Annotated in this window: 55 protein-coding genes, 1 other RNA gene and 1 pseudogene (1 of these 57 running past the window's edge); 36 read left to right on the top strand and 21 right to left on the bottom strand. The window is 62.5% G+C overall.

Annotation, left to right across the window (positions count from 1 at the left end; genetic code table 11):
- Positions 1-238: the 5' portion of a hypothetical protein gene (locus AACY45_RS09850; RefSeq protein ID WP_339545288.1), read on the bottom strand. The gene continues 62 nt to the left of window position 1, outside the view; the window shows 238 of its 300 coding nt (coding positions 1-238); its start codon is at positions 236-238; its stop codon lies beyond the left edge, outside the window.
- A 125-nt stretch (positions 239-363) separates the two neighbouring features.
- On the opposite strand from AACY45_RS09850, the gene AACY45_RS09845 reads away from it, so the two are divergent.
- Positions 364-1,023, top strand: coding sequence for a glutathione S-transferase family protein (locus AACY45_RS09845; RefSeq protein WP_339545287.1), 660 nt, complete (start codon positions 364-366; stop codon positions 1,021-1,023).
- 69 nt (positions 1,024-1,092) lie between these two features.
- Here the strand turns inward: AACY45_RS09845 and argH are convergent, their stop codons facing one another.
- Positions 1,093-2,487 carry an argininosuccinate lyase gene (gene argH / locus AACY45_RS09840; protein ID WP_339545286.1) on the bottom strand — a complete coding sequence of 465 codons (1,395 nt, stop codon included), beginning with the start codon at positions 2,485-2,487 and terminating at the stop codon, positions 1,093-1,095.
- Between the two features lie 333 nt (positions 2,488-2,820).
- Here argH and AACY45_RS09835 point away from each other — a divergent pair.
- From AACY45_RS09835 to rsd, 8 genes and pseudogenes are all read left to right on the top strand, one after another.
- Positions 2,821-2,961: pseudogene (locus tag AACY45_RS09835) on the top strand (sensor histidine kinase); the annotation flags it as partial.
- On the top strand, positions 2,958-3,704 hold the full coding sequence (locus AACY45_RS09830) for a LytR/AlgR family response regulator transcription factor (RefSeq protein ID WP_339545285.1): 747 nt from the start codon (positions 2,958-2,960) through the stop codon (positions 3,702-3,704). The pseudogene AACY45_RS09835 and the gene AACY45_RS09830, both read left to right, overlap by 4 nt.
- A gap of 137 nt (positions 3,705-3,841) precedes the next feature.
- Entirely contained in the window at positions 3,842-4,783 is a 942-nt protein-coding gene (gene hemC, locus AACY45_RS09825) for a hydroxymethylbilane synthase (RefSeq protein ID WP_339545284.1), read from the top strand.
- Entirely contained in the window at positions 4,780-5,544 is a 765-nt protein-coding gene (locus tag AACY45_RS09820) for a uroporphyrinogen-III synthase (protein WP_339545283.1), read from the top strand. The genes hemC and AACY45_RS09820 overlap by 4 nt, the downstream gene beginning before the upstream one ends.
- Before the next feature lie 16 nt (positions 5,545-5,560).
- On the top strand, positions 5,561-6,700 hold the full coding sequence (locus AACY45_RS09815; protein WP_339545282.1) for a uroporphyrinogen-III C-methyltransferase: 1,140 nt from the start codon (positions 5,561-5,563) through the stop codon (positions 6,698-6,700).
- Entirely contained in the window at positions 6,697-7,935 is a 1,239-nt protein-coding gene (locus AACY45_RS09810) for a heme biosynthesis protein HemY (RefSeq protein ID WP_339545281.1), read from the top strand. The genes AACY45_RS09815 and AACY45_RS09810 overlap by 4 nt, the downstream gene beginning before the upstream one ends.
- A gap of 231 nt (positions 7,936-8,166) precedes the next feature.
- Positions 8,167-8,718 carry a disulfide bond formation protein B gene (locus AACY45_RS09805; RefSeq protein WP_339545280.1) on the top strand — a complete coding sequence of 184 codons (552 nt, stop codon included), beginning with the start codon at positions 8,167-8,169 and terminating at the stop codon, positions 8,716-8,718.
- 177 nt (positions 8,719-8,895) lie between these two features.
- A complete protein-coding gene (gene rsd / locus AACY45_RS09800) occupies positions 8,896-9,354 on the top strand; it encodes a sigma D regulator (RefSeq protein ID WP_166589241.1) in 459 nt (152 codons plus the stop codon).
- Positions 9,355-9,420: 66 nt separating this feature from the next.
- Here rsd and AACY45_RS09795 read toward each other — a convergent pair whose 3' ends face one another.
- Positions 9,421-10,086 (bottom strand): FKBP-type peptidyl-prolyl cis-trans isomerase, encoded by a 666-nt coding sequence (locus tag AACY45_RS09795; RefSeq protein ID WP_339545278.1) that lies wholly within the window; start codon positions 10,084-10,086, stop codon positions 9,421-9,423.
- 192 nt (positions 10,087-10,278) lie between these two features.
- Between AACY45_RS09795 and AACY45_RS09790 the strand changes: the two genes are divergently transcribed.
- A complete protein-coding gene (locus tag AACY45_RS09790) occupies positions 10,279-11,193 on the top strand; it encodes an AlgP family protein (RefSeq protein WP_339545277.1) in 915 nt (304 codons plus the stop codon).
- Here AACY45_RS09790 and AACY45_RS09785 read toward each other — a convergent pair.
- Positions 11,190-11,654 carry a TIGR02444 family protein gene (locus AACY45_RS09785; protein WP_339545276.1) on the bottom strand — a complete coding sequence of 155 codons (465 nt, stop codon included), beginning with the start codon at positions 11,652-11,654 and terminating at the stop codon, positions 11,190-11,192. The two genes, AACY45_RS09790 and AACY45_RS09785, sit on opposite strands and share 4 nt — an antisense overlap.
- A 50-nt stretch (positions 11,655-11,704) precedes the next feature.
- Between AACY45_RS09785 and AACY45_RS09780 the strand changes: the two genes are divergently transcribed.
- The 5 genes from AACY45_RS09780 (at position 11,705) to AACY45_RS09760 (ending at position 17,523) form a co-directional block, all read left to right on the top strand.
- A complete protein-coding gene (locus AACY45_RS09780) occupies positions 11,705-13,615 on the top strand; it encodes an ATP-binding cassette domain-containing protein (RefSeq protein WP_339545275.1) in 1,911 nt (636 codons plus the stop codon).
- The gene (locus tag AACY45_RS09775; RefSeq protein WP_339545273.1) at positions 13,615-14,196 is read left to right on the top strand and encodes a mechanosensitive ion channel family protein; all 582 of its coding nucleotides are present in this window, start codon (positions 13,615-13,617) and stop codon (positions 14,194-14,196) included. The genes AACY45_RS09780 and AACY45_RS09775 overlap by 1 nt, the downstream gene beginning before the upstream one ends.
- Positions 14,197-14,311: 115 nt before the next feature.
- On the top strand, positions 14,312-14,944 hold the full coding sequence (locus tag AACY45_RS09770) for a LysE family transporter (RefSeq protein ID WP_339545272.1): 633 nt from the start codon (positions 14,312-14,314) through the stop codon (positions 14,942-14,944).
- 146 nt (positions 14,945-15,090) lie between these two features.
- Complete coding sequence (locus tag AACY45_RS09765; protein ID WP_339545271.1) at positions 15,091-16,989, top strand: FTR1 family protein; 1,899 nt, start codon at positions 15,091-15,093, stop codon at positions 16,987-16,989.
- Positions 16,990-17,067: 78 nt separating this feature from the next.
- Positions 17,068-17,523 carry a YaiI/YqxD family protein gene (locus tag AACY45_RS09760; RefSeq protein WP_095164772.1) on the top strand — a complete coding sequence of 152 codons (456 nt, stop codon included), beginning with the start codon at positions 17,068-17,070 and terminating at the stop codon, positions 17,521-17,523.
- A 54-nt stretch (positions 17,524-17,577) separates the two neighbouring features.
- Here the strand turns inward: AACY45_RS09760 and elbB are convergent, their stop codons facing one another.
- Positions 17,578-18,246: an isoprenoid biosynthesis glyoxalase ElbB gene (gene elbB, locus AACY45_RS09755; RefSeq protein WP_339545270.1), complete on the bottom strand. Its 669-nt coding sequence runs from the start codon at positions 18,244-18,246 to the stop codon at positions 17,578-17,580.
- Positions 18,247-18,360: 114 nt separating this feature from the next.
- Here elbB and AACY45_RS09750 point away from each other — a divergent pair, with 114 nt between their 5' ends.
- The gene (locus tag AACY45_RS09750) at positions 18,361-19,596 is read left to right on the top strand and encodes a sterol desaturase family protein (RefSeq protein WP_339545268.1); all 1,236 of its coding nucleotides are present in this window, start codon (positions 18,361-18,363) and stop codon (positions 19,594-19,596) included.
- Here the strand turns inward: AACY45_RS09750 and AACY45_RS09745 are convergent.
- Positions 19,577-20,206 carry a DedA family protein gene (locus tag AACY45_RS09745; protein ID WP_339545267.1) on the bottom strand — a complete coding sequence of 210 codons (630 nt, stop codon included), beginning with the start codon at positions 20,204-20,206 and terminating at the stop codon, positions 19,577-19,579. The two genes, AACY45_RS09750 and AACY45_RS09745, sit on opposite strands and share 20 nt — an antisense overlap.
- A gap of 207 nt (positions 20,207-20,413) precedes the next feature.
- Between AACY45_RS09745 and hemB the strand changes: the two genes are divergently transcribed.
- Together hemB and ppk1 are read left to right on the top strand one after the other, a co-directional pair.
- Positions 20,414-21,427: a porphobilinogen synthase gene (gene hemB / locus AACY45_RS09740; RefSeq protein WP_095164764.1), complete on the top strand. Its 1,014-nt coding sequence runs from the start codon at positions 20,414-20,416 to the stop codon at positions 21,425-21,427.
- 18 nt (positions 21,428-21,445) lie between these two features.
- Positions 21,446-23,698, top strand: coding sequence for a polyphosphate kinase 1 (gene ppk1, locus AACY45_RS09735; RefSeq protein WP_339545266.1), 2,253 nt, complete (start codon positions 21,446-21,448; stop codon positions 23,696-23,698).
- 76 nt (positions 23,699-23,774) lie between these two features.
- On the opposite strand, the gene ppx is transcribed toward ppk1, so the two are convergent.
- From ppx to AACY45_RS09710, 5 genes are all read right to left on the bottom strand, one after another.
- Entirely contained in the window at positions 23,775-25,277 is a 1,503-nt protein-coding gene (gene ppx / locus AACY45_RS09730) for an exopolyphosphatase (RefSeq protein ID WP_339545265.1), read from the bottom strand.
- Between the two features lie 184 nt (positions 25,278-25,461).
- Entirely contained in the window at positions 25,462-26,199 is a 738-nt protein-coding gene (locus AACY45_RS09725) for an amino acid ABC transporter ATP-binding protein (protein ID WP_339545264.1), read from the bottom strand.
- Positions 26,186-26,836 carry an amino acid ABC transporter permease gene (locus AACY45_RS09720; protein ID WP_339545263.1) on the bottom strand — a complete coding sequence of 217 codons (651 nt, stop codon included), beginning with the start codon at positions 26,834-26,836 and terminating at the stop codon, positions 26,186-26,188. Before AACY45_RS09720 ends, AACY45_RS09725 begins: the two co-directional genes overlap by 14 nt.
- The gene (locus AACY45_RS09715) at positions 26,833-27,501 is read right to left on the bottom strand and encodes an amino acid ABC transporter permease (protein WP_339545262.1); all 669 of its coding nucleotides are present in this window, start codon (positions 27,499-27,501) and stop codon (positions 26,833-26,835) included. The genes AACY45_RS09720 and AACY45_RS09715 overlap by 4 nt, the downstream gene beginning before the upstream one ends.
- A 22-nt stretch (positions 27,502-27,523) precedes the next feature.
- Positions 27,524-28,309, bottom strand: coding sequence for a transporter substrate-binding domain-containing protein (locus AACY45_RS09710; protein ID WP_339545260.1), 786 nt, complete (start codon positions 28,307-28,309; stop codon positions 27,524-27,526).
- Between the two features lie 256 nt (positions 28,310-28,565).
- On the opposite strand from AACY45_RS09710, the gene AACY45_RS09705 reads away from it, so the two are divergent.
- The 6 genes from AACY45_RS09705 to AACY45_RS09680 all read left to right on the top strand — a co-directional run bounded on the left by AACY45_RS09705 (position 28,566) and on the right by AACY45_RS09680 (position 34,706).
- Complete coding sequence (locus tag AACY45_RS09705) at positions 28,566-29,273, top strand: FadR/GntR family transcriptional regulator (protein WP_339545418.1); 708 nt, start codon at positions 28,566-28,568, stop codon at positions 29,271-29,273.
- A 120-nt stretch (positions 29,274-29,393) separates the two neighbouring features.
- A complete protein-coding gene (gene trxA, locus AACY45_RS09700) occupies positions 29,394-29,723 on the top strand; it encodes a thioredoxin TrxA (protein WP_003206727.1) in 330 nt (109 codons plus the stop codon).
- Positions 29,724-29,971: 248 nt separating this feature from the next.
- Entirely contained in the window at positions 29,972-31,231 is a 1,260-nt protein-coding gene (rho, locus tag AACY45_RS09695) for a transcription termination factor Rho (protein ID WP_025216061.1), read from the top strand.
- A gap of 140 nt (positions 31,232-31,371) precedes the next feature.
- Positions 31,372-32,838 carry a 4-hydroxy-3-polyprenylbenzoate decarboxylase gene (gene ubiD, locus AACY45_RS09690; protein WP_320333245.1) on the top strand — a complete coding sequence of 489 codons (1,467 nt, stop codon included), beginning with the start codon at positions 31,372-31,374 and terminating at the stop codon, positions 32,836-32,838.
- Positions 32,838-33,806 (top strand): CDP-6-deoxy-delta-3,4-glucoseen reductase, encoded by a 969-nt coding sequence (locus AACY45_RS09685; protein ID WP_339545259.1) that lies wholly within the window; start codon positions 32,838-32,840, stop codon positions 33,804-33,806. The genes ubiD and AACY45_RS09685 overlap by 1 nt, the downstream gene beginning before the upstream one ends.
- A 231-nt stretch (positions 33,807-34,037) precedes the next feature.
- On the top strand, positions 34,038-34,706 hold the full coding sequence (locus tag AACY45_RS09680; RefSeq protein WP_339545258.1) for a gamma-glutamylcyclotransferase: 669 nt from the start codon (positions 34,038-34,040) through the stop codon (positions 34,704-34,706).
- Here AACY45_RS09680 and glpT read toward each other — a convergent pair.
- Complete coding sequence (glpT, locus tag AACY45_RS09675; protein ID WP_339545257.1) at positions 34,682-36,031, bottom strand: glycerol-3-phosphate transporter; 1,350 nt, start codon at positions 36,029-36,031, stop codon at positions 34,682-34,684. The two genes, AACY45_RS09680 and glpT, sit on opposite strands and share 25 nt — an antisense overlap.
- Positions 36,032-36,355: 324 nt before the next feature.
- Here glpT and AACY45_RS09670 point away from each other — a divergent pair, with 324 nt between their 5' ends.
- A complete protein-coding gene (locus AACY45_RS09670) occupies positions 36,356-36,964 on the top strand; it encodes an energy transducer TonB (protein ID WP_339545256.1) in 609 nt (202 codons plus the stop codon).
- Here AACY45_RS09670 and AACY45_RS09665 read toward each other — a convergent pair.
- The gene (locus AACY45_RS09665; RefSeq protein ID WP_339545255.1) at positions 36,961-37,944 is read right to left on the bottom strand and encodes an NADPH:quinone oxidoreductase family protein; all 984 of its coding nucleotides are present in this window, start codon (positions 37,942-37,944) and stop codon (positions 36,961-36,963) included. The two genes, AACY45_RS09670 and AACY45_RS09665, sit on opposite strands and share 4 nt — an antisense overlap.
- Before the next feature lie 158 nt (positions 37,945-38,102).
- On the opposite strand from AACY45_RS09665, the gene AACY45_RS09660 reads away from it, so the two are divergent.
- Positions 38,103-38,519, top strand: coding sequence for a flagellar basal body-associated protein FliL (locus tag AACY45_RS09660; protein WP_339545254.1), 417 nt, complete (start codon positions 38,103-38,105; stop codon positions 38,517-38,519).
- Positions 38,520-38,573: 54 nt separating this feature from the next.
- On the opposite strand, the gene AACY45_RS09655 is transcribed toward AACY45_RS09660, so the two are convergent.
- From AACY45_RS09655 to AACY45_RS09640, 4 genes are all read right to left on the bottom strand, one after another.
- On the bottom strand, positions 38,574-39,692 hold the full coding sequence (locus AACY45_RS09655) for an ABC transporter permease (RefSeq protein WP_339545253.1): 1,119 nt from the start codon (positions 39,690-39,692) through the stop codon (positions 38,574-38,576).
- A complete protein-coding gene (gene rbbA / locus AACY45_RS09650; RefSeq protein ID WP_339545252.1) occupies positions 39,692-42,412 on the bottom strand; it encodes a ribosome-associated ATPase/putative transporter RbbA in 2,721 nt (906 codons plus the stop codon). The genes AACY45_RS09655 and rbbA overlap by 1 nt, the downstream gene beginning before the upstream one ends.
- Entirely contained in the window at positions 42,409-43,374 is a 966-nt protein-coding gene (locus AACY45_RS09645; protein WP_339545251.1) for an HlyD family secretion protein, read from the bottom strand. The genes rbbA and AACY45_RS09645 overlap by 4 nt, the downstream gene beginning before the upstream one ends.
- A gap of 140 nt (positions 43,375-43,514) precedes the next feature.
- Positions 43,515-43,964: an EVE domain-containing protein gene (locus tag AACY45_RS09640; protein WP_339545250.1), complete on the bottom strand. Its 450-nt coding sequence runs from the start codon at positions 43,962-43,964 to the stop codon at positions 43,515-43,517.
- Positions 43,965-44,162: 198 nt separating this feature from the next.
- On the opposite strand from AACY45_RS09640, the gene AACY45_RS09635 reads away from it, so the two are divergent.
- Entirely contained in the window at positions 44,163-44,309 is a 147-nt protein-coding gene (locus AACY45_RS09635; protein ID WP_339545249.1) for a hypothetical protein, read from the top strand.
- A gap of 3 nt (positions 44,310-44,312) precedes the next feature.
- Here AACY45_RS09635 and AACY45_RS09630 read toward each other — a convergent pair whose 3' ends face one another.
- The 4 genes from AACY45_RS09630 to AACY45_RS09615 all read right to left on the bottom strand — a co-directional run bounded on the left by AACY45_RS09630 (position 44,313) and on the right by AACY45_RS09615 (position 45,763).
- Entirely contained in the window at positions 44,313-44,942 is a 630-nt protein-coding gene (locus AACY45_RS09630; protein ID WP_339545417.1) for a 5-formyltetrahydrofolate cyclo-ligase, read from the bottom strand.
- Between the two features lie 88 nt (positions 44,943-45,030).
- Positions 45,031-45,209, bottom strand: a non-coding RNA gene (ssrS, locus tag AACY45_RS09625) — 6S RNA.
- A gap of 30 nt (positions 45,210-45,239) precedes the next feature.
- The gene (locus AACY45_RS09620) at positions 45,240-45,557 is read right to left on the bottom strand and encodes a cell division protein ZapA (RefSeq protein WP_095164733.1); all 318 of its coding nucleotides are present in this window, start codon (positions 45,555-45,557) and stop codon (positions 45,240-45,242) included.
- Entirely contained in the window at positions 45,554-45,763 is a 210-nt protein-coding gene (locus AACY45_RS09615; RefSeq protein ID WP_058413757.1) for a TIGR02449 family protein, read from the bottom strand. Before AACY45_RS09615 ends, AACY45_RS09620 begins: the two co-directional genes overlap by 4 nt.
- Positions 45,764-45,890: 127 nt before the next feature.
- Between AACY45_RS09615 and AACY45_RS09610 the strand changes: the two genes are divergently transcribed.
- From AACY45_RS09610 to gcvH, 9 genes are all read left to right on the top strand, one after another.
- Positions 45,891-46,448, top strand: a complete 558-nt coding sequence (locus AACY45_RS09610; RefSeq protein ID WP_339545248.1) for a YecA/YgfB family protein — start codon at positions 45,891-45,893, stop codon at positions 46,446-46,448.
- A 20-nt stretch (positions 46,449-46,468) separates the two neighbouring features.
- Positions 46,469-47,803, top strand: a complete 1,335-nt coding sequence (gene pepP, locus AACY45_RS09605; RefSeq protein ID WP_339545247.1) for a Xaa-Pro aminopeptidase — start codon at positions 46,469-46,471, stop codon at positions 47,801-47,803.
- Entirely contained in the window at positions 47,800-48,987 is a 1,188-nt protein-coding gene (gene ubiH, locus AACY45_RS09600; RefSeq protein WP_339545246.1) for a 2-octaprenyl-6-methoxyphenyl hydroxylase, read from the top strand. The genes pepP and ubiH overlap by 4 nt, the downstream gene beginning before the upstream one ends.
- Positions 48,980-49,465, top strand: a complete 486-nt coding sequence (locus AACY45_RS09595; protein ID WP_339545245.1) for a DUF4442 domain-containing protein — start codon at positions 48,980-48,982, stop codon at positions 49,463-49,465. The genes ubiH and AACY45_RS09595 overlap by 8 nt, the downstream gene beginning before the upstream one ends.
- Before the next feature lie 9 nt (positions 49,466-49,474).
- Positions 49,475-50,692 carry a 2-octaprenyl-3-methyl-6-methoxy-1,4-benzoquinol hydroxylase gene (locus AACY45_RS09590; RefSeq protein WP_339545416.1) on the top strand — a complete coding sequence of 406 codons (1,218 nt, stop codon included), beginning with the start codon at positions 49,475-49,477 and terminating at the stop codon, positions 50,690-50,692.
- A 129-nt stretch (positions 50,693-50,821) separates the two neighbouring features.
- On the top strand, positions 50,822-51,823 hold the full coding sequence (locus AACY45_RS09585) for an extracellular solute-binding protein (RefSeq protein ID WP_339545244.1): 1,002 nt from the start codon (positions 50,822-50,824) through the stop codon (positions 51,821-51,823).
- A gap of 211 nt (positions 51,824-52,034) precedes the next feature.
- On the top strand, positions 52,035-53,651 hold the full coding sequence (locus tag AACY45_RS09580; RefSeq protein WP_339545243.1) for an ABC transporter permease: 1,617 nt from the start codon (positions 52,035-52,037) through the stop codon (positions 53,649-53,651).
- A gap of 155 nt (positions 53,652-53,806) precedes the next feature.
- A complete protein-coding gene (gene gcvT / locus AACY45_RS09575) occupies positions 53,807-54,889 on the top strand; it encodes a glycine cleavage system aminomethyltransferase GcvT (protein WP_339545242.1) in 1,083 nt (360 codons plus the stop codon).
- 51 nt (positions 54,890-54,940) lie between these two features.
- Positions 54,941-55,324, top strand: coding sequence for a glycine cleavage system protein GcvH (gene gcvH, locus AACY45_RS09570; protein WP_182342808.1), 384 nt, complete (start codon positions 54,941-54,943; stop codon positions 55,322-55,324).
- Positions 55,325-55,502: the final 178 nt, after the last annotated feature.

Genomic DNA, 55,502 nt, shown 5'->3' with positions numbered 1-55,502 from the left:
CGAATGCGCGGTCTTCTTCGAGGATTGCGTCGATTTCCACCGCCAGCACGTGGGCCATCAGGCTGAGGATTTCCTCGCGCTCGTAACCCACCAGGGTCAGTTTGTTGAAAGTGGCTTTGGCCGCGGGCGGATTGTCGCTTTCGATCTGGTTTTCGATGGCTTCGATCAGGGTGTTCTCGGCGAACGCTTCGTCGTCGATGTCGTCGTTCGCATTGGTGCCGGGGGTCAGCTCGCTCATGGCAGGCTCCTCAAGGTAAGGCCAGCAGTTTACCTGCATTCAGCGCCGTGATGCTGCTGGCGAGAGTGCCCCTGAGGATCTATAACAGTCGCTGCCAACCCCCTGCACGGCCTGGAGGCTTTGTGATGCTCAAGCTTTATGGTTTTTCCGTCAGCAATTACTACAACATGGTCAAACACGCCTTGCTGGAGAAGGGCCTGGCGTTTGAAGAGGTCGCCTTTTATGCCGGCCAAAGCCCGGAGGCGTTGGCGATCAGCCCGCGGGGCAAAGTGCCGGTGCTGGGGGGCGAGCAGGGTTACATCAACGAGACCAGCGTGATCCTGCAGTACCTCGAAGACACCCAGAGTGGCCCTGCGCTGCTGCCCAAGACGCCGTTCGAGCGGGCTCAGGTGCTGGCGCTGGCCAAGGAAATCGAGCTGTACATCGAACTGCCGGCCCGCGCGTGTTTCGCCGAGGCGTTTTTTGGCATGCAGGTACCTGACGCGATCAAGGAAAAAGCCAAGGGCGAGTTGCTGCTGGGCATTGCATCCCTGGGACGGCACGGCAAGTTTGCCCCCTACGTGGCGGGCGACAGCCTGAGCATCGCCGATCTGTACTTCCTGTACAGCGTCAGCCTGGCCTGTGCGGTGGGTAAAAAACTGTTCGAGCTGGATCTGTTGGCAGAGCTGCCGGCGGCCAGGGCATTGCTGGAGCGTTTACAGGAAACGCCGATTGCACAGCGCATCAATGCCGACAAAGACGCAGGTATGCCTGCATTTTTGGCGATGATTGCCTCTAAAAAATGATGGGGGGCTTCTTTTAGATCGCTTTCGCTGGCGAGCCGCAAGCGGGCTCGCCAGCGAAGCTTTGCGCGTTTAGCGGTTGGCCAACAGCGCCTGGCCGCGAACCACCGCCGCCTTCACCTGAGCCGGTGCAGTGCCGCCAATGTGGTTACGGGCATTGACCGAACCTTCCAGGGTCAGCACGGCAAACACGTCCTGCTCGATCTGGTCGCTGAACTTGCGTAGTTCTTCCAGGCTCATTTCCGCCAGGTCCTTGCCACTTTCCACGCCGTACTTCACCGCGTGCCCGACGATTTCGTGGCAGTCACGAAATGGCAGGCCACGGCGTACCAGGTAGTCGGCGAGGTCGGTCGCGGTGGAGAAACCACGCAAGGCCGCTTCACGCATGATGGCGTGTTTTGGCTTGATCGCCGGGATCATGTCGGCGAAGGCCCGCAGCGAGTCGCGCAGGGTGTCGGCGGCGTCAAACAGCGGTTCCTTGTCTTCCTGGTTGTCCTTGTTGTAGGCCAGAGGCTGGCCTTTCATCAGGGTCAGCAGGCCCATCAGCGCGCCGAACACTCGGCCGCTTTTACCGCGTACCAGTTCCGGAACGTCGGGGTTTTTCTTTTGCGGCATGATTGAGCTGCCGGTGCAGAAGCGATCCGGCAGATCGATGAATTGGAACTGTGCACTGGTCCACAGCACCAGCTCTTCGGAGAAGCGCGACAGGTGCATCATGGCGATGCTCGCGGCGGCGCAGAATTCGATGGCGAAGTCGCGATCCGACACGTTGTCCAGCGAGTTGCCGCCGACGGCGTCGAAGCCCAGCAGCTGTGCGGTCAACTCGCGGTCGATCGGGTAGGTGGTGCCCGCCAGCGCGGCGCTGCCCAGGGGCATGCGGTTGGTGCGCTTGCGGCAGTCGACCAGGCGCTCGTAGTCACGGCTGAGCATTTCGAACCAGGCCAGCAAGTGATGCCCGAAGGTCACTGGCTGGGCGGTCTGCAGGTGCGTGAAGCCCGGCATGATGGTCTCGGCTTCGCGCTCGGCTTGCTCCAGCAGGCCTTTTTGCAGGCGGGTGATTTCAGCCAGGATCAGGTCGATTTCGTCACGCAGCCACAGGCGGATATCGGTCGCCACCTGGTCGTTACGGCTGCGGCCGGTGTGCAGCTTTTTGCCGGTGACGCCGATGCGGTCGGTCAGGCGCGCTTCGATGTTCATGTGCACGTCTTCGAGGTCGATGCGCCAGTCAAAGGTGCCGGCCTCGATTTCACCCTGGATGGTGTGCAGGCCGTCGATGATGCTGTCGCGCTCGGCGTCGGTCAGCACGCCTACCTTGGCCAGCATGGTGGCGTGGGCGACGGAGCCCATGATGTCGTGGCGATACAGGCGCTGGTCGAAAGTGACGGAGGCGGTGAAGCGGGCGACGAAGGCGTCGACGGGTTCACTGAAGCGGCCGCCCCAGGACTGATTGGTCTTGTCAGTGCTCATGAATTCGCTCGTGATCGGCTGAAGGAGAATGGCGTAAAAACCTGCTGCGGATAATAACAGGGTTGCCAATCCTGTCGGTGACGCTGGTCGATACGTTTTTTTCGAATGGAGGGCCATACTCAAGAGGCCGCCGCCAAGAATGCGCAACGATATTTGTCAATTGCCCACTTTTGGCACGGCGAGCGTCTACAGTTGGACGTTAGGAGCCGCGCGAACGATGCACGCAGCGCTCAGACGCCAGGCCGAAAACCAACGAGCGGGGTGTGCATATTGACTACCAACATTCCCCGTGGTGATGCCTGGCCAGGACTGATTTTCAACGCGGCTGCACCGGCATCGATAAATATTGCTGTCCGACGTGCGGCACTTTTTGGCGCTCGCGCTAGTCTTAGCGTGGATCGCGGTGACGGACGTCACTTCACCTGTCTACGCTATCCTTGTGCGAGACTCACGCAGGAATCCAGCGCAATATGAATGTCCTGATCGTTGATGACGAACCCCTAGCCCGCGAGCGCCTGAGCCGTATGGTCGGCGAACTCGAGGGATACAGTGTCCTGGAGCCCAGCGCCACCAATGGCGATGAGGCGTTGACCCTGATCGAGAGCCTGAAGCCTGACATCGTGCTGCTCGATATCCGCATGCCCGGCCTGGACGGGCTGCAAGTCGCTGCCCGCTTGTGCGAGCGTGAAACCCCGCCGGCGGTGGTGTTCTGTGCCGCCCAGGATGAATTTGCCATCGAGGCCCTGCAAGCCAGCGCAGTGGGCTACCTGATCAAACCGGTGCGTTCGGAGCAACTGCTCGAAGCCCTGAAAAAGGCCGAGCGGCCCAATCGTGTGCAGCTCGCGGCCCTGACCCGTCCGGCGGCCGAAAGCGGCAGCGGGCCGCGCAGCCATATCAGCGCCCGTACCCGCAAAGGCATCGAACTGATCCCGCTGGGGCAAGTGGTCTATTTCATTGCCGACCACAAATACGTGACCTTGCGCCACGAAGGCGGCGAAGTGCTGCTGGATGAACCGCTCAAGGCCCTCGAAGACGAGTTTGGCGACCGTTTTGTACGTATCCACCGCAATGCGCTGGTGGCCAGGGAGCGGATCGAGCGCCTGCAACGTACGCCACTGGGGCATTTCCAGCTGTTTCTCAAAGGCCTCAACGGCGATGCGCTAATTGTCAGCCGGCGCCATGTCGCCGGTGTGCGCAAGATGATGCAACAGCTGTAGAGCGCGGCTGGGCACCGATTCCACGCCCCTTTCGCGGGCAAGCGAGGCCAGGGAGGCCGAGCTGTTTCTGATTCAAGTCAAAGCGAATTTGGCTGAGCTGTTATTATCCGCCGTATCTATTCAGTACGGATTGATCCATGTCCCCTCGCGAAATCCGCATCGCTACCCGCAAAAGTGCCCTGGCCTTGTGGCAGGCCGAATACGTCAAGGCTCGTCTGGAGCAGGCTCATCCCGGCCTGGTCGTGACACTGGTGCCCATGGTCAGTCGCGGCGACAAGCTGCTTGATTCGCCCCTGTCGAAGATCGGTGGCAAGGGCTTGTTCGTCAAGGAACTGGAAACCGCGCTGCTCGAAAACGAAGCCGACATTGCCGTGCACTCGATGAAAGATGTGCCGATGGACTTCCCTGAAGGCCTGGGCCTGTTCTGCATCTGTGAGCGCGAAGACCCGCGCGATGCCTTTGTCTCCAACACCTACGCCAGCCTCGACGCATTGCCCCAGGGCAGCGTGGTGGGCACGTCGAGCCTGCGTCGCCAGGCACAACTGCTGACCCGTCGCCCGGACCTGCAGATCCGCTTCCTGCGTGGCAACGTCAACACGCGCCTGGCCAAGCTGGATGCTGGCGAGTACGACGCGATCATCCTCGCCGCCGCGGGTCTGATTCGCCTGGGCTTCGAAGACCGCATCAGTGACTCGATCAGCGTCGACGATAGCCTGCCGGCCGGTGGCCAGGGCGCCGTGGGCATTGAATGCCGTAGCGCCGACCACGAAATCCACGCGCTGCTGGCGCCTCTGCACCACCAGGACACCGCCACCCGGGTCACTGCCGAGCGCGCCTTGAACAAGCACCTCAATGGTGGCTGCCAGGTGCCGATCGCCTGTTACGCCGTGCTCGAAGGCGAGCAGCTCTGGTTGCGTGGTCTGGTCGGCGATCCGAACGGCGGCCTGCTGCTCAGCGCCGAGGCCCGTGCGCCTCGCGCCGCTGCCGAGGCCTTGGGTGTGCAAGTGGCCGAAGACCTTTTGCGCCAGGGTGCCGATGACATTCTGAAAGCGGTCTACGGTGAGGCAGGTCACGCGTGACCGGCTGGCGCCTGTTGCTGACGCGTCCGGCAGAGGATTCGGCGGCACTGGCGAGCCTGCTGGCCGAACAGGGGATTTTCAGCAGCAGCTTGCCGCTTTTGGAAATGGCCCCCCTGGCATTGACTGACACAATGCGTGCGGTGATCGACGGTTTCGACCGTTATTGCGCCGTGATAGTGGTCAGCAAGCCGGCGGCCCGAATGGGCCTGGCCCTGCTCGAGCAGCGCTGGTCGCCGTTACCGCGCGTGTCGTGGTTCAGCGTCGGCGCGGCGACGGCACAGGTCCTGCAGGCGCACGGCCTGGACGTCAGCTTTCCGCAGGAGGGCGATGACAGCGAAGCGTTGCTGCAGGTCAGGCCGTTGCGCGAGGCGATCGCGCAGCCCGGCGCGCGGGTGTTGATCCTGCGCGGCGAGGGTGGACGTGAGCTGCTGGCTGAGCGTTTGCGCGAGCAAGGTGCTAGTGTCGATTATCTGGAGGTGTACCGTCGCGGCTTGCCGCAGTACGCCGAGGCGACCTTGCCTGAGCGGATTCAAGCGGAACGCTTGAACGGCCTGGTGGTCAGCAGTGGACAGGGTTTTACGCACCTGCACCAATTGGCCGGTGATGCCTGGCCGGTGTTGGCGCAGTTGCCCTTGTTTGTGCCGAGCCCGCGTGTCGCCGAGATGGCACGGGCTGCGGGCGCCCGAACAGTTGTGGATTGTCGTGGTGCCAGTGCCACGGCCTTGCTAACGGCGTTGGGAGCAACCCGACCCGTTCTCTAATGCAAAGGATGGATACGTGAGCGAAACAGCCTTGCCTAAAGATGACGTCCAGCCCGCGCTCGAGGCGCCGGTTGAAACTGTGAATACCCCAGAGCCGCGCCGGGGCAACGGACTGGCGATTCTGGCGTTGTTGGTGGGCGCCGCGGGCGTGGCCGTTGGCGGTTGGGGCGTCTGGCAGATGCGCAGCCTGCAGGCCAATACCCAGCAACAAGTGGCGCAATTGCAGGCACTGAGCGACCAGGCGCAGGGTCTCAAGCTCAATGAGCAACGCCTGACGGCACGCCTGGAGCAATTGCCGGGTGCCGATGAACTGGATGCGCGTCAACGTCTGGTTGCCCAGTTGCAGGGCGACCAGCAACGCTTGAACCAGCGCCTGGAAACCGTGCTGGGGGCCAGTCGCAAGGATTGGCGTTTGGCTGAGGCCGAGCATTTGTTGCGTCTGGCCAGCCTGCGTCTCTCCGCCTTGCAAGATATCAGCAGTGCCCGGGCATTGGTTCAGGGCGCTGACGACATTCTCCGAGAGCAGAATGACCCCGGTGCCTTCGCTGCCCGCGAGCAGCTCGCCAAGAGTCTGGCGGCGTTGCGCAGCACCGAGCAGCCGGACCGCACCGGGTTGTTCCTGAAACTAGGCGCCTTGCGTGACCAGGTGGCCGAACTCACTGAGCTGGCGCCCGAGTACCACGACCGCGGCGACTCGCTGCTGGGCCTGACTGCCGATGGCGATGGGGCCAGTCGCTGGGCCCAATGGTGGGACCAGATCTCGCGCTACATCCGCGTCGATTTTAATACCGATAAAAACATCCGTCCGTTGCTCGCCGGCCAGAGCCTGACCCAGGTCCGCCTGGCCTTGAGCCTGGCGATCGAGCAGGCGCAATGGGCCGCGCTCAATGGCCAGGCGCCGGTCTACAGCCAGGCGCTGACCGAGGCCCGGGATGTGCTCAAAGGCAGCTTCAACCAGGACAATCCACAAAGCCAGGTGATGCTTGAACAGCTCAGCGAACTGAGCAAGCAGCCAGTCACGGTGCTGACCCCCGATCTGGCAACCACCTTGAGCGCTGTCCAGGGTTACCTCGAACGGCGTAACGTCAATGCCGAGGAGTCGGTGAAGCCTGCGGCCAAGGCCGCCGCGGGCGTAACGCCGGAGACCAGCCCATGAAACGTCTCTACGTAATTGTGTTCCTGGTGATCGCAGCCGCGGGTGCTTTGGGGCTGGCCATCGCCCAGCACTCGGGGTACGTACTGATCGCCTACAAGACCTTCCGTTATGAGTCGAGTCTGTGGGCGACCTTGCTGCTGGTGGCGCTGGTCTGGTTGGTGTTGTGGGGGATCAAGGCCCTGGTCGAGTTGGTGGCAGTCTCCAGTGGCGTGGTCAATCCCTGGTCGAACCGCAACCGCAGCCGGCGGGTCCAGGTGGCGATCGAACACGGTCAACTGGATCTCGCCGAAGGCCGCTGGGCCAGCGCCCAACGCCACTTGCAGCGCGCCGCCGAAGCCGAGCGTCAGCCGCTGCTCTACTACCTGGGCGCCGCCCGGGCAGCCAATGAGCAAGGGCGTTACGAAGAAAGCGACAACCTGCTGGAGCGTGCCCTGGAACGCCAGCCCCAGGCCGAACTGGCGATTGCCTTGAGCCACGCGCAGTTGCAGACCGACCGTGGCGATACCGACGGCGCCCTGGCCACGCTGGTGGCGATGCACGAGCGTCATCCCCACAGTGTTCAAGTGTTGCGCCAATTGCAGCGCCTGCATCAGCAGCGTGGCGACTGGTCCTCGGTGATCCGTCTGTTACCTGAGCTGCGCAAGGACAAGGCGTTGCCGGCCAGTGAGCTGGCTGAACTGGAGCGTCGGGCCTGGGGTGAAAACCTGACCCTGGCGGCGCGCCAGGAAGAAGGGGGGGCTGTGGGCCTGCAATCGCTCAATCGCGCCTGGCAGCAACTGACATCAGCACAACGCCAGGAGCCACAATTGGTGCTGGCTTATGCCGAGCAGTTGCGTCAGCTGGGCGCCGAGGTCGAGGCCGAAGAGGTTCTGCGGGCTGCCCTCAAGCGGCAATACGACAGCCATCTGGCGCGCCTCTACGGATTACTGCGCGGCAGCGATCCGGCGCGCCAGTTGCAGACCGCCGAGGGCTGGCTGAAGCAGCACCCTAACGACCCAAGCCTGTTGTTGACCCTCGGCCGCCTGTGTCTGCAGACCAGCCTGTGGGGCAAGGCGCGGGACTATCTGGAGAACAGCCTGCGCCTGCAGCGCAACCCGGAAGCCTGTGCCGAGCTGGCGCGCCTGCTGGCTCAACTGGGTGACACCGACCGCAGCAATCAACTCTTCCAGGAGGGGCTGGGGCTGCTGGATGAACGCCTGCTGGCTTCGCCCTTACCGGTTCCCGTTCGCGCGTAGGAGAGCGGCAGGCAGGTCCGTCCAGAAGGGCGGGCCTGCTGTGTCACGAAGGCCGGATAACACCGCGATCCTCGCTCTGTAGGCGCAGTCTTACAGTGGACTACACGGGGTCCTGTCGCATCTGTCGGCGTTTCCTTACGTTCTTGTCGAAGTCTGTGGGCCGACCTGCCTTGAAAGGCCTCAGCGCTTTCCTCTACCGTAACGGCCTGTCCCTTCTTCTACGGATAAGTCATGCCTTTGGCCTGCTCACGCTCCTTGTTTTTCATGGCGTTCCTTGCTGGTGCCATGGCCTTGGGCGCTTCGTATTATCTGGAGTACGCCATCGGGCTCGAACCTTGTGGCCTCTGCATGCTACAGCGGGCCTGCCTGCTGCTGTTCACGCTGGTCTGCATGAGCGCTGCGCTGCACGGTCCCCAGCACCTGGGCAGCCTCCTGTACTGGTTGTCGGGCCTGGCGTGTGCTGGCGCGGGAACGGCCATCGCGTGGCGGCAGGTGTTGTTGCAAAGCGACCCGGTCGAGCAGTTGGTGGCCTGCTCGCCAGAGGCACTGGGCTATTCACCGGACACTCCGTTGCTGTGCCTGCTCAAGCGAATGTTCGATGGCACTGTCGATTGTGCGCATATTTCCTGGTCGCTGTTCGATCTGAGTATCGCGGAGTGGAGCCTGATGTTTTTTGTCGCGGTGATGATTCTCGCCACTTACCAAACCCTGCGACTGGTCTGGTATGCCTGTCAGCGACCGTCCAGCGGCGAGTCGTCGCACCCGGGCTGGTCAACGGATTAAACACTTGTATGAACTTTATCTCCTGCGTACCTTGAAGCAGTTGGCGTGCGAGCATAATCTGGCCCGCACGTGTCATTGGATTCATGTTGCTCGATGGTGCTTTGCCTGGTCGAACCTTGATCTTCAAGTCTTGCGGCCAGCGCGGGCAGCATTACCCAAAAGGGAAGAGAGATCACCATGCTCGAAAGTTGTCAGAATGCTCAGGAACGCTGGGGTGGAGTGCACCTGCTGATCGATCGCTGGTTGCAGGAGCGTCACGAGCTGGTTCGGGCCTATGACGCTCTCGGCGCCAAGCCCGAGGCGCTGGGCGACAATCGCCAGCCCTTGCAGGAGTTTTGCGCAATCCTGGTCGACTACGTTTCTGCCGGCCATTTCGAGATCTACGAACAGCTCACCGGCGAGGCCAAGGCGTTTGGCGACAAGCGCGGGCTGGAGCTGGCTGAAACCCTCTACCCACGCATCGACGTGATCACTGAAAAGCTGTTGGCGTTCAATGATCTGTGCGATGCCGGCAAGTGTGTTGCCGAGAAGTTCAAGGAACTGGGTGGCTTGCTCCACGAGCGCTTCGAACTGGAAGACTGCCTGATCGAAGTGCTGCACACCGCCCACAAGGAAGAGGCTCCGGCACAAGCCTGAGCCTTGAGCGGTAGACAACCTCCAAACGGTGCGCACGGCGCGCCGTTTTTCGTTATGGCGAGTTGATCAGCCGGAGGCGCCGAGCAGCTCCACTTCAAATACCAAGGGTGTAAACGGGGCAATCAGGTCACCGGCGCCGTCGGCACCATAGGCCTGCGCCGATGGGATCACCAGGCGCCATTTTGCCCCCACGGGCATCTGCTGCAGGGCCGTGCGCCAACCGTGGATCACGCTATCGAGACTGAACCATTGTGGCTGCTCGTTCTGATCGAACACCGTGCCGTCGGGTAGCTTTCCAACGTAACGAACCTGGACCTTGCCATGGGGGCCGGCCTTGGCGCCGTTACCCGCCACTTGCTCGGTCATCAGAATGCCGTCCGCCAGTTCGCGCACTCCTGGCCGGGACTTTTCGCTAGCCAGAAAACGCTGCTCTGTTTGCAGGGCAACTTCGCTTTGCGGCACTTCAGGCTGCTTGGCCATTCGTGCTTCATGCGCGGCCAGTACCCGCTCGATCTGCTGGTCGTCGAGCGTCAGCGGCTTGCCTTGATAGGCCTGTTGCAGACCTTCGACCAGTGCTTGGATCTGCAGGTCGGGAGCCTCCTGGCGCAGGCGTTCGCCCAGGCTCGCGCCGAGGCTGTAGGCGAGATCATGGGCCTCGTTCCCAGGTTTTTTTTCAGCAGCCTGAGCCATTGAAAACATCAGGCACAGGGGTAAAAAAAGCAGGCGCGACATAAGCGTTCTCCAGCGTAGAATGCGCAGGATTATGCCAGTGAGAATGCATAGGTCGGTGAACTGCTTTGGGGGGAGAGCGGAACATTTTCAGTTCCGTGCAACGCATGGCAATCGATACTGTCAACATGCCCTAGCGGCGGTAGCAGCAGAGGTCTAGTATGAGCCGCACTCACGTCAGCCAGGAGGTAAACCATGTCGGCCAATAAGAAGCCTGTAAATACTCCGTTGCACTTACTCCAACAGCTCTCGGGCAGCCTGCTCGAACACTTGGAAAATGCTTGTTCACAAGCCTTGGCTGATGCTGAAAAACTGCTCGCCAAGCTGGAAAAACAACGCGGAAAAGCACAAGAAAAACTGCACAAATCGCGCACCAAATTGCAGGACGCTGCGGCGGCCGGCAAGTCCAAGGCACAGGCCAAGGCCAAGGGTGCGGTCAAGGAACTTGAAGACCTGCTCGACGCGCTCAAGGACCGTCAATCCGAGACGCGCAACTACATCCTCAATCTCAAGCGCGATGCCCAGGAAAGCCTGAAGCTGGCCCAGGGTGTAGGCCGGGTGAAAGAGGCCGTTGGCAAGGTCCTGACCCAGCGTTCGGCCAAGCCCGCACCTGCGGCAAAAAAACCTGCGGCCAAGCCCGCAGCGACCAAGGCTCCGGCTAAAGCGGCGGCCAAGCCTGCAGCCAAGGCACCGGCTAAAACTGCAGCGGCCAAATCGGTTGCGGCCAAGCCTTCCGCCGCCAAGCCTGCCGTGAAAACCGCAGCCGCTAAATCGGTTGCCGCTAAACCTGCGGCCAAGCCGGCTGCTAAACCCGCCGCCAAACCTGCTGCCAAGGCACCAGCCAAACCGGCAGCAAGACCTGCGGCTGCCAGCGCTGCGAAACCCGCGGCTAAACCTGCAGCCAAGCCAGCGGCTGCCAAACCGGCAGTGGCCAAACCCGCCGCCAAACCTGCGGTGAAAAAACCGACCGCCGCGAAACCGGCTGCTGCCAAGCCGGCCACCGCTAGCGTGGCTGCCAAGCCTGCGACCCCCGCGCCAGCGCCGGCCGCAGTGACCAGCACAGCGCCTGCACCGGCAGTCGCCACCAACACCCCGACCAGCGCTTCCTAAGCCGAGGTCAACGCGGCGCGCAGCTGTTGCAGCGCGTCGCGATCAAGGTGGGCGGCGTCCGTCGCCACTCCTTCCAGCCACGCGACCAAGTCGTTCGCTTGAGCTGCCGGCCAGTCCTGTGCCGAATTTTCCAGACGCCCCAACAGTTGCCGCTCGGCTGCGAGCTCCAGTGCCTGGACCTGCGCGCGCAGAGTCGCGAGCTGTGGGTCCGATGCGGCGGCGGGTTTCCATCGCGTGCGCAATTGCCGAAGGGGCTCCACCACGTCACGGGACCAGGGCAGGGCAACGTGCTGAAGCGCATGCAGGCGTTGCCGGTTGCAGGCGACTCCCCGCGCACCGAGCCAGGCCGCGCAGAGCAGCAGGCAGACATTGGCCCCGGCCCCTTGCAATCGCAGGCACGCGTCTTCCACGCCCGGCTGTGCATAGGTATCGAGGGAAAAGCTCCACAGGTCAGAGGACATAGTGCTACTCGCGCCAGTTGCGAGCGAAGCTGGTAGACTCCGCCGCCATTATGATTCGACTTCAGAACCTGACTTTACAGCGTGGCCCGCAACGTCTGCTAGAAGACGCCGAGCTGACCCTGCACGCCGGCCACAAAGCCGGCCTCATCGGTGCCAATGGCGCCGGCAAATCGAGCCTGTTCGCCTTGATCCGGGGCGAGCTGCACCCAGACTCGGGTGACTGCTTCCTGCCGGCCGATTGGCGTATCGCCCACATGCGCCAGGAGATCGAGACCCTCGAACGCCTGGCGGTCGACTACGTGCTCGATGGCGACCTGCGTCTGCGCGAGGTCCAGCGCGATCTCGTGGCAGCCGAAGCGGCCCATGACGGTGCCGCCCTGGCGCGCCTGCATTCGGAGCTCGACAGCGCCGATGGCTATACCGCCGACGCCCGTGCGCGCAAGTTGCTCGCCGGACTGGGGTTCACCAACGAGCAGATGGACCGTCAGGTCGGAGATTTCTCCGGTGGCTGGCGGATGCGTCTGAACCTGGCGCAGGCATTGATGTGCCCCTCGGACCTGTTGCTGCTCGATGAGCCGACCAACCACTTGGACCTCGACGCCATCATCTGGCTCGAAGAGTGGCTCAAGAGCTACCCCGGCACCCTGCTGCTGATTTCCCACGACCGTGACTTCCTCGATGCGGTGGTCGATCACGTGGCCCACGTCGACCAGCGCAAGATCACCCTGTACCGCGGTGGCTACACGGCGTTCGAACGGGCCCGTGCCGAACGCCTGGCCCAGCAGCAACAGGCCTACGAGAAGCAGCAGGCGCAACGGGCGCACATGGAAAGCTACATCGCCCGCTTCAAGGCCCAGGCCACCAAGGCCCGCCAGGCCCAGAGCCGGATCAAGGCGCTGGAGCGGATGGAAGAGTTGTCCGCTGCCCACGTCGATTCGCCGTTCGACTTCGTGTTCCGCGAGTCGACAAAAATCTCCAGTCCGTTGATCGACCTGTCCGACGCCCGCCTGGGGTATGGCGACAAGACCATCCTGGAGAAGGTCAAGCTGCAACTGACCCCCGGCGCCCGGATCGGCCTGCTCGGCCCCAACGGTGCCGGCAAGTCGACCTTGATCAAGAACCTTGCCGGGGAGCTCGAACCCCTGGCCGGCCGCCTGACCCGTGGCGAGAATACGGTGGTGGGTTACTTTGCCCAGCACCAACTGGACTCGCTGGATGCCAAGGCCAGCCCATTGCTGCACTTGCAGCGCCTGGCACCGAGCGAACGTGAACAAACCCTGCGCGACTTCCTCGGCGGCTTCGATTTCCGTGGTGCACGGATCGATGAGCCGGTGCTGAATTTCTCCGGCGGTGAAAAAGCTCGCCTGGCGCTGGCCTTGATCGCCTGGGAGCGGCCGAACCTGCTGCTGCTCGACGAACCGACCAACCACCTGGACCTGGAAATGCGCCTGGCGCTGACCATGGCCCTGCAGGAATTCAGTGGCGCGGTACTGGTGGTCTCCCACGACCGTCACCTGCTCAAAAGCACCACCGACAACTTTTTCCTGGTGGCCGATGGCAAGGTCGAGGAGTTTGACGGCGACCTGGAAGACTACGCCCGCTGGCTGGTCGAGTATCGCCAGCGCAACGCGCCGGTGAGCAACACCCCGGTCAACCCGGACAAGACCGACAAGAAGGCCCAGCGCCAGGCAGCCGCGGCGTTGCGTCAGCAACTGGCACCGCACAAGCGCGAGGCCGACAAGCTGGAGGCCGAGCTGGGCAAGCTGCACGAGAAACTCGCGAAGGTGGACGCCAGCCTGGGCGACAGCGATATCTACGAGCCGGCACGCAAGAATGAATTGCGTGACCTGCTGGCCGAACAGGCCAAGTTGAAAGTTCGTGAAGCCGAGCTCGAAGAAGCCTGGATGGAGGCCCTGGAGCTGCTGGAGGGCATGCAGGCGGAGCTGGAGGCGTTGTCGTGATGGAAGCGTTCAAGCTGCCATTGCCGGCCATCTGGGTCGAGCCGATCTGGCTCGGCGCGCAGATCCTGCTGATCCTGTTGGCGGGCTACCTGACGCAGCGCTTCGTGGCCAAGGGCCTGACCCGCCTGGGGGAGCGCTATCCGTTTCCGCCGCAGTTGCTGATGCCACTGCGCGGCGGCCTGCGCTGGCTGATCATGGGCAGCGCGCTGATCTTTGTCCTCGAGCGCCTGGGGGTTTCCGCCACGGTGCTGTGGACCGCGCTGTCCGGGTTTGTCGCGGTCGCCGCGGTGGCGTTCTTCGCCATGTGGAGTGTTTTGTCGAACCTGCTGTGCGCAATCCTGATTTTTACCGTCGGGCCATTTCGCCTGGGTGATGTGGTCGAACTGGTGGACACCACCGACAAGCCCGGCGTCAAGGGTCGGGTGGTGGCGATCAATCTGCTGTACACCACGTTGATCGAGGCCGAGGAACTGGGCACCGGCAGCGCCATGGTGCAAGTGCCCAACAGCCTGTTCTTCCAACGCTCGGTGCGCCGCTGGCGCGGGAGCGATGTACTGCCTTCCAGCGGCTTTGAAAAATAGCCGGACGGTGACTCGCGCTGGTCGGCAGCGGCCACGTCCTACAAAAAATCGATAGTCATTCGCCGGCTGGCGCATTAGCTTAGACGCCTGACAAGAGCTTGAGTCGAGGTGTGCGATGGTGCTTGAAACATGGCTGGCATTTTTTGCCGCCTGCTGGGTGATCAGCCTTTCTCCGGGCGCCGGCGCCATCGCGTCGATGTCCAGCGGTTTGCGCTATGGGTTCTGGCGCGGTTACTGGAACGCCCTGGGCCTGCAACTGGGCCTGGCCTTGCAGATTGCGATTGTCGCGGCCGGGGTCGGCGCGATTCTCGCGACGTCGGCCACCGCGTTCTATGTGATCAAATGGTTTGGCGTTGCCTACCTGGTGTTTCTCGCCGTCAAGCAATGGCAAGCGCTGCCCAGCGACCTGAACGATGATGCGGCTGTCCGCCCGATCGGCAAGCCCTTGGCCCTGGTGTTCCGCGGTTTCCTGGTGAACATCAGCAACCCCAAGGCGCTGGTGTTCATGCTGGCGGTACTGCCACAGTTCATCGACCCGCACGCACCACTGGTGGCGCAGTACCTGATCCTGGGGGCGACCATGATCTGCGTCGATCTGGTGGTGATGGCCGGCTACACCGGCCTTGCGTCCAAGGTGCTGCGCCTGCTGCGCACCCCCAAGCAACAGAAACGCATGAACCGCACCTTCGCCGGTTTGTTCATCGGTGCTGCGGCGTTCATGGCGACCCTGCGTAAAGCCGTGGTGTAAGCCGTCCGGCACCCAGCAAGGCGACCCTGAGGAGTCCCTTTTTCATTTCTGCGCAGGATAAAACCGCACACAGGACGACAAAGCTTGAGTGAAACTCATTCGAAGTGAACAATATGTAACTTCGTATTTCCAACAGAGATTCATTCATGACTGCCCCGTCCCGTTTTCTGGCCTGGCTGGTGCTCCCATGGTTAGCGCTGTGCAGCTTCAATCTGCTGGCCGACACCGTGGAAGGCGCTCCCCAGGCCCTGCATGTACTCGACTACATTGGCGCCGATTACCCGGCGACGGTCGAGGCAGGCAAGGTGATCGATACCGCCGAGTACCAGGAGCAGCTTGAGTTTCTGCGGGCGCTGCAGGGTTTTGTCGCGGCGTTGCCGGCCAAGCCACAGAAGGCGGAGCTGGAGCAGGGCATGCTGGCGCTGCACCAGGCGGTCGCCGAGCGCCTGGACGGCGCAATGGTCGCCCGCCAGGCGCGGCAGTTGGGTGCGAAACTGGCGGTGGCCTACGAGGTCAGTCAGGCGCCGATCATTACCCCTGACCCCGTGCGCGGTGCGCCGTTGTACGCCCAGCATTGCTCGGTGTGCCATGGCGCCAGCGGTGCGGGTGACGGCCCTGCAGGGGTCGGCCTGGAGCCTGCGCCCGCGAACCTGCGGGATCGGTCGCGCCAGGACCGCCTCAGTCTCTACGCGATCTACAGCACCCTTGGGCAGGGCATCGAAGGCACCGACATGCCGGCGTTCGCCGATCAGTTGGACGAGCGCCAGCGCTGGGACCTGGCGACCTACATCGCCAGTTTCAGCGTCGACCCGGTGGCGGTGAAAAGCCCGCAAACCTACAACCTGGCGGATCTGGCGCGCCAGACGCCGGCCGAAGTGCTGGCGGCCGACGGTCCTGAAGCAGCGGCCACCTTCCGTGCGCAGCGAGCCCAGCCTCCGCAAGTCAAGCGTGGCCCGGGGCAACTGCTCGACTACACCGCCGCGACTCTGGACAAGAGCATCGCCGCCTACCGTGCCGGCGACCACGACCAGGCCTACGACCTCTCGGTGGCCGCGTACCTGGAAGGGTTCGAGCTGGTCGAGAGCTCCCTGGATAACGTCGACGCCACTGTGCGCAAAGACACCGAAAAGTCCCTGATGGCCTACCGTCAGTCCCTGCAGGACGGTTTTCCGGTGGAGCAGGTCCAGCAGCGCCTGGACGCCGCCAAAGCCAAGCTCAAAGAGTCCGCCAGCCTGCTGGGCAGCGATGGTTTGAGCGGGTCGCTGAGCTACATTTCCGGCCTGTTGATCCTGTTGCGCGAAGGCCTGGAGGCGATCCTGGTGCTGGCAGCGATCCTGGCGTTCCTGCGTAACACTGGGCAGCAATCGGCGGTGCGCAGTGTCAACGTCGGCTGGGGCCTGGCCTTGTTGGCCGGCCTTGCCACCTGGGCGCTGGCGGCGTACGTGATCGATGTCAGCGGCGCCCAGCGCGAACTGCTCGAAGGGGCCACCGCGCTGTTTGCCAGCGTTATGGTGCTGTGGCTGGGCGTCTGGATGCACGACCGTCGCCATGCGGCGGCCTGGCAGGATTACATCAAGAGCAGCCTGGTGGGTGGCGGTGGGCGTTTCGGTTTTGCGATCCTGGCGTTTTTCTCGGTGTACCGCGAGTTGTTCGAAGTGATCCTGTTCTACGAAACCCTGTGGCTGCAAGCTGGCCCTGCCGGGCACAACGCGGTGCTGGCGGGGGGTGCAACCGCGCTGGTGCTGCTGATCGGCCTGGCCTGGGTGATTTTGCGCGGCTCGGCGAAATTGCCCCTGGCGCTGTTCTTCGGCATCAATGCCGGGCTGCTCTGCGCCTTGTCGGTGGTGTTTGCCGGGCATGGCGTGAAAGCCTTGCAGGAAGCCGGGGTCTTCGGCACGCGCCCGGTGCCATTCTTTGACTTCGACTGGCTGGGGATTCACGCTGACGCCTACTCGCTCGGTGCCCAGGTGGTGGCGATCCTGGCGATTGCCGTGCTGTACAGCCGCAGTCGTATGGCTGAGAAGCGACGAGTGCCTGTTTCGTAACCAGCATTCGCTTCGCTCACAATCGCGGCGGTGCGACGATTCGACTTGCCCGCGATGCTTTTAACAGAGGAAAACACAATGCGTGTCTGGATCGATGCCGACGCTTGCCCCAGGGCGGCGAAGGATCTGGTAGTGAAGTTTGCCCTCAAGCGTCAGTTCGAAGTGCTGCTGGTGGCGGGGCAGCCGCAGACCAAGCCGGGCCTGGCGCTGGTCAAGCTGATCGTGGTGCCCAGTGGCCCGGACGCGGCGGACGACTACCTGGTGGAACACGCCGTGCCCGGCGAGCTGGTGATCTGCAGCGATGTGCCGCTGGCCGACCGCCTGGTGAAGAAGGGCGTTGCCGCGCTGGACCCGCGCGGCAAGGAGTTCGATGCACAGAACATGGGCGACCGCCTGGCCGTGCGCAACCTGTTCACCGACTTGCGCGAACAGGGGCAGATGAGTGGCGGTCCGGCGCCGTTCGGTGAGCGGGAAAAACAGGCGTTTGCCAATGCGCTGGATCGTATCCTGACCCGGCTCAGCCGCCAGGCCTGAGCGTTGCCACCCAGGCCCTCTGCGCTGGCAATTCAGCGCCTGCAGCGGGGCAGATCAGGCGTCGTTTTCGTGGGTCAGCTCGAGCACCCGGTCTACTAGCTTGTTGATACCTGAAGCCGCTTCGCTGATCGACTGCGCCAGCATGTAGGCCGGAGTACTCACCAGTTTGCGTGCTTTGTCTTCGACGATGTCGGTGACGGCGCAGTCGGCATGGGTGGCGCCCATCTTGGTCAGCGCCGCGGCGGTATCGGCGTCGTTGCCGATGGTGCAGGTCACGCCCGGACCGTAGATCTTCGCGGCCAGGGCCGGGGAAATACAGATCAGGCCTACCGGCTTGCCGGCTTCGGCAAAGGCCTCGGCCAGGGCCAGGACTTCCGGTTGCAGGCTGCAACCCGCGCCTTCGATGGCAAAGTTGGAGAGGTTCTTGGCGGCGCCAAATCCCCCGGGAACGATCAGCGCATCAAAGTCTTCGGCATTGGCGTCACGCAGGTCCTTGACCTGGCCACGGGCGATGCGGGCCGACTCCACCAACACATTGCGCGACTCGGGCATTTCTTCGCCGGTCAGGTGGTTGATCACATGCAACTGGGTGATGTTCGGGGCGAAGCACTGCACTTGTGCGCCGCGCTGGTCCAGGCGCAGCAGGGTAATCACGCTTTCGTGGATCTCGGCGCCGTCATACACGCCACAGCCGGAAAGTATCACTGCAACTTTTTTGCTCATGGGTTCTTCTCCAGGTTCATGGCGCTAAATGTCCACTAATTTGTCACGCGTTGCCATAGGGTTACTGCGCGTCAGGCCCTAATCTCTGGACAACCACTGCCCACGGGTCGCGTCATGAATTTCATTTTGTATGCGGTACCGTTTTTCTTCGTGCTGATCGCCATCGAGCTGCTGGCCGACCGTTGGCGTGGTGTGAGCCATTACCGCCTGGCGGACGCGATCAACAGCCTCAGCACGGGCGTGTTGTCGACCACCACCGGGTTGCTGACCAAGGGCGTGGGCTTGCTGACCTACGCTTTTGCCCTCGAGCACCTGGCGCTGTTCGAGCTGTCGCCCGACAACCCGTGGACCTGGGTGTCGGCCTTTGTCCTCTATGATTTTTGCTACTACTGGCTGCACCGCTGTGGCCACGAGCGCAACATCCTCTGGGCAGCGCATTCGGTGCACCATCAAAGCGAGGACTACAACCTGTCCACGGCGCTGCGCCAGACCAGCACCGGGTTTCTGCTGGGCTGGGTTTTCTATCTGCCGCTGGCGGTGCTCGGCGTGCCCCTGCTGGTGTTCGTCAGTGTCGCGGCGCTGAACCTGCTGTATCAGTTCTGGGTCCACACCCGGCACATTCCCAAGCTGGGCTGGTTCGAGTGGTGCTTCGTTACCCCATCCAATCATCGGGCTCACCATGCACAGAACGCTCTCTACATGGATCGCAACTACGGCGGGGTGTTCATTATTTGGGACCGGCTGTTTGGCTCCTATCAGGAAGAGGACGACAACGAGCCGGTGATTTTTGGCGTGACCACGCCGCTGGCCAGCTGGAATCCGTTGTGGGCGAATGTGCAGTTCTACGCGCAGTTGTGGGCCGATGCACGGCGCGCCGAGCGGCTGTGGGACAAGCTGCGGATCTGGTTCATGCGCACCGGCTGGCGACCGGCGGACGTCGCCGCCCAGTACCCGCTGCACAAGCCGGACCTGAGCCAGTTCCGCAAGTTCGAGGTGCCATTGGGTGGGGACCAGCAACTGTACGTTGCCCTGCAGTTCTGCCTGTACGTTGCCGTGGGCAGTTACCTGCTGGGCCGCGAGCAACAACTGCCAGGCAGCGCCTTGCTGCTGGGTTGGACAGCGTTGGCGTTCGGTCTGTTTGTGCTGGGCATGGCCCTGGAGAATCGCCCGCAGGCGCTCAGGCTGGAATTGCTGCGGCTGGTGTCGAACCTGCCGCTGGTGTGGCTGGCACCGTTGGTGGGGCTATGGCCGGCCAGCCATCTGGTGTGGGTCGGCCTGTGCGTTTACTGCGTGCTGAGTGGAATCGCGCTCTACGGTTGCCGAAAGTCGTTCACTCGGCTGGCGTCGTAGGCTCGTTCTTGGCCTTTTCGGCGATCAAGGCCTGCTCGTCGGCATAGACCTGGCGGGCCAGGCGGGCGTTCTTGAAGCGTCGCCGCAGCCACAGGACGAGGCCCAGCACCAGCAGGGCGCCGAGCACCCAAAGCTCGTACTTCTTGACGCTGCCCAGCATGCCTTCGAGCACCGCGCCAAAATGATAAGCGGCAGCCGCCAGCGCGGTGGCCCAGATCGCCGCACCGATGCCGTTGAGGATCAGGTAGCGTCCTGGTGGATAACCCGACAGGCCGATGGCCACCGGCATTACCGTGCGCAGGCCGTAGACGAAACGAAAGCTCAGGACCCAGATGTCCGGGTGCTTGCGGATATGTTCCAGCGCCCGGTCGCCCATCATTTGCCAGCGTGGCTTGCGCGCCAGCAGCTTGCGCCCGTGCTTGCGTCCCAGGAAGTACCACAGCTGGTCACCGGCATAGCTGCCGAGGAACGCCACGACCACCACTACATTGATGTCCATGTATCCGCGGAACGCGAGGAATCCCGCAAGAACCAGGATGGTTTCGCCTTCGAAGAACGTGCCTAGAAAGAGGGCAAAGTAGCCAAAATCATGCAGGAATTGTTGGAGCATTGTCTGGGTGCTGGCGAAATGAACGCGCAGCCTAACCCTTCGGGCCCATGGAGGAAAGTATCCAAATGTGTCTCGACGTGAACAATTCCTACAAGGACAATGAATGCGGCTACGGGTCACAGGGGTGCACACAACTGTCATACGACGGTCATAATGAGCGCTTATAACTGTCACGCTCGCCCGCCAGCGCGGGCTCAGGAGTCTGCCGTGAGCTTTACCCCCGCCAACCGTTTGTTTCCTGCAACCCGCCTGCGTCGCAACCGTCGTGATGACTTTTCGCGCCGTCTGGTGCGGGAAAATGTCCTGACCAGCAACGACCTGATTCTGCCGGTGTTTGTGCTGGACGGTGAGAACCGTCGCGAAGCGGTGGCCTCGATGCCGGGTGTGGAGCGCCTGACCATCGACCTGTTGCTCGAAGAAGCAGCCCAGTGGGTCGAGCTGGGCATCCCGGCCATCGCGCTGTTCCCGGTGACCCCGAGCGAGCTCAAGTCCCTGGACGCCGCCGAGGCCTGGAACCCGGACGGCATCGCCCAGCGCGCCACCCGCGCCCTGCGTGCCCGCTTCCCGGAGCTGGGGGTGATCACTGATGTCGCGCTGGACCCGTTCACCACCCACGGCCAGGACGGTATCCTCGATGAAGAAGGCTACGTGCAGAACGACATCACCGTCGATGCACTGGTTCGCCAGGCCTTGTCCCATGCCGCGGCAGGCGCCCAGGTGGTGGCCCCTTCGGACATGATGGATGGGCGGATCCAGGCAATCCGCGAAGCGCTGGAGCTGGCCGGTCACGTCAACGTGCGGATCATGGCTTACTCGGCCAAGTACGCCAGTGCCTACTACGGCCCGTTCCGCGATGCGGTCGGTTCGGCCCTGAACCTGGGCAAGGCGAACAAGGCGTCCTACCAGATGGACCCGGCCAACGGCAACGAAGCCTTGCATGAAGTGGCTAGCGACTTGTCAGAAGGTGCGGATATGGTCATGGTCAAACCAGGCATGCCGTATCTGGATATTCTTTATCGGGTCAAAGAAGAATTTAAAGTGCCGACCTTTGTCTATCAGGTCAGCGGTGAATACGCCATGCACATGGCGGCAATCCAGAATGGCTGGTTGAGCGAAGGGGTGATTCTTGAATCCCTGACCGCTTTCAAACGCGCCGGTGCTGATGGCATCCTCACTTACTTTGCCGTACGTGCCGCTCAATTGTTACGAGAGCAAAAATAGCCCTCCCAGGAACACGCGATGAATACCGAAGGACTCACTGAAGTTGCTGTAAACGAAGCTCAGCCCGTGGTGGAGCCCGTCGTTGAATCCACCCCCGAAGCGCCGCCGGCCCTTGAGCCGGTCCCGGTCCCGGTCGCGCCGCCGGCGGTGGTCGCCGACGCCGCCCCGGCGGCACCGGCCATCGTGATTCCGGGCCTGGATGACAGCAGCCTGTACATCCATCGCGAGCTGTCGCAACTGCAGTTCAACATCCGCGTGCTGGAACAGGCGCTGGATGAGTCCTATCCCTTGCTGGAGCGGCTGAAGTTCCTGCTGATCTTCTCCAGCAACCTGGACGAGTTCTTCGAGATTCGTGTTGCCGGGCTGAAGAAGCAGATCACCTTCGCCCGTGAACAAGCCGGTGCCGACGGCCTGCAGCCGCACCAGGCGCTGGCCCGCATCAGCGAACTGGTACACGGCCATGTCGATCGCCAGTACGCCATCCTCAACGACATCCTGTTGCCGGAGCTGGAGAAACATCAGGTCCGCTTCATTCGTCGGCGTCACTGGAACACCAAGATCAAAACCTGGGTGCGCCGCTATTTCCGCGACGAGATCGCGCCCATCATCACCCCGATCGGCCTCGACCCGACGCACCCGTTTCCGTTGCTGGTGAACAAGAGCCTGAACTTCATCGTCGAGCTCGAGGGTATCGACGCCTTTGGTCGTGACTCCGGCCTGGCGATCATTCCGGCGCCACGTTTGCTGCCGCGGGTGATCAAGCTGCCGGAAGAAGTGGCTGGCACCGGCGACAACTATGTATTCCTGTCGTCGATGATCCACGCGCACGCCGACGACCTGTTCCAGGGCATGAAGGTCAAGGGCTGCTACCAGTTCCGCCTGACTCGCAACGCCGACCTGTCGGTCGACACCGAAGATGTCGAAGACCTGGCCCGCGCCCTGCGCGGCGAACTGTTCTCGCGGCGCTACGGTGATGCGGTGCGCCTGGAAGTGGCCGATACCTGCCCCAAACACCTGTCTGATTACCTGCTCAAGCAGTTCAACCTGCACGAGACCGAGCTGTATCAGGTCAACGGTCCGGTCAACCTGACGCGCCTGTTCAGCATCACTGGCCTGGACAGTCATCCCGAGCTGCAGTACATGCCGTTCACGCCGCAGATCCCGAAACTGCTGCAGAACAGCGAGAACATTTTCAGCGTGATCAGCAAGCAGGACATTCTGCTGCTGCACCCGTTCGAGTCGTTCACCCCGGTGGTCGACCTGCTGCGCCAGGCCGCCAAGGACCCGCATGTGCTGGCGGTCCGCCAGACCCTGTACCGTTCCGGCGCCAACTCGGAAATTGTCGATGCCCTGGTCGACGCCGCGCGTAACGGCAAGGAAGTCACGGCCGTCATCGAGCTGCGCGCGCGCTTCGATGAAGAGTCCAACCTGCAACTGGCCAGCCGCTTGCAGGCTGCCGGTGCGGTGGTGATCTACGGTGTGGTCGGCTTCAAGACCCACGCCAAGATGATGCTGATCCTGCGTCGCGAGGCCGGCGAGATCGTCCGCTACGCGCACCTGGGTACCGGTAACTACCACGCCGCCAACGCCCGTCTGTACACCGACTACAGCCTGCTGACGTCCGACGATGCCTTGTGCGAAGACGTCGGCAAACTGTTCAGCCAGTTGATCGGCATGGGCAAGACGCTGCGCATGAAGAAGCTGTTGCACGCGCCGTTTACCCTGAAGAAGGGCATGCTCGACATGATTGCCCGTGAAACCCAGTTTGCGCTCGACGGCAAGCCGGCGCACATCATCGCCAAGTTCAACTCGCTGACCGATCCGAAGATCATCCGCGCGCTGTACAAGGCCAGCCAGTCAGGGGTGCGCATCGACCTGGTGGTGCGTGGCATGTGCTGCCTGCGACCAGGCATCGCCGGGGTCTCGCACAATATCCACGTGCGCTCGATCATCGGGCGCTTCCTCGAACACACGCGGGTGTTCTACTTCCTCAATGGCGGCGAGGAGCAGATGTTCCTGTCCAGTGCCGACTGGATGGAGCGCAACCTGGATAAACGGGTTGAGACCTGCTTCCCGGTGGAAGGCAAAAAACTGCTGACCCGGGTCAAGAAAGAGCTGGAGCTGTACCTCTCCGACAACACTCACAGCTGGAGCCTGCAGTCGGACGGCCGGTACATCCGCAACACCCCGACCGGCAACCAGAACCCGCGCAGTGCGCAGGCGACGTTGCTCGAGCGTCTGGGCAGCCCGATCCTGCCGGTCAGCAGTTGATCTACAGGTAGCAGGCAAAAAAAATGGCGATCCCTGGGGATCGCCATTTTTGTTTCTGCACCTGTCAGGCCAAGGGTCAGCGCACGTTGAGGCTGAACCCGATCCGCGCCAGCCACTCGGCCTCCAGGGCGAAGTCGGCCTGGGTCAGTTGATTGTCATCCAGCCACTTTTCCGGGAACTGCACATCCAGGCTGTCGCCGTTGGCGTGCAAGGTGACCTGGGGCATCGTCTGGGTGCCGCGGATGTGGTGGAACAGGATCGCGAAGCGCAGCAGCACGCACAGGCGGATCAGCTTGATGCCTTCGTCGCCGAACTCGGCAAACTTGTCCTTGGGAATGTTGCGCCGGTGGCCGCGTACCAGCAGCGCCAGCATCAACTGGTCTTCGCGGGAGAAGCCGGCGAGGTCGGAGTGCTCGATCAGGTAGGCGCCGTGCTTGTGGTAATGGTAGTGGGCGATGTCCAGGCCGACTTCATGGACCTTGGCGGCCCAGCCCAGCAGCTCGCGCCATACGCCGTCATCCAGCGCCCAGTCCACCGCCACCTGGTCGAACGCATGCAGGGCCTTGCGTTCAACCCGGGCGGCTTGTTCCAGGTCGACGTGGTAACGGTCCATCAGCGAGCTCAGGGTGCGTTCACGGACGTCTTCGTGGTGATGGCGGCCCAGCAGGTCGTACAGCACGCCTTCGCGCAGGGCGCCGTCGCAATGGTCCATGCGCTGCAGCTCAAGGGCGTCGAAGATGGCTTCGAGAATTGCCAGGCCGGCCGGGAAGATCGCCCGGCGATCAGGCTTGATGCCTTCAAAGTCGATTTTCTCGGCATCGCCCAGCTTGAACAGCTTGCGCTTGAGCCAGGCCAGGCCTTCGGCATTGACCTCGCCCGCGCCGTGACCGCCGGCCTTGAGGGCCAGGCCGATGGCGCGGATGGTGCCCGAGGAGCCGATGGCCTCGTCCCAGGTCAGGCGGTGCAGGGCGTGTTCGATGCTCATGATCTCCAGGCGCGCCGCGGTGTAGGCCTGGGCGTAGCGCGCCGGGGTGATCTTGCCGTCCTTGAAGTAGCGTTGGGTAAAGCTCACGCAGCCCATTTGCAGGCTTTCGCGCAGCAGCGGTTCAAAGCGCTGGCCAATGATGAATTCGGTACTGCCGCCACCGATGTCGGCGACCAGGCGCTTGCCCGGGGTGTCGGCGAGGGTGTGGGAGACGCCCAGGTAAATCAGGCGCGCCTCTTCACGGCCGGAGATGACTTCGACCGGGTGGCCGAGGATTTCTTCGGCGCGGCGGATGAATTCGCCACGGTTGCGCGCCTCGCGCAGGGCGTTGGTGCCGACAATCCGTACCGCGCCCAGGGGCATGCCGTTGATCAGTTGGGCAAAACGCTTGAGGCAATCGAGCCCGCGCTGCATGGATTCTTCGTTGAGTTGGCGGGCCTCGTCGATTCCGGCCGCCAGTTGCACCTTTTCGCCAAGCCGCTCGAGGATGCGGATCTCATTGTGGTGAGCTTTGGCCACGACCATATGAAAGCTGTTCGAGCCCAGGTCGATAGCGGCGATCAGGGACAGATTCTTGGCTTGGGATTGAGGCATGGTCTAGAGGTCTCGGTCGATAACCCGACCATCGTGCCACGATCAAAGGCTGACGCCAACGCGCAGTGTGCAACCTGAGTGGCCGCTGCGCGGTCAAGCGCGAGCAAGTCCACTGCCACAGGTTGGATAGGTGCATGCAATCACTGAGCTGGCGCCCGCTTGTCGGCTGGGCCACGAAGCTGATTCAGACGGTGGCTTCGACGGTCCCGATAAAATTCGCCAGCTCCGCCGTCTGCGGCTGGGCAAATAGTGTCTTTGGATCGCCCACTTCATGCACTTTGCCCTGGTGCATGAACACCAACTTGTCCCCAACCTCCCGGGCGAAGCGCATTTCGTGGGTGACCATGATCAGTGTCATGCCTTCCTTGGCCAGTTGCCGCACCACGCTCAGCACTTCGTTGACCAGCTCCGGGTCCAGGGCCGAGGTAATCTCGTCACACAGCAACACCTTCGGCGACATCGCCAGCGCCCGGGCAATAGCTACCCGCTGCTGCTGTCCACCGGACAAGCGATCCGGGAAAGCATCGAACTTCTCACCCAGCCCGACCCGCTCGAGCATCTGGCGCGCCAGTTCGGCGGCCTTGGCTTTGGGCACTTTTTGCACCACCTGTGGGGCGAGCATCACGTTTTCGCCCACGGTCAGGTGCGGGAACAGGTTGAACTGCTGAAACACCATCCCGACCTTCTGCCGCAGGCTGCGCAGGTCGGCGCGAGCGGCGTCCAGGTATTCGCCATCGACTTCGATGACCCCATCGTTGATTGACTCCAGGCCGTTAAGCGTGCGCAACAACGTGGATTTACCCGAGCCACTGCGACCGATGATTGCCACCACCTGGCCTTCCTCGATGCTCAGGTCGATGCCTTTGAGCACATGGTGATCGCCGTAGTATTTATGCAGGGCGGAAATTCTAAGCAGAGGCATGCAGTTTCCTTTCCAAGTAGCGCGCGCTGAGCGACAAGGGGTAGCAGAGCAGGAAGTAGCCGAGGGCAACGAGGCCGTAGACTGTGAAGGGTTCAAACGTAGCGTTGGCGAGCATGCCGCCGGTCTTCGTCAGCTCGGTGAAGCCGATGATCGATGTAACAGCGGTGCCTTTGACCACTTGCACCGAAAAGCCCACGGTCGGCGCCACGCCGATGCGCAGTGCCTGCGGCAGAATCACATAGCGCAATTGCTCCAGCGGGGTGAGCGCCAGGCTCGACGAGGCTTCCCACTGACCATTGGGGATCGAGGCGACGCAACCGCGCCAGATCTCCGCCAGATAGGCGCTGGTGAACAGTGTCAGGGCGACCGCAGCGGCCATCCACGGGGAAATATCCACGCCCGCCAATGCCACCCCGAAAAACACCAGAAACAGCTGCATCAGCAACGGTGTGCCCTGGAACAGTTCGATGTAGGTCCGCGCGACGCTGCGCAGCAGGGGTTTGCTGGAGATGCGCAGCACCATGACCAGCAGGCCGATGATGCCGCCGCCGATAAACGCCACCAGAGACAGCAACAGCGTCCATTGCAGGCCCGTGAGCAGGTTGCGCACGATGTCCCAGAAAGTGAAGTCGCTCATCGGCTGCTCCTCGAAATGTAACGTGTCCCGATCCAGTTCAGCAGTTGGCGGATCAACAAGGCCATGCACAAATACAGCAGCGTGGTCAGGGCGTAGGTCTCAAAGGCGCGGAAGTTGCGAGACTGAATGAAGTTGGCGGCGAAGGTCAGCTCCTCGGTGGCGATTTGTGAACACACCGCCGAACCCAGCATGACGATGATGATCTGGCTGCTCAGGGCGGGCCAGACCTTGCCCAGTGCCGGCAGCAATACAACATGGCGGAACGCCTCGAAGCGCGTCATCGCCAACGCGGCGGCGGCTTCCAGTTGACCGCGGGGGATCGCTTGAATGCCGGCGCGGATGATCTCGGTCGAATAGGCGCCGAGGTTGATCACCATCGCCAGCACCGCCGCCTGCCATTCGGATATCTGTACGCCCAGGGACGGCAGGCCGAAGAAGATGAAAAACAACTGCACCAGAAACGGTGTGTTGCGGATCAATTCGACGTAGACCGCGAAAATCCCGGAAAACGGACGGATGTTCCACGCCCGCACCAACGCCCCGATGATGCCCAGCCCGACGCCGAGCACCGCGCCAATGGCCGTCAGCTCAAGGGTGAACAACGCACCGCGCAACAACAGATCGGTGTTGTCGATCACCGGCAAAAAATCGAACTGATAAGCCATAACGTGTCTCCTGCGCGCCGAATCAGAGGTCGGCCGGCAGCGGTTCTTTAAGCCAGGTCAGGGCATTCTTTTGCAGTGCACCATCCCCCTTGGCGGTGATCAGGATCTGATTGACCTTGTCCAGCAGTGCCGGCTCGTTCTTGTTCACGCCAACGTAGACGGGTGAGTCCTTGAGCTTCACTTTCAGCGCCGGCACGCGTTTCGGGCTTTTTTCGCTGATTGCCACCATCACCACGTTGCCGCTGGCGATCAGGTCGACTTGCCCTGCCAGGTAGGCGGCGATAGTCGAGTTGTTGTCTTCGAAGCGCTTGATGGTCACGCCTGGCGGGGCAACTTTAGTCAGCTCGATGTCTTCAATGGCGCCACGGGTGACGCTGATGGTTTTGCCTTTGAGGTCATCCAGGCCCTTGATGTCGGCGTCTGGCGGGCCGAACACGGCGAGGTAGAACGGCGCGTAGGCGCGGGAAAAATCGATGACCTTCTCACGCTCCGGGTTCTTGCCCAGGCTGGAGATCACCAGGTCGACTTTGCCAGTGGTGAGAAACGGAATACGGTTGGTGCTGTTGACCGGGGTCAGTTCGAGTTTGACGTTGAGCTGCTCGGCCAGCAGTTTCGCGGTGTCGATGTCCAGGCCACGCGGCTTCATGTCCGGCCCGACCGAGCCGAAGGGGGGGAAGTCCTGTGGCACGGCCACCTTGAGGACGCCGCGCTTGACCACATCTTCCAGGCCGTCGGCGTGAGCGGGCGCCTGGATCAGCATCAGGCTGGCGAACAAGGTTGCGAGGAGGGCGCTGTAACGCTGGATCATGGCAAATCTCCGACTCTTCGATTAGGGATTTCTGCGGATCGACAGAGCATGAGACATGCCAACATGGGGCTTTGGGGTGGCCAAGGCACGGTTTTACTGGCGTTGAACGGTCTTACTGGTCTGAACAGTCAGGTTGGATTTCGCACCCCGATAGCGCATCCGTGGAACTCAACGAGCCCCCATGGGGCGCGACTTGCCGGGCGCCGCGAATAGCATTACAACTGGGCGTACATTGGCCAGGTTCGTATGGAAAACCATGAATTCGATCTCCCGCGCCGTACCTGAAGTGGCACTCCAAGCGATCCGCAAACTGATCACAGAGCAAGGCTTCAGGCCGGGGGAGGCGTTGCCCTCGCAACGGGATCTGGCGCTGCGGTTGGGGGTCAGTCGGGCGTCGCTGCGCGAGGCGTTGTCATCGCTGAGCGCGCTGGGCGTCATCAGCATCCAGCCAGGCAAGGGCGTGTTCGTGCAGTCGCCGGAGGTGTTGCCGCGAGGTGACTCGGCGCCGGCATGGCCGTTCGCGGCGCAGGCGTCGCCGCTGGATATCTTCCAGCTACGTTATGCGCTGGAAGGGTTTTCGGCAGGGTTGGCGGCTGTGACCTTGAGCACCGAGGCGCTTGATGCGCTGGAAGACAACGTTGCCGCCATGCGCATTGAGCTAAAGTCCGGCGACTTCGAGGCCGCCGCGCGCCTGGATTTCGAATTTCACCGCAGCATTCTGCTGGCCAGCGGCAATCAGGCGATGCTGAGCATTCTGACTGCCAGTGCCGATATCTTCCTCGAGAGCCAGAAACTACCGTTCATCCGGGCCGAGCGGGCCATGGAAACCTGGCAGGAACACCGCAAAATCCTTCGCGCACTGGCTCGCCGAGCGTCAGGCGCTGCACAGAGGGCCATGCACGAACACGTGCGCAACGCCGCGCTACGTACCGGAATCGCTTTTGTTGCTCCCACCACTGCCTGACTTGAGCTATACCCAAACTCACGCAACACCATAGCGAGGCTCAATCAACTGCGGCTTCCTGAACGGGGGAAGGGCGGCTATGATGGGCCACGTTTTTTTGCTTACAACCTGGAGACTTCCATGAGCAGCGATCTTATCAAACACGTTAGCGACGCTAGCTTCGAAGCTGACGTACTCAAGGCCGAAGGTGCTGTACTGGTCGACTACTGGGCTGAGTGGTGCGGTCCATGCAAGATGATCGCTCCGGTTCTGGACGAAATCGCTGAGACCTACAAAGGCAAGCTGACCGTTGCCAAGCTGAACATCGACGAAAACCAGGAAACCCCGGCCAAGCACGGCGTGCGTGGTATCCCGACGCTGATGCTGTTCAAGAACGGCAACGTCGAAGCCACCAAGGTCGGTGCGCTGTCGAAGTCGCAACTGGCTGCCTTCCTCGACGCCAACATCTAAGCGTCGTTGCACGTGGTACCCAAAAGGCCCCGCAAATTGCGGGGCCTTTTCGTTATTGAGGGCTAGACGCTCCGAAACTCAGGTGGTACATTCGGCCCCGCACTGGTTTCTCCATTGCCCCCTGCTAGCCGTCGCCGACGCACTCCTTTTCGAATAAGTACGCGATCCTGTCGCCTTCTCTGCGGCGCGGCCTCATTAAGCCAAAAGCTTAATTTCCCCCCCTCCATAAATGATTACGTCATTCCTATATGAATCTGACTGAACTCAAGCAAAAGCCGATTACCGAACTGCTCGAATTGGCCGAACAGATGGGCATAGAAAATATGGCCCGTTCGCGCAAGCAGGACGTGATTTTCTCCCTGCTGAAAAAGCACGCGAAAAGCGGCGAGGAAATCTCCGGTGATGGCGTGCTGGAGATCCTCCAGGACGGCTTCGGCTTCCTGCGCTCTGCAGACGCTTCCTATCTTGCCGGCCCAGACGATATCTACGTCTCGCCGAGCCAGATCCGCCGTTTCAACTTGCGCACCGGTGACACCATCGTTGGCAAGATTCGCCCTCCCAAGGAAGGCGAGCGTTACTTCGCACTGCTCAAGGTCGACACGATCAACTTCGATCGTCCGGAGAACGCGAAGAACAAGATTCTCTTCGAGAACCTGACCCCGCTGTTCCCGACCGTGCGCATGAAGATGGAAGCCGGCAACGGTTCCACTGAAGACTTGACCGGTCGTGTCATCGACCTGTGCGCCCCGATCGGCAAAGGCCAGCGCGGTCTGATCGTTGCTCCGCCGAAAGCCGGTAAAACGATCATGCTGCAAAACATCGCAGCGAACATCGCCCGTAACAACCCGGAAGTTCACCTGATCGTGCTGTTGATCGACGAGCGTCCTGAAGAAGTCACCGAAATGCAGCGCACCGTGCGCGGCGAAGTGGTTGCCTCGACGTTCGACGAGCCGCCAACCCGCCACGTGCAGGTTGCCGAAATGGTCATCGAGAAGGCCAAGCGCCTGGTTGAACACAAGAAAGACGTGGTCATCCTGCTCGACTCCATCACCCGTCTGGCGCGTGCCTACAACACCGTGATCCCGAGCTCCGGCAAGGTCCTGACCGGTGGTGTCGATGCCCACGCCCTGGAGAAGCCAAAACGTTTCTTCGGCGCGGCACGTAACATCGAAGAAGGCGGCTCGCTGACCATCATCGCCACCGCGCTGGTTGAAACCGGCTCGAAGATGGACGAAGTGATCTACGAAGAGTTCAAGGGTACCGGCAACATGGAACTGCCCCTGGACCGCAAGATCGCCGAAAAACGCGTCTTCCCGGCCATCAACATCAACCGTTCCGGCACCCGCCGCGAAGAGTTGCTGACCGCCGACGACGAGTTGCAGCGCATGTGGATCCTGCGCAAGCTCCTGCATCCCATGGATGAAGTGGCTGCCATCGAATTCCTGGTCGACAAGCTGAAACAGACCAAGACCAACGATGAGTTCTTCCTGTCGATGAAACGCAAGTAAGTCGAGCGGGACCGCAAGAGCCGGGGAAACCCGGCTTTTTGCTATCTGACTTTTCATGATCTGAGCTGTCACTATTTTGAACCGTCGGGTTCGGCGCTAAACTCATGCCCCCGAACGCCACGGCCAAGCGAGGCTAACGCATGCAGTATCGCGACTTGCGCGACTTTATCAGCGGCCTGGAACAGCGCGGCGAACTCAAGCGCATCCAGGTTCCAGTGTCCCCTGTGCTGGAAATGACCGAGGTTTGCGATCGCACTCTGCGGGCCAAAGGGCCGGCGCTGCTGTTCGAAAACCCCACCGGCTACGACATCCCGGTGCTCGGCAACCTGTTTGGCACGCCGGAGCGCGTGGCCCTGGGCATGGGCGCCGAAGCCGTCAGCGAGCTGCGCGAGATCGGCAAGCTGCTGGCCTTCCTCAAGGAGCCAGAGCCGCCGAAGGGACTCAAGGACGCCTGGTCCAAGCTGCCGATCTTCCGCAAGATCATTGCCATGGCGCCCAAAGTGGTCAAGGACGCGGTGTGCCAGGAAGTGGTCATCGAGGGCGACGACGTCGACCTGGCGATGCTGCCCGTGCAGACCTGCTGGCCGGGCGACGTCGGCCCGCTCATCACCTGGGGCCTGACAGTCACCAAGGGGCCGAACAAGGACCGCCAGAACCTGGGTATCTATCGTCAGCAAGTGATCGGCCGCAACAAGGTCATCATGCGCTGGTTGAGCCACCGTGGCGGCGCGCTGGACTACCGCGAATGGTGCGAGAAGCACCCGGGCCAGCCGTTCCCGGTGTCCGTGGCCCTGGGGGCTGACCCGGCGACCATCCTCGGCGCAGTGACGCCTGTGCCGGACAGCCTGTCCGAGTACGCGTTCGCCGGGCTGCTGCGCGGTAACCGCACCGAACTGGTGAAGTGCCGTGGCAATGACCTGCAGGTGCCGGCCACGGCCGAGATCATCCTTGAAGGCGTGATTCATCCGGGGGAAATGGCCGACGAAGGTCCGTATGGCGACCACACCGGCTATTACAACGAAGTCGACAGCTTCCCGGTGTTCACGGTCGAGCGCATCACTCACCGCATCAAGCCGATCTACCACAGCACCTACACCGGCCGGCCGCCAGATGAGCCGGCGATCCTCGGCGTAGCGCTCAATGAAGTGTTCGTGCCGATCCTGCAAAAGCAGTTCCCGGAGATCACCGACTTCTACCTGCCGCCCGAGGGCTGTTCGTACCGCATGGCGGTGGTGACCATCAAGAAGCAGTACCCAGGCCACGCCAAGCGGGTAATGCTGGGTGTCTGGTCGTTTTTGCGACAGTTTATGTACACCAAGTTCGTTATCGTCACTGACGACGATATCAACGCCCGCGACTGGAATGACGTGATCTGGGCCATCACCACGCGCATGGACCCCAAGCGCGATACGGTGATGATCGATAACACGCCGATCGACTACCTGGACTTCGCCTCGCCGGTTTCCGGCCTGGGCTCGAAGATGGGGCTCGATGCCACGCATAAATGGCCTGGTGAAACCACCCGCGAGTGGGGCCGGGTTATCGTCAAGGATGAGGCGGTGACGCGCCGGATCGATGCCATCTGGAATCAGTTAGGAATAGATTGATGCGTGTAACCTTGCAGCCGTCCGGAGCAGTGCTTGAGATACAGCCCGGCGAGCGGATCCTCGATGGGGCGCGACGCCTGGGCTACGACTGCCCGCAGAGCTGCCGCAATGGCAATTGCCACGTGTGTGCGGCGCTGCTGGTCGAAGGCCGGGTCGAGCAGAGCGGTCATGTGCGCGACCACGGCGAGTTCTACACTTGCATTGCAGAGCCGCTGGAAGACTGCATCGTGTTGTGGGATGGCGTCCTTGCGCTGGGAGAACTGCCGGTGCGCAGCGTGTCGTGTCAGGTGATTGAGTGCGTGGACGTGGGTGGCGACACCTGGCGGGTCCGCTTGCGCGCACCGGCCGGCAAGCCGCCGCGCTACCACGCCGGCCAGTACCTGATGATCGAGCGGGAAAACGGCGAAAAGTCGGCGTTTTCCCTGGCCTCGGCACCTCACTCGGGGCGTGATCTGGAAATTCACGTGCTGGCCCGCGAAGCCAGTGCCTTGAGCCTGATCGAGCAGTTGCAGCGCAACCGCATGGTCCGTGTCGAGCTGCCATTCGGCGATACCCACCTGGCCGAGCTGCCGGACGGTCCGCTGGTGCTGATTGCGGCGGGTACCGGCATGGGGCAGATCCACAGCCTGCTCGAACACTGCCGGGCCCAAGGCTTCAAGTACCCGGTGCACCTGTACTGGGGCGTGCGCCGCCCGGAAGATTTCTACCAGATGGAACACTGGGATGAATGGCTGAAGTTGCCCAACCTGTTCCTGCACCAGGTAGTCAGCGACCTGTGTGGCTGGGAAGGGCGCTGCGGCATGTTGCATGAGGCGGTCTGTGAAGATTTCCCGGACCTCAAGCCCCTGCATGTCTACGCCAGCGGCTCACCGGCCATGGTCTACGGCACGCTGGATGCCTTGGTCGAAGCCGGCATGGACGCCCACCAGATGCGCGCCGACGTATTTGCCTATGCGCCGCGATCTTGATCCGCGTTCTTGAACTTCGATCTTGAGTTTGAAACTTCGATATAACTCCCTATATAGCCCATCGGTATTTATTCAATCAGATAAATACCGATAGGCTATATCGCATTCAGGCGCTGGATTAAATTCGGTGCCATGATCTATAAACTGTCTTAAAACAAATGTGCCTTATTGTTACAGCGGTGCGTTCTATTAAGTAATTGTTTGCCCGCGGGGAGCTGAACGCTATTCGCCATGACCGCCATTGAATCTGATTTTCTCAATCTGGCTTACCCTCCGCGGCTCGATCTGGGGCCGCAGCTGACGCACGAGCAATTGCTCCACTCCATGCAAAGCACCATGGCCCGCCACCAGGGTGGGCCGGTCTGGTTGTTCGCCTACGGCTCGTTGATCTGGCGCCCTGAATGCTCGGCGGTCGAGCGGGTGCGCGGGCGCGTGCATGGCTACCATCGCGGTTTGTACCTGTGGTCCCACGAACACCGGGGCACGCCGGAGTTACCAGGGCTGGTGTTTGGCCTGGATCGCGGCGGTTCATGCAGTGGTTTTGCCTACCGCTTGCCCGAAGAGCAGCTGCAAGCGTCGTTGTATGCCCTGTGGCAGCGCGAAATGCCGGTCCCGTCGTACCGCCCGCACTGGCTCAACTGCCGCCTGGAAGATGGCAGCAAGGTTCAGGCCTTGGGGTTTGTCCTGGAGCGGCATCTGCCCAGCTATGCCGGCAACTTGCCGGACCATGTGCTGAGCCAGGTTTTTGAAAGCGCCAGCGGGCGTTACGGCAGCACGCGCGATTATGTCGAGCAGACCGCCAGCGCCCTGCGTAGCCACGCCATGCCAGACCGTAATCTGGAGGCGCGGCTCAAGCGTTGCGGCTCAGCCAGGGATCAGGCGATGGCTTCGCGGCCCTGACTGGCGATTTGCTTGTGGCGCAGGGTGGGCGCCAGGAACGCCATGGCCAGCAGGCACGCACCAATCAACAGCACAAAACCACCATCCCAGCCGAAGTGGTCCACGGTGTAGCCCATGGCTGCACTGGCTGCGACCGACCCCCCCAGGTAACCGAACAGGCCAGTGAAACCCGCCGCCGTACCCGCGGCTTTTTTCGGTGCCAGCTCCAGCGCCTGCAGGCCGATCAGCATCACCGGGCCGTAGATCAGGAAGCCGATGGACACCAGGGCGATCATGTCGACGGTCGGGTTGCCGGCCGGGTTCAACCAGTACACCAGGGTTGCCACGGTCACCAGCGCCATGAACACCATGCCGGTCAGGCCACGGTTGCCACGGAACACCTTGTCTGACAGCCAGCCACACAGCAGGGTCCCCGGAATACCGGCCCACTCGTAGAGGAAGTAGGCCCAGGACGTCTTGTCGACGGTGAAGTGCTTGGCTTCCTTGAGATAGGTCGGTGCCCAGTCCAGCACGCCGTAGCGCAGCAGGTAGACGAACACGTTGGCGAGGGCGATGTACCAGAGCATTTTGTTGCGCAGCACGTATTTGACGAAGATTTCCTTGGCGCTGAATTCTTCTTCGTGGCTGGCATCGTAGCCGTGGGGGTAGTCGTTCTTGTACTGCTCGATCGGCGGCAAGCCGACGGATTGCGGGGTGTCGCGCATCACGACGAAGGCAAACACCGCCACCAGCAACGCCACGGCAGCGGGTACATAGAACGCCGCATGCCAGTCGTTGAACAGGCCCATGCCGATCAGGAACAACGGACCGATCAGACCGCCGCCCACGTTGTGCGCGACGTTCCACACCGACACCACGCCGCCGCGCTCTTTCTGCGACCACCAGTGCACCATGGTCCGTCCGCTTGGCGGCCAGCCCATGCCCTGGGCCCAGCCGTTGATGAACAACAGGATGAACATCATGGTCACGCTGGAGGTGGCCCAGGGCGCGAAACCGAACACGAACATCACCCCGGCCGACACCAGCAGGCCGAACGGCAGGAAGTAGCGCGGGTTGGAGCGGTCGGACACCAGGCCCATCAGGAACTTGGACAGGCCATAGGAGATCGCGATCGCCGACATCGCCAGGCCGAGCTGGCCCCGGGTGTAGCCCTCTTCGATCAGGTAGGGCATGGCCAGGGAGAAGTTTTTGCGCAGCAGGTAGTAACCGGCATAGCCAATGAAAATCCCGGCGAAAATCTGCCAGCGCAAGCGCCGGTAAGTGCGATCAACGTCTTCTTCAGGCAATGGAGCCTGATGGGCAGCAGGGCGAAAAAAAGCAAACATTCAAGAGCTCCAAATTTCTTGTTTTGACTGCGGATGCGAATGTTACAGTTTCGTTACCGAAAATAGCACTGCATCTCATCTGCAAAAAAGCCGCAAACGAACAAAGTCGCGTGTTCTTTTATGAACATGTCGCTCAGATATAACTGAAGGGCGGTGTAGGAGATTTCCCGGGGTGCGAACGCCAGCGGTTGCCTGGTAAAAAACGGCAATGATTTAGGAGACATCCCGCGAAGCTGTCGGAAGTCGGGGGATGGGGCCTGAAAGCCCTTCGCCGTAACCTTTTGCGCAGGTGCCAACGCTGGCACACAGATCGCGGAGGGTGACATGCGTTGGCTGGGTTTGCTTTTGATCGGGTGTATTGCGAGTCACGGCTTGGCCGGGGAGTTGTTCCTGATTCCGGAGAACACGCCCAAACCGGTTTATCCCCGGGCGCTACACAGGGCAGGGATCAACGGTGAGGTGCGGGTTGGTTTTACGGTACAGGCCGATGGTTCGGTGAACAGGGTCAGGATTCTCCAAAGCGTTCACCCGGATCTGAGCGCGGTCAGCAAAAAGACGATCGAGCAGTGGCGCTTCAAGCCTTGGACAGTGAGCAAGGAGAAGCCGGCTGAACTGGAAGTCGTCGCACCGATGCAGTTTCATCTGGATGACCCGGTCGGCCTCAACCAATGGCTTAAAGAGGTGAAGTGCCGAGAGATCAACCCGGGTTTCGCCCAAACCGCCGATTACCAGTGGGTCGACCTCGCCGCGTTTCGATACACCCGGGCTTACCTTTCGAGTGGTTTTTTCCAGCATCAATGGACGACGCAGGAGCGCCTGGCCATGATCGCCAGGCTGAACAAGCAGGCACACATGATCGCCAGGCGCTGCCTGGACTATCCTGGGTCCAGGTTCTTCCGCTTTCTGCCGGAGGAGATTCGCAAGGCGCTTTAGAGGGCGCGAACCTGCACCACCACCTTGCCCACCGCCTTGCGCTGGCCCAGATCATTGATGGCCTGGGCCGCGTCGGCCAGGGGATAGACCTGCGACACCAACGGTTTCAACTTGCCTTCGGCAAACCAGCCGAACAGTTGCTGGAAGTTCGCCGCGTTGTCCTGGGGTTGGCGCTGGGCGAACGAGCCCCAGAACACGCCGACCACTGCGGCGCCCTTGAGCAGGGCCAGGTTCACCGGTAATTCGGGAATGCGCCCGCTGGCAAAACCGACCACCAGCAGGCGGCCGTTCCAGGCGATGGACCGGATGGCCTGGTCGAACAGGTCACCGCCGACCGGGTCGTAGATCACGTCGGCGCCCTGGCCGTCGGTCAGGCGCTTGATTTCGTCCTTGAGGCTGGTTTCGCTGTAGTTGATCAGTTCATCGGCTCCAGCGGCCTTGGCCACTGCCAGCTTCTCGGCACTGCTGGCCGCGGCGATGACCCGGGCACCCATGGCCTTGCCGATTTCCACGGCGGCCAGGCCCACGCCGCCGGAAGCACCCAGCACCAACAGGGTTTCCCCCGGCTGCAGGTGGCCGCGCTGTTTGAGCGCGTGCATCGAGGTGCCGTAGGTCATGCTGAAGGCGGCGGCAGTGTTGAAGTCCATGGACGGCGGGATCGGCAGCACGTTGTAGCCCGGCACCGCGACCTGCTCGGCAAAACTGCCCCAGCCGGTCAGTGCCATGACCCGGTCGCCGACCTTGAGGTGGCTGACCTTCTCGCCCACCGCGCTGACCACGCCGGCCGCTTCACCGCCCGGGGAAAACGGGAAGGGTGGCTTGAACTGGTATTTGCCCTCGATGATCAGCGTGTCCGGGAAGTTGACCCCGGCGGCGTGCACCTCCAGCAGGATTTCGTTCTTCTTGGCGACAGGACTGGCGACTTCTTCCAGCGCCAGCGATTCGGCAGGGCCGAAGGCTTTGCACAGCACGGCTTTCATCAGGGCTATTCCTTTGGGAGTGATGGCCGATAAGTGTAGGTGGGTCAGTCAAGGGGTCAACGAGCATGCCCCACCCTGATAGCCGCCCATAAGCTTTGAGCTTGGGCGCACAGGGGTGGATGGTTATGCTAGGCCGCAAACCGGATAAGGAGCGAAGTGTGAAAGCGTGGATCATGTTGATGCTGGCCCTGTCGCTGCCTGTGGCAGCGCAGGCCGAAGAAGCCAAGGAAGCCAAAGAGGGTGAAGCACCCAAGGTCAGCTATATCAGCCTGAGCCCGCCGTTCGTGGGCAATTACGGCCTGGACGGCACGGCCAGGCTCAAGGTCTATAAAGCCGACGTGGCGCTACGGGTCACGGGCGAGGAGGCCGTCAAGGCGGTGAAGGCCCATGAGCCGTTGATTCGTAACCAACTGGTGGCGCTGTTCGGCCAGCAGACGAGCGAGGCCATGAATAACGTCGACACCAAGGAAAAGCTGCGCCAGGAAGCCCTGAAGCAGACCCAGCAAGTGATGAGCGACGAAACCGGCAAACCGATGGTGGATGATCTGTTGTTCAACAACCTGATCATCCAGTAAGACCTCTGTTGAATGGGCTGGCCCCATCGCGGGCCTGCTCGCGATGGCGGTCTGTCAGGACGCCAGGCTCTTGCGAAACCGCGCCAGGGCAATCGCGAAGAACGCCAGGCCGATCACGGCCAGTGCCAGCAGGTCCGGCCAGACCACGTCGAGCGCCGCATCGCGGAACAGGATCGCCGCGCTGAGGCTGACGAAGTGGGTGGAGGGCGAGCCCTGCATCACCCACTGCAGCCACTGCGGCATGCTGTCCAGCGGGGTGCTGCCGCCCGAGAGCAGCAGCATCGGGATGATCACCGGAATCGCCAACAGGCCGAACTGCGGCGTCGAGCGGGCCAGGGTCGCGAGGAATATTCCCAGCGCCGTGCTGGCGAACAGATACAGCGCGGTCACCAGCAGGAATAGCCCCATGGATCCTGCCAGCGGAACCCCCAGCAGCCCTTTGACCACCACCTCCAGCGACACCCAGGTGCACAGCACCACCACCAGCATATTGCTGCCGATTTTCGCCAGCATGATTTCCAGCGCCGTCAGCGGCAGTACCAGCAAGTGGTCGAGGGTGCCGTGTTCGCGCTCGCGCAGCAGCGCGGTGCCGGTCAGGACGATGGCGAGGATGGTGATGTTGTTGACGATCTGGATCACCGCCAGGAACCAGCCCCCCTCCAGGTTCGTGTTGAACAGCGCGCGGGTGGTCAGCAGGGCCGGTGCCTGGCTGGCCGTGTCCGGTTGCCCGCCATAGTTGAGCAGTTCACGCTGGAAGATTCGTCCGATGTAGCCGGCCCCCATGAAGGCCTGGCTCATGGCGGTGGCGTCGACGTTGACCTGCACGGCCGGCGAGCGCCCCGCCAGCAGGTCGGCCTGGAAGTTGGCGGGCACGTTGATCACGAAGGTGTACTGCCCGCGGTCCATGACCTGGTCCAACTGGTCGTAAGGCAGCGGCACGGCAGGCTGGAACTGCGGCGGTTGGAGGGCATCGGCGAGCTGGCGCGAAATCTGGCTGTGGTCTTCGTCGACGATGGCCACGCTGGTGTTGTTGACCCCGATCACCGAGCCGGCGGCGGGCATGTAGATCGCCACGCTGAAGGCGTACAGCAAGAACAGCAGCAGGACGCTGTCGTGGCGCAGGCTGGTGAGTTCCTTGAGTCCCAGGCGCAGGATGTGCGAGAGCTGCTGCATCAGACCTCCTGCTTCTTGAGCATGACCAGGCTCAGCCCGGTGAATCCGAGGAAAAACCCGAACAGCGCCAGGCACTGTGGCCACAGTTGGCGCACGTCCAGGGCCTTGGTGAAGGTGCCGACGGCGATGTCGAGGAAGTAACCGGCCGGGAACAGTTGCCCCATCAGCGCAGCGGCGCCTTCGAGCGAGGAGCGTGGCACGATCAGGCCGGAGAACTGGATAGTCGGCAGGCTGGTGATAATCATGGTGCCCAGGATGGCGGCGATCTGGGTGCGGGTGAACGCCGAGATCAGCAGGCCCATGCTGGTGGTCGCCAGCACGTAGAGCAGGCCACCGAAGGCCAGGGTCAGGCCGCTGCCCTTGAACGGCACGCCGAACAGCCAGCGGTTCATTGCCACCAGCAGGCCGAGGTTGACCAGGCTCACGGCCAGGTAGGGCGCCTGTTTGCCCAGCAGGAATTCCAGGCGGGTCAGTGGCGTGGCGTAGAAGTTGGTGATCGAGCCCAGCTCTTTTTCCCGCACGATGCCCAGCGCGGTGAGCATGGCCGGAATAAAGGCGAGGATCAGCGCCATGACTCCCGGGCCGATGGCGTTCACGCTGACCACGTCCTGGTTGTAGCGAAAGCGCGTTTGCAGTTGCGCCGCCGGGCGTTGATTGAGCGCCGGGCTGCTTTGCGCGGCCAGTTGCTCAAGGTTGGCCTGATGCACCGCCTGGACGTAGTTGCGGCTGGTCTCGGCGCGAAACGGCATGCCGCCGTCGAGCCAGGCGGCCACGACCGGTTGGCGGCCGGCGTACAGGTCGCGGCCGAAGCCGGGGGGAATTTCCAGTGCCAGCTTGATCTCGGAGCGTTGCAGGCGCTGGTGCAATTGCTTGGCGTCGTGGATAGGCGCTTGTTCGGCGAAGTAGCGCGAGCCGCGAAACGCCTCGAGGTAGGCGCGGCTTTGCGGGGTCTGGTCCTGGTCGTAGACGGCGAAGGCGAGCTTCTCCACGTCCAGGGAGATGCCGTAGCCAAAGATCACCATCATGAATAAGGCCCCGGCCAGGGCGAAGGCCAGGCGCACTTTGTCGCGCAGCAACTCCTTGCCCTCGCGGCTGGCCACGGCGATCAGCCGGCGCAGGCTGAATGCGCTGCCGCCCGTGGGTGCGTGGGGGGGCGCGGCGCTGGCCGTTGTCGGGGGCGGCGCTGCCGGGCTGGCGTCTTGCGCGTCTTGTAGGCAGCGGACGAAGGCGTCTTCCAGGGTGTCGCCGGCGAACTGCTGTTGCAGCGCTGCCGGGGTGTCGCAGGCCAGGACCCTGCCGGCGTGCATCAGCGAGATACGGTCGCAGCGCTGGGCTTCGTTCATGAAGTGGGTCGACAGGAAGATCGTCACCCCTTGCTCGCGTGACAGCTCGATCAGCAGCCGCCAGAAATCATCCCGGGCCGCCGGGTCGACGCCGGAAGTCGGCTCGTCGAGGATTAGCACTTCCGGGCGGTGCAGCACCGCGACCGCCAACGACAAGCGTTGCCGCAAACCCAGCGGCAGTGCTCCCGACGGTTGTCCGGCAATGCTGCCCAGGTCGAACCGCTGGATCAGTTCCTCGATGCGCGTGGCGCTCTCGGCCTTGGGCAGGTCGAACAGCCGCGCGTGCAGCTCCAAGTTCTGGCGCACGCTGAGTTCGCCATAGAGCGAGAAGCTTTGCGACATGAAACCGACCCGCTTGCGCGTGGCCAGGTCCTTGGCATCCACCGGTTTGCCCAGCAACGTGGCGCTGCCTTCACTGGCCGGCATCAGGCCGGTGAGGACCTTCATGGTGGTGGTCTTGCCGCAGCCATTGGAGCCGAGGAAACCGAATATCTCGCCACGGCCGATGGCGAAGCTGACCTTGTTCACGGCCGTGAAGTCGCCGAAGCGCAGGGTCAGTTCGTGGGCCTGGATGGCGATGTCGAGGTTGTCGTGGGGGCGCGGCGGAATGACCAGGGGTTGGCTGCTGCGTTTGCGGTCACCTTGAAAGTAGGTGAAGGCATCGTCCAGTTTGCCGCTGGGGGTGACGGCGGCCAGGTCGCGGCTCAGGCCGTCGGCGATCAGTTTGCCGGCGTCGAGCATCAGGCAGTGCTCGAACTGTTCGGCCTCTTCCATGTAAGCGGTGGCGACCAGCAGGGTCAGTTGTGGACGCTGGCGGCGGACATTCTCTACCAACTCCCAGAAGTGCCGGCGGGATAGCGGGTCGACGCCGGTGGTTGGCTCATCGAGGATCAGCAGGTCCGGTTCATGGATCAGCGCGCAGCACAGGCCGAGTTTCTGCTTCATCCCGCCAGACAGCTTGCCCGCTGGCCGCTCGGCAAACCGTGCCAGGTCGGTGGCCAGCAACAGGCTGTGCATGCGTTCTTCGCACTCGGCCTTCGACAGGCCGAACAAGGTGGCGAAGAAGCGGATGTTTTCGTTGATCGACAGGTCCGGGTACAGATTGCCGCCCAGGCCCTGGGGCATGAAGGCGATGCGCGGGTACAGGCTGTTGCGGTGGCGGCGCTGGTCGATAGAGCCGCCCAGGACCTGCAGCTCGCCCTGTTGCAGTTGCTTCACCCCGGCAATCAGCCCCAGCAGGCTGGACTTGCCGGCCCCATCGGGGCCGATCAGGCCGCAGCGTGTGCCGCTGGGCAGGCTGAAGGCGATGTCGATCAGGGCCTGTTGGGCGCCGTAGGCATGGCACAGGCCGCTGGCCTGCAGCGCCAGGGCACTCATTGCAGGTTGGCCGGCCAGTCCACCGTCGCCGTGCGCACATAACCGGCGCCCGGCATCCCCGGTTTGGCCTCGGGTACGGCGGCCGGTTCAGTCAGTTTGAGTTTGACCCGGAACACCAGCTTTTGCCGCTCGTCACGGGTTTCCACTTCCTTGGGGGTGAACTGCGACTTGGCTGCCACAAAACTGATTCTGGCCGGTAATGGCCGGTCGGGCAGGGCGTCGAGCAGGATGCGCGCCTCGGCCCCGACGGTCAGGCGCCCGGTGACTGAGGCCGGCAGGTAGAGGTTCATGTACTGGTCGTTGGGGTCGATCAGCAGCAATACCCGACCACCGGCACCGAGCACTTCGCCCGGCTCCGCCAGGCGCAGCTGGATCACCCCGTCGATCGGCGCCCGCAGGCTGCTGTCTTCGATTTCACTGGTCAGTTGGGCGACTTGCGCCTGGGCCGCACCGATCGCCGCTTGCACCGCCGCGACCTGGGCATTGGCGGCCTGGACTGCGGCATTGCCGGTATTCAGGCGGGCCTGCTGCTGGTCGAGAATCTGCTGGCTGGCGAAACCGCGATTGAACAGTTCCCGGGAACGCTTGATTTCCTGGCTGGCCAGCAGCAGTTCGCTTTGGCGCAACTGCACATTGGCCTCGGCCGCCGCGTAGTTTTGCCGGGCGCGCAGCACTTCGGCCTCGGCCTGGTTGCGCTGGGCCTCCAGCGTGCGGGTGTCCATGCGCGCCAGCAACTGGCCCTTGAGCACCTTGTCACCCTCGTCGACATGCACCTCGGCGAGGCGTCCGGGTAACTTGCTGGCGATCTGCACTTCGGTGGCTTCAAGCCGGCCATTGCCCATGCTCAGGCCTTCGGGCAGGCGGTCGCGCAGGGATTTCCAATAGCCAAAACCGCCAGCGGCGACCAGCAGGACCATTAAGGAAGCGGCAAATAGACGGGATGAGCGATGGTTTGATGACATGAGTGCATCCTGCAACTGTAGCGTCCTAGTCTGACGGCTCCGGCGCAGTGGCGACTTGATGCCCGTCAAATGAAAGGCCAGCCTAACCCGTACCGGGGGCTTATGCATCCGCTGCGGGCGTGACCGTCGGGTTCTGCTGCTCAGCGCAAGGCGAGCACTGCCGCCCATTGCTCGGCAGTCACCGGCATTACCGACAGCCGGCTGCCTTTTTGCACCAGGGGCATTTCGGCCAATGCCGCTTGCTGCTTGAGGTAATCGAGCTTGAGCACCGTGGCGAAGGTTGCCACGTGCGCGACGTCGATCGCGCTCCAGGGGTTTTTTTCGGCGTTGGCCTTGGGGTCGTGGTAGTGGCTTTGCGGGTCCAGGGCCGTCGGGTCCGGGTAGGCGGCCTCGACGATCTTGCCGATCCCGGCAATGCCCGGTTCCGGGCAGCTGGAGTGATAGAAGAAGAACTCGTCACCCACAGCCATGGCCCGCAGGAAATTGCGTGCCTGATAGTTGCGAACCCCATCCCAGCGGGCTTTTCCGAGCTTTTCCAGGTCTTTGATCGAGAGCTCGTCGGGCTCGGATTTCATTAGCCAATAGGCCATGTTTTTTGCTCCAGAAGAGGGGGGCGCAAAGGGGGGGCGGCAAATACATGACAAACCGACGGTCGGTTGACGCCAGCGTTTGCGTGTCGCCTCACGTTACCGCAAAATGCCGGACTTTTAAGCAAGACGCGGCAAGCACGGCCTGTAACGGACGCCGCTGCTGACATCGTGTGTGAAATGCCTTGAGGGGGGCAATCGATGAAACGCAAACCGGATTTACTCTGGATTCTGGTCATAGTGTTCGGTTTGGGTGTGGTAACCACCGGCTACGCGCAGAGCCTGTGGGCGAACAAAACCGATGCCCCGCTCGAGCTCGCGCAACAGATCCAACCCTTCAAGCGCTGATCTTCACGCAACAGGCGTCCCGGCCAGCGAATCTGCGACATACCACTGGCGGTCAGTCACCGTTCCTAGCAACGGCACATCCCAGCTCGCCTGATCCAGCTTCGCGACCTTCTGACATTCATGGGCCAGGCCCAACAGCGTTGGCTTGCGCCAACTCTGGCGCCGCGCCAGGTAAGCCAGGCTGCGGTCATAGAAACCGCCGCCCATGCCCAGGCGTCCACCCTCCTGATCAAACCCGACCAAGGGCAGCAGCACCAGGTCCAGGGTCCAGACCTTGCGCTGGCGTGCCGGATTGGCTCGTGGTTCGAGAATGCGGAAGCGATTGGGCCGCAGCTTTTCACCCGGGCGAATGCGTTGGAACACCATCTTGGTGCGTGGCCATGCACTGAGCACCGGCAGGTAGGTCGCCTTGCCCCGACGCTGCGCCGCACGCAGCAGCAGGCGCGGATCGATTTCACCGTCGGTGGGCAGGTACAGGGAGAGGTGTCTGGCGCGGCGGAACAGCGCGTGTTGGGCCAGTTGCCGATACAGCCCTTGGGCGGCCTGGCGTTGCTGGCTGGCGGTCAGTGCGCGGCGGGCTTGGCGCAGCTTGCGTCGAAGTTGCGGGCGGGAAAGCGGCGCAGGTTCGGTCATCGTCATGGGCTGTTCGAGTGGCGAGGGCACCAGCACGGTGGCCGCGTAATAAAGCCGATGCCAGCGTGGGCTGGCATCGGCTTGAATCAGGCTCCCCGGATGAACCGCTGCTGACTTAGCCCTTGAACCCGAAAGTTCAAGGTGGAAGATGCAGTAGGCTTTAAGGCTTTCCGTCTAGCGGACATGCACACCAGCCCAACGTGCAACCTCCAGGGTAGTGCGAATCGGCTCAGGGACATCGTCAACTGGCAAGCACCCCAGGGAGTGGCGCGAGTATACCGCAACCACCCCAAGGAATCAGCCTTTGCTGACATCCGGATCGGTGGCCAGCACCAGATCCACGCGATCGAGCAGGTCGCGCACCTGCTCGCGAGTCGAGCCGCTGGCCTGCACGTCCGGTCGTTCCTGGCTGTGCAACAGGTCGTGGGTGATGTTCAAGGCGGCCATCACGGCAATCCGGTCGGCACCGATGACTTTGCCGCTGCTGCGGATTTCGCGCATCTTGCCGTCCAGGTAACGGGCGGCGCTCACCAGGTTGCTGCGCTCTTCCTGGGGGCAGATGATCGAATACTCTTTGTCGAGAATCTGCACGGTAACGCTATTGCTTGAACTCATGAGTCTTGCTCCAGGGCTTTGAGGCGCGAAATCATCGATTCGACCTTACGCCGGGCGATTTCATTTTTTTCAATGAGGTGCGCGCGTTCCTCGCGCCAGGTCTTTTCCTGAGCTAATAAGAGTCCGTTTTGGCCCTTAAGTTGCTCGACCCGGGTAATTAGCAGTTCGAGTCTGGCCATCAGCGCTTGCAGGTCGGTGTCTTCCATAGCGTTCCACGGTTTTTGTCTGATGGGCGGTAACTGGCGGACAGCCTTTAATAGTCTTGGCGAGTCTGTCGATGTAGGATACAAGGCCTTCATTCTAGACATAGCGCCGCTTGGCGCCTAGCTGCCCATGACCAATCCGAATTCCCCGTATAACGCCTTTGCCACCCTGCTGAGCACCAGCGGCCATCCTTGCTCCCCTGCCGAGCTTCACGGCGTGCTGCTGGGCCGCAGTTGCACCGGTGTCGGCTTCGACGCCGACAACTGGCTGGCTGACGTCGCCGAACTGCTGGAGACCGAGCCTGCCGAGAACGTACGCAACGCGCTGATCGGCCTGCAGGCAATGGTCAAGGGCGAGTTGACGGGCGACGACGTCACCGTAGTCCTGCTACTGCCAACCGACGACGCGCCACTCACCGAACGTGCCGCTGCGCTGGGCCAATGGTGCCAGGGCTTCCTCCACGGCTTCGGCGTCAACGCCTCCGGACTGGACCTGAGCACCGATGCTCGGGAAGTGCTGCAGGACCTCGCTGCCATCTCCCAGGTACAAGATGCCCTGGAAGAATCCGAAGACGGCGAAAGCGACTACATGGAAGTGATGGAATACCTGCGCGTTGCGCCGCTGCTGCTGTTCGCCGAGACCAAAAAACCGGTTGAGCCGGCTGCACCCAAGCCGTCGCTGCACTAAGAAAGGATCCCCATCTGCCCATGATCCATATCCCGAAGTCGGAATACGCGCGCCGGCGCAAGGCGCTGATGGCGCAGATGGAACCCAACAGCATCGCAATCCTGCCGGCCGCCGCCGTGGCGATCCGCAACCGTGACGTCGAGCACGTGTATCGCCAGGACAGCGACTTCCAGTACCTCAGTGGTTTCCCCGAGCCTCAAGCCGTCATCGTCTTGATGCCTGGCCGCGAGCACGGCGAATACCTGCTGTTTTGCCGTGAACGCAACGCCGAGCGCGAGTTGTGGGATGGCCTGCGCGCCGGCCAGGAAGGCGCGATTCGCGACTTCGGGGCCGACGACGCCTTTCCGATCACCGACATCGACGACATCCTCCCGGGCCTGATCGAAGGCCGTGACCGGGTTTACTCGGCCATGGGCAGCAATCCGGAATTCGATCGGCATCTGATGGACTGGATCAACGTGATCCGTTCCAAAGCACACCTGGGTGCCCAGCCGCCGAACGAATTTGTTGCCCTGGATCATCTGCTGCATGACATGCGCCTGTATAAATCGGCGGCAGAAGTGAAGGTCATGCGCGAGGCGGCGCGGATTTCCGCCCAGGCCCATGTTCGTGCAATGCAGGCCAGCCGTGCCGGGCTGCATGAATTCAGCCTGGAAGCGGAGCTGGATTACGAGTTCCGCAAGGGCGGGGCGAAAATGCCGGCCTACGGGTCGATCGTCGCCGCCGGGCGCAACAGCTGCATCCTGCATTACCAGCAGAACGACGCGCTGCTCAAGGACGGTGACCTGGTGTTGATCGACGCTGGGTGTGAAATCGACTGCTATGCCAGCGACATCACCCGCACCTGGCCGGTCAACGGCAGGTTCACCGCGGAACAGAAGGCGATCTACGAACTGGTGCTGGCCTCCCAGGAAGCCGCCTTTGCCCAGATCGCGCCGAACAAGCACTGGAACCAGGCCCATGAGGCGACGGTCCAGGTGATTACCGCCGGGCTGGTGCACCTGGGACTGTTGCAGGGCGACGTTGACGAACTGATCGCCAGCGAAGCCTACAAGGCGTTCTACATGCACCGCGCCGGCCATTGGCTGGGCATGGATGTGCACGACGTGGGTGAGTACAAGGTGGGCGGTGAATGGCGAGTGCTGGAAGTCGGCATGGCCTTGACCGTCGAGCCGGGCATCTACATTGCCCCGGACAGTCTGAATGTGGCGAAGAAATGGCGCGGCATTGGCGTGCGCATCGAGGATGACGTGGTGGTAACCAAGCAAGGCTGTGAAATCCTGACCCGTGGCGTACCCAAGACAGTCGCCGAGATCGAGGCCTTGATGGCCGCGGCACGGGCCCAAGTGGCATGAGCCGGGTCAACCTGGCGATTATCGGGGGCGGGCTGGTGGGCGCCAGCCTGGCGTTGGCCCTGCAGGCCGGGGCCAAGGCCCGTGGCTGGAAGATCGTGCTGATCGAACCCTTCGCGCCCGGCGACAGCTACCAGCCCAGCTACGACGCGCGTTCCTCGGCGTTATCCTTCGGCGCCCGGCAGATCTACCAGCGCCTGGGCCTGTGGCAGGACATCTCCCGCCGGGCCGAGCCGATCAAGCAGATCCACGTCTCTGACCGCGGACGGTTTTCCACCGCCCGCTTGTCCGCCATGGAGGAGGGCGTCCCGGCCCTCGGTTACGTGGTGGAAAACGCCTGGCTCGGCCAATGCCTGTGGCAGGGCCTGGACAAGGACGTGATCACCTGGCGTTGCCCGGCCGAGGTCACGCGCATGGAACCCTTGGTGGACGGCTACCGCCTGACCCTCAACGATGAAACTTGCCTTGAGTGCGACCTCGCGGTACTGGCCGACGGCGGTCGCTCGGGGTTGCGCGAGCAGTTGGGGATCGGCGTCAAGAAGCGTCCCTATAACCAGAGCGCACTGATCGCCAACATCACACCCAGCGAAGCCCACAACGGCATGGCGTTCGAACGGTTCACCGATGACGGCCCGATGGCCCTGTTGCCGTTGCCGGAAAATCGCTGTGCGCTGGTCTGGACTCGCCTGGGCATGGACGCACAGCGCCTGGCCCAGCTGGATGAACGCAGTTTCCTCAGTGAATTGCAGGGTGTGTTCGGCTATCGCCTGGGCACGCTCAAGCAAGTGGGCGCGCGGCATCTGTACCCGCTGTCGCTGATCGAGGCCGAGGAGCAGGTACGCCCGCACCTGGCGGTGCTCGGCAACGCCGCCCACAGCCTGCATCCGATTGCCGGGCAGGGCTTCAACCTGTCGCTGCGCGATGCCCAGGCCCTGGCCGAAGCCTTGCTTGCCAGTGACCAGCCGGCGGGCGACTTCGCCACCTTGCAGGCCTATCGCGAGCGCCAGCGCCTGGACCAGAACCTCACCGTGGGGTTCTCCGACCAGGTCACCCGCTTGTTTGGCAGCACCCAGCCATTGGTGTCCCTGGGCCGCAACCTGGGCCTGCTAGGGCTCGACCTGCTGCCGCCGGCCAAGCGCTGGTTCGCCCGCCAGGCCATGGGGTTGGGAACCCGGGCCGATGGTTAAGTGGCTGACCCGCCGGCTGGGCAAAGCGCGGTTGCTGCGTTGGTTCATGGGGTTCTACCCGCCGTACCTCGGCGCGGGCGTGCGGGTGCGCCATATCAGCGATGACTTTCGCCAGGTGCAGGTGAGCATGGGGTTGGGCTGGTACAACCGCAATTACGTCGGCACCCAGTTCGGCGGCAGCCTGTACTCGATGGTCGACCCATTTTTCATGTTGATGCTGATGGAAAACCTGGGACGCCATTACATCGTCTGGGACAAGTCCGCCGACATCGACTTCATCTCGCCTGGCAAAGGCCCGGTGTTCGCCCGTTTCAGCATTGACCAGGGCTTGCTCGACGAGATCCGCGAGCAGACGGCCAGTGGCGAGAAATACCTGCCGCAACTGCGGGTCGACATTCACGACGGCGCTGGCACCCTGGTAGCCCGGGTCGAAAAAACCCTTTATGTGCGGCTCAAGCCGCAAGCGAGACAGGCTTAAAGCATGGAAATGCGCGCAGATCTGCTGATTGTCGGGGCCGGGATGGTCGGCAGTGCCTTGGCACTGGCCCTCCAGAACAGTGGCCTGGAAGTCCTGCTGCTCGACGGCAGCCCGATGAGTGTCAAACCCTTCGATGGGCAATCGGCCTTCGAGCCGCGAGTCAGCGCCTTGTCGGCCGCCAGCCAACGCATCCTCGAGCGCTTGGGGGTGTGGGACGGTGTGCTGCGGCGCCGCAGCAGTCCCTATTGCGACATGCAGGTGTGGGACGGCAGCGGCACCGGGCAGATTCACTTTAGCGCCGCCAGCGTGCACGCCGAGGTCCTGGGGCACATCGTCGAGAACCGGGTGGTGCAGGATGCGTTGCTCGATCGCCTGCACGACTGCGACCTGGGCCTGCTGGCCAATGCGCGTCTGGAGCAGATGCGACGCTCCGGCGACGACTGGCTGCTGACCCTGGCCGACGGCCGGACCTTGCGCGCCCCCTTGGTGATCGCCGCCGATGGCGCCAACTCGGCCGTACGGCGCTTGACCGGGGTGGCAACCCGGGAATGGGATTATCTGCACCATGCCATCGTCACCAGTGTGCGCAGCGCCCGGCCACACCAGATGACGGCCTGGCAGCGTTTTACCGATCACGGCCCGCTGGCCTTCCTGCCCCTGGCGCGCGACAGCCAGCAGGACTGGTGCTCGATCGTCTGGTCGACCACCCCCAGCGAAGCCGAGCGCCTGATGGCGCTGGACGACCAGGCTTTCTGTGCCGAGCTTACGCGCGCTTTCGAAGGGCGCCTGGGTCAGGTGCTCGGCGCCGATCCGCGCCTTTGTGTGCCCCTGCGCCAGCGCCACGCCAAGCGTTACGTGGCCGAAGGCCTGGCGCTGATCGGTGACGCCGCGCACACCATTCACCCGTTGGCCGGGCAGGGGGTGAACCTCGGTTTCCTCGATGCCGCGGTGCTGGCCGAGGTGCTGTTGCAGGCAGCAGAGCGGGGTGAACGGTTGGCGGATGTGAGGGTGCTGAGCCGCTACGAACGCCGGCGCATGCCCCACAACCTGGCGTTGATGGCGGCGATGGAAGGCTTCGAGCGCTTGTTCCAGGCCGATCCGCTGCCCGTGCGCTGGTTGCGCAATACCGGTTTAAAGCTGGTCGACCAGATGCCCGAGGCCAAGGCGCTGTTCGTGCGCCAGGCGCTGGGCTTGAGCGGCGATTTGCCAGCGCTGGCCAAGGCTTGAGGGGAAAGGTGGGGTGGGCCTCTTCGCTCTCTGCAACATCTGGTAACTCCTCCGCAGAGGGATCGGTTGAGAAGGCAAATGTGACTCCTTATCATTTGGCCTCATTTCCGATATCGAGAGACCGCTCCCATGTTGGCACCGAAGCGTCTACTGACCGCCATCGCCCTGACTCTGATTGGCACCACGGCGCAGGCCGCCGATGAAGTCGTGGTCTACTCCTCGCGTATCGATGAGCTGATCAAGCCGGTCTTCGATGCCTACACCGAGAAAACCGGTGTCAAAGTCAAGTTCATCACCGACAAGGAAGCGCCGCTGATGCAGCGCATCAAGGCCGAAGGTGAAAACGCCACCGCCGACCTGCTGCTGACCGTCGATGCCGGCAACCTCTGGCAGGCCGAGCAGATGGGCATCCTGCAGCCGTTCACCTCGAAGGTGATCGACGCCAATATTCCCCTGCAATACCGCGCCGCGTCCCACGCCTGGACCGGCCTGAGCCTGCGCGCACGGACGCTGGCCTACTCCACCGCCCGGGTCAAGCCAGAGGACATGACCACCTACGAAGCCCTGGCCGACAAGAAGTGGGAAGGCCGCCTGTGCCTGCGCACGGCGAAGAAGGTCTACAACCAGTCGTTGACCGCGACCCTGATCGAAACCCACGGCGCCAGCAAGACCGAGGAGATCATCAAGGGCTGGGTCAACAACCTCGCCACCGATGTGTTCTCCGATGACACCGCCGTGCTCGAAGCCATCGCCGCCGGGCAGTGCGACGTCGGCATCGTCAACACCTACTACTATGGCCGCCTGCACAAGCAGAAGCCGGACCTGCCGGTCAAACTGTTCTGGCCAAACCAGGGCGACCGTGGCGTGCACGTCAACCTGTCGGGCATTGGCCTGACCCAACATGCACCACACCCGGAAGCCGCCAAGGCCCTGGTGGAGTGGATGACCACCGCCGAAGCCCAGAAGATCTTCGCCGACGTCAACCAGGAGTTCCCGGCCAACCCAAGCGTCAAGCCGTCGGCTGAAGTCGAGGCCTGGGGCAAGTTCATCCCGGACACCCTGCCGGTCGAAGTGGCTGGCCTGCGTCAGGCCGAAGCCATTCGCCTGATGGACCGCGCTGGCTGGAACTGAGTTATTAAGGGGGCCACCCCCGAGCTATTTGTAGGAGCGAGCTTGCTCGCGATGACGGTATCCCAGTCAATATCGATGTTGACGGGGCTACCGTCATCGCGAGCAAGCTCGCTCCTACACGGTTTAATGTCGGGACGCAGGGGCAATCTCCTCTGCACAAAACAAAGCTGTTAGCCTTCGCCCCCCGGCTCCGCCTTTTTCGAGACCTCCCTTGGCCCATCCCGCACAACGCCGCTGGTACCCGCTGGTTTTCACCGTCGCCGCCCTGGTACTGCTGCCGCTGAGCGTTCTGCTGCTGTCGTGGCAGAGCGTCGACCTGCAAATCTGGTCGCACCTGTGGGACACCCAGATGCCACGCCTGCTGGGCAACACCCTGACCCTTATCGTCGGGGTCGGCGTTGGCGTCACGCTGCTGGGCGTGAGCCTGGCCTGGCTCACCAGCCTTTGCGAGTTCCCTGGCCGGCGCTGGCTGGACTGGGCGTTGATGCTGCCCTTTGCCATTCCGGCCTACGTCCTGGCCTTCGTGTTTGTCGGCTTGCTGGACTTCTCCGGCCCGGTGCAGACCCTGCTGCGCGAATGGTTCGGCAGTGGTCTGCGCCTGCCGCGGGTGCGCTCCACCGGCGGGGTGATCCTGGTGCTGGTGCTGGTGTTCTACCCCTACGTCTACCTGCTCGCCCGCACGGCGTTCCTGGCCCAGGGCAAGGGTTTGATGGAAGCGGCGCGGGTGCTCGGCCAATCCCCCTGGCAAGCCTTCTGGCGAGTGGCCCTGCCCATGGCGCGGCCGGCAATCGGTGCCGGGGTGGCCCTGGCGTTGATGGAGACCCTGGCGGATTTCGGTGCGGTCTCGGTGTTCAACTTCGACACCTTCACCACCGCGATCTACAAGACCTGGTACGGCTTCTTCAGCCTGTCCAGCGCCGCCCAACTGGCCAGCCTGTTGCTGCTGGCGGTGATGCTGCTGGTGTACGGCGAACGCCGCGCCCGGGGCGCGAGTCGCGCGAGCAATGAACGGCCACGGGGCAAGGCGCTCTATCACCTGCGCGGCTTCAAGGCGTTGGCGGCCAGCAGTTGGTGTGCCCTGGTGTTCGCCTGCGCGTTTGTCATTCCTTTGCTGCAACTGCTGGCGTGGTTCTGGCAGCGTGGGCGCCTCGATCTCGATGAGCGGTATGCCGGGCTGATCCTGCACACCCTGTACCTGGGCGCCATGGCCGCGCTGATCACCGTCAGCGTTGCGTTGATGCTGGCGTTCGCCCGCCGCCTGGCGCCGACCCGGGCGATCCGCTCCGGGATCAGCGTGGCCAATATCGGCTACGCCTTGCCCGGGTCGGTGCTGGCGGTGTCCATCATGCTGGCGTTCAGCTACCTGGACCGCGAACTGGTGGTGCCCCTGTCAAGCTGGCTCGGCGGCGCCGGCAAACCGCTGCTGCTGGGCAGCCTGTCGGCCTTGCTGCTGGCGTACCTGGTGCGGTTCATCGCGGTGGCCTATGGGCCGCTGGAAAACAGCCTGGCGCGGATTCGCCCCTCGTTGCCGGAAGCCGCCCGCAGTCTGGGGGTGAGCGGGCCACGACTGTTTTTCAAAGTGTATCTGCCGTTGCTGCTGCCCGGCACCCTGAGTGCGGCGCTGCTGGTGTTCGTCGATGTGCTCAAGGAAATGCCGGCGACTTTGCTGATGCGCCCGTTTGGCTGGGACACGCTGGCCGTGCGGATCTTCGAAATGACCAGTGAGGGTGAGTGGGCGCGGGCCTCGCTGCCGGCCTTGACCCTGATTCTGGTGGGCCTGTTACCGGTGATTGGGTTGATCCGGCGTTCGGCCCAGCGAATCGGTTAGGTGCCAGTCCTACATCATGCGGCTACAATGCGCGGCATTCGGTGTGGATCGTCCTTCAGACCAGGTACCTGAAAATGACTGAAAGCCCTCTACTTCAAGGCTTTCAACCAGACAGCGCCTGTCCGCACCTTCGCCACGCCCGGAAGGAGAAACCCATGGGACAGCGTACGCCTCTGTATGACCTTCATCTCGCCCTCGGCGCGAAGATGGTCGATTTTGGCGGTTGGGATATGCCACTGCATTACGGCTCGCAGGTCGAGGAACACCATCAGGTGCGCCGTGACTGTGGGGTTTTTGATGTGTCCCATATGACCGTGATCGATGTCAGCGGCCCCCAGGCCAAGGCCTGGCTCCAGTATCTACTGGCCAATGATGTCGAACGCCTGCACAGCTGCGGCCGTGCCCTGTACAGCACTATGCTCAATGAGCGGGGCGGGGTGGTCGACGACATGATCGTCTATCGCCTGGAAGACTGTTACCGCCTGGTGGTGAACGCCGCCACCCGGGACCAGGACCTGGCCTGGATGCAGGCGCAAGTCTGCGACTATCACGTGCAACTGCACGAGCGCAGCGAACTGGCGATGCTGGCCATCCAGGGGCCACACGCCCGGCAGAAGATTGCCGAGCTGGTAACGCAGGCGCGCGGCGCCCTGATCCAGCAACTCAAGCCCTTCGAAGGTCAGTACGACGGTGACTGGTTCATCGCCCGTACCGGCTATACCGGTGAAGACGGCCTGGAGATTGCCATGCCGGCCAGCCAGGCACCGGGGTTCTTCAACGATCTGGTGGGCGCTGGCATTTCCCCTATTGGCCTTGGCGCGCGCGACACCTTGCGCCTTGAGGCGGGTATGAACCTCTATGGCCAGGACATCCACCAGGATGTTTCGCCGCTGGCTTCGAACATGGCCTGGAGCATCGCCTGGACCCCGGCCACTCGTCAGTTCATCGGCCGGGCCGCGCTGGAGGCCGAACTCGGCGCCGGCGTGCAGCACAAACTGGTCGGCCTGGTACTCGAGGAACGTGGGGTTTTACGGGCACACCAGGTGGTTCGTATCGCCGATGTTGGCGAAGGAGAGATCACCAGTGGTAGTTTCTCTCCTACGCTTAGCAAATCGATCGCGCTGGCGCGGGTGCCGATGGCCACCGCCGACCGGGCTGAAGTGGAAATTCGCGGCAAGTGGTACCCGGTCCGGGTGGTAAAACCGACCTTCGTGCGTCATGGCAAAACCTTGATCTAACTATTTCCGGCGGGCCAACACCGCTGACATTTCTTCTTGAGGACACAGAACATGAGCGATATCCCTGCCGACCTGCGTTTTGCCGAAAGTCACGAGTGGGCCCGCCTGGAAGCCGATGGCAGCGTGACCGTGGGCATCAGTGATCATGCTCAGGAAGCCTTGGGTGACGTGGTATTCGTTGAGCTGACCGAAGTGGGCAATGTGTTCGGCGCTGGCGATCAAGCGGGCGTGGTGGAGTCGGTCAAGGCCGCCTCGGACATCTACTCCCCGGTTGCCGGCGAAGTAATCGCGATCAACGAAGAGCTGAGCGCCAGCCCCGAGCTGCTCAACTCCGACCCGTACGGTGCGTGGATCTTCAAGCTCAAGCCAAGCAACAGCGCCGACCTCGACACGCTGCTCGACGCGGCGGGCTACAAGGCGGCCATCGGCGAGTAATCGCGCCAGCCTGTGAGGGTGCACGCACAACCTGCAAGCACCCAAAATCACTAATGAAATGGTTACCCCCACCGCCCCTTGCGATAGCTCACTAAGCTTTCGCAAGGGGCCCATCGGAGACCATTCTCATGAACAACGTAGCTATCGCCGCCATCGACCTGGGTAAAAACTCCTTTCA

This window comes from Pseudomonas sp. RA_35y_Pfl2_P32 (assembly GCF_963970735.1).
Classification (GTDB): domain Bacteria; phylum Pseudomonadota; class Gammaproteobacteria; order Pseudomonadales; family Pseudomonadaceae; genus Aquipseudomonas.
Note: the sequence above shows the minus strand (reverse complement) of the source record. Positions and strands in the feature narration are given on the sequence as shown.

Bases quoted from the DNA above. Each gene is read 5' to 3' on its own strand.
- AACY45_RS09655 (WP_339545253.1), bottom strand. From the start codon at position 39,692: ATGCAGCAGCTCTCGCACATCCTGCGCCTGGGACTCAAGGAACTCACC.
- AACY45_RS09830 (WP_339545285.1), top strand. From the start codon at position 2,958: ATGAATGTCCTGATCGTTGATGACGAACCCCTAGCCCGCGAGCGCCTG.
- AACY45_RS09630 (WP_339545417.1), bottom strand. From the start codon at position 44,942: ATGACCGAACCTGCGCCGCTTTCCCGCCCGCAACTTCGACGCAAGCTG.
- ppx (WP_339545265.1), bottom strand. From the start codon at position 25,277: ATGCCTCAATCCCAAGCCAAGAATCTGTCCCTGATCGCCGCTATCGAC.
- AACY45_RS09845 (WP_339545287.1), top strand. From the start codon at position 364: ATGCTCAAGCTTTATGGTTTTTCCGTCAGCAATTACTACAACATGGTC.
- AACY45_RS09805 (WP_339545280.1), top strand. From the start codon at position 8,167: ATGCCTTTGGCCTGCTCACGCTCCTTGTTTTTCATGGCGTTCCTTGCT.
- rsd (WP_166589241.1), top strand. From the start codon at position 8,896: ATGCTCGAAAGTTGTCAGAATGCTCAGGAACGCTGGGGTGGAGTGCAC.
- AACY45_RS09665 (WP_339545255.1), bottom strand. From the start codon at position 37,944: ATGAAAGCCGTGCTGTGCAAAGCCTTCGGCCCTGCCGAATCGCTGGCG.
- argH (WP_339545286.1), bottom strand. From the start codon at position 2,487: ATGAGCACTGACAAGACCAATCAGTCCTGGGGCGGCCGCTTCAGTGAA.
- gcvT (WP_339545242.1), top strand. From the start codon at position 53,807: ATGGGACAGCGTACGCCTCTGTATGACCTTCATCTCGCCCTCGGCGCG.
- AACY45_RS09585 (WP_339545244.1), top strand. From the start codon at position 50,822: ATGTTGGCACCGAAGCGTCTACTGACCGCCATCGCCCTGACTCTGATT.
- AACY45_RS09680 (WP_339545258.1), top strand. From the start codon at position 34,038: ATGACCGCCATTGAATCTGATTTTCTCAATCTGGCTTACCCTCCGCGG.
- pepP (WP_339545247.1), top strand. From the start codon at position 46,469: ATGATCCATATCCCGAAGTCGGAATACGCGCGCCGGCGCAAGGCGCTG.
- AACY45_RS09775 (WP_339545273.1), top strand. From the start codon at position 13,615: ATGGAAGCGTTCAAGCTGCCATTGCCGGCCATCTGGGTCGAGCCGATC.
- AACY45_RS09760 (WP_095164772.1), top strand. From the start codon at position 17,068: ATGCGTGTCTGGATCGATGCCGACGCTTGCCCCAGGGCGGCGAAGGAT.
- glpT (WP_339545257.1), bottom strand. From the start codon at position 36,031: ATGTTTGCTTTTTTTCGCCCTGCTGCCCATCAGGCTCCATTGCCTGAA.
- AACY45_RS09705 (WP_339545418.1), top strand. From the start codon at position 28,566: ATGAATTCGATCTCCCGCGCCGTACCTGAAGTGGCACTCCAAGCGATC.
- AACY45_RS09645 (WP_339545251.1), bottom strand. From the start codon at position 43,374: ATGTCATCAAACCATCGCTCATCCCGTCTATTTGCCGCTTCCTTAATG.
- AACY45_RS09790 (WP_339545277.1), top strand. From the start codon at position 10,279: ATGTCGGCCAATAAGAAGCCTGTAAATACTCCGTTGCACTTACTCCAA.
- AACY45_RS09590 (WP_339545416.1), top strand. From the start codon at position 49,475: ATGCGCGCAGATCTGCTGATTGTCGGGGCCGGGATGGTCGGCAGTGCC.
- AACY45_RS09615 (WP_058413757.1), bottom strand. From the start codon at position 45,763: ATGGAAGACACCGACCTGCAAGCGCTGATGGCCAGACTCGAACTGCTA.
- AACY45_RS09710 (WP_339545260.1), bottom strand. From the start codon at position 28,309: ATGATCCAGCGTTACAGCGCCCTCCTCGCAACCTTGTTCGCCAGCCTG.
- elbB (WP_339545270.1), bottom strand. From the start codon at position 18,246: ATGAGCAAAAAAGTTGCAGTGATACTTTCCGGCTGTGGCGTGTATGAC.
- gcvH (WP_182342808.1), top strand. From the start codon at position 54,941: ATGAGCGATATCCCTGCCGACCTGCGTTTTGCCGAAAGTCACGAGTGG.
- AACY45_RS09595 (WP_339545245.1), top strand. From the start codon at position 48,980: ATGGTTAAGTGGCTGACCCGCCGGCTGGGCAAAGCGCGGTTGCTGCGT.
- AACY45_RS09725 (WP_339545264.1), bottom strand. From the start codon at position 26,199: ATGCCTCTGCTTAGAATTTCCGCCCTGCATAAATACTACGGCGATCAC.
- ppk1 (WP_339545266.1), top strand. From the start codon at position 21,446: ATGAATACCGAAGGACTCACTGAAGTTGCTGTAAACGAAGCTCAGCCC.
- AACY45_RS09750 (WP_339545268.1), top strand. From the start codon at position 18,361: ATGAATTTCATTTTGTATGCGGTACCGTTTTTCTTCGTGCTGATCGCC.
- AACY45_RS09770 (WP_339545272.1), top strand. From the start codon at position 14,312: ATGGTGCTTGAAACATGGCTGGCATTTTTTGCCGCCTGCTGGGTGATC.
- ubiH (WP_339545246.1), top strand. From the start codon at position 47,800: ATGAGCCGGGTCAACCTGGCGATTATCGGGGGCGGGCTGGTGGGCGCC.
- AACY45_RS09810 (WP_339545281.1), top strand. From the start codon at position 6,697: ATGAAACGTCTCTACGTAATTGTGTTCCTGGTGATCGCAGCCGCGGGT.
- ubiD (WP_320333245.1), top strand. From the start codon at position 31,372: ATGCAGTATCGCGACTTGCGCGACTTTATCAGCGGCCTGGAACAGCGC.
- AACY45_RS09670 (WP_339545256.1), top strand. From the start codon at position 36,356: ATGCGTTGGCTGGGTTTGCTTTTGATCGGGTGTATTGCGAGTCACGGC.
- AACY45_RS09780 (WP_339545275.1), top strand. From the start codon at position 11,705: ATGATTCGACTTCAGAACCTGACTTTACAGCGTGGCCCGCAACGTCTG.
- AACY45_RS09720 (WP_339545263.1), bottom strand. From the start codon at position 26,836: ATGAGCGACTTCACTTTCTGGGACATCGTGCGCAACCTGCTCACGGGC.
- AACY45_RS09745 (WP_339545267.1), bottom strand. From the start codon at position 20,206: ATGCTCCAACAATTCCTGCATGATTTTGGCTACTTTGCCCTCTTTCTA.
- AACY45_RS09610 (WP_339545248.1), top strand. From the start codon at position 45,891: ATGACCAATCCGAATTCCCCGTATAACGCCTTTGCCACCCTGCTGAGC.
- trxA (WP_003206727.1), top strand. From the start codon at position 29,394: ATGAGCAGCGATCTTATCAAACACGTTAGCGACGCTAGCTTCGAAGCT.
- AACY45_RS09785 (WP_339545276.1), bottom strand. From the start codon at position 11,654: ATGTCCTCTGACCTGTGGAGCTTTTCCCTCGATACCTATGCACAGCCG.
- rbbA (WP_339545252.1), bottom strand. From the start codon at position 42,412: ATGAGTGCCCTGGCGCTGCAGGCCAGCGGCCTGTGCCATGCCTACGGC.
- AACY45_RS09620 (WP_095164733.1), bottom strand. From the start codon at position 45,557: ATGAGTTCAAGCAATAGCGTTACCGTGCAGATTCTCGACAAAGAGTAT.
- AACY45_RS09715 (WP_339545262.1), bottom strand. From the start codon at position 27,501: ATGGCTTATCAGTTCGATTTTTTGCCGGTGATCGACAACACCGATCTG.
- rho (WP_025216061.1), top strand. From the start codon at position 29,972: ATGAATCTGACTGAACTCAAGCAAAAGCCGATTACCGAACTGCTCGAA.
- AACY45_RS09795 (WP_339545278.1), bottom strand. From the start codon at position 10,086: ATGTCGCGCCTGCTTTTTTTACCCCTGTGCCTGATGTTTTCAATGGCT.
- AACY45_RS09685 (WP_339545259.1), top strand. From the start codon at position 32,838: ATGCGTGTAACCTTGCAGCCGTCCGGAGCAGTGCTTGAGATACAGCCC.
- AACY45_RS09640 (WP_339545250.1), bottom strand. From the start codon at position 43,964: ATGGCCTATTGGCTAATGAAATCCGAGCCCGACGAGCTCTCGATCAAA.
- AACY45_RS09765 (WP_339545271.1), top strand. From the start codon at position 15,091: ATGACTGCCCCGTCCCGTTTTCTGGCCTGGCTGGTGCTCCCATGGTTA.
- AACY45_RS09635 (WP_339545249.1), top strand. From the start codon at position 44,163: ATGAAACGCAAACCGGATTTACTCTGGATTCTGGTCATAGTGTTCGGT.
- hemC (WP_339545284.1), top strand. From the start codon at position 3,842: ATGTCCCCTCGCGAAATCCGCATCGCTACCCGCAAAAGTGCCCTGGCC.